Source organism: Roseovarius marisflavi (genome assembly GCF_900142625.1).
In the GTDB taxonomy this organism is placed as follows: Bacteria; Pseudomonadota; Alphaproteobacteria; order Rhodobacterales; family Rhodobacteraceae; genus Roseovarius; species Roseovarius marisflavi.
Genome location: NZ_FRBN01000011.1, coordinates 1 through 54,816 on the forward strand (window position 1 = coordinate 1; position 54,816 = coordinate 54,816).

Sequence of the window (54,816 nt, forward strand, 5' to 3'; positions counted from 1 at the left end):
TGGCATATCCTTTTCTCAGATGAGAATTGCGGCGCGTGAACAACGCCATGATATGCCGCCCCTCAGGGGCCATCACCAACTTTTAGCTATATCTCCCATTCCGGTGGCTGGATTTTTTTTGGCTTTCTGTGAATTTTTCACGCTATATATTCATCGATTCCGAAGACTACTTTCAGGAAAGCCGAAAACATGCCCCTAGCCCCCAACGTTTATGACGCCGATCCGATCCCCGAATCCGCCCGCACCGAGGTCGACAGGATGCTTAAATCGGGTGATCTCTTTCGCTATACAGCGCCGAAAAATGCCCCCGTCACCCTGCTTGAGGCAGAGTTTGCGGCTTTGCTTGGCTCGAAATACGCCTTGGCTGTCTCGTCCTGCTCAGCCGCGCTTTTCCTTTCGCTCAAGGCGCTTGGTCTGCCGCGTGATGCGCGGGTTCTGATCCCGGCCTTTACATTTGCCGCCGTGCCGTCGTCGGTCGTGCATGCCGACTGCGTGCCGGTGCTCTGCGAGGTGGGTGAGAATTACCGCATTGACATCAAGGACTTCGAGGCGCGCCTTGCGGACAACATAAGCGCCGTCATCATAAGCCACATGCGCGGGCATACCTCGGACATGGATGCGATCCTCGCCCTTTGCGACGCGCGCGGCATTCCGGTGATCGAGGATGCGGCGCATTCGCTTGGCACCACCTGGAACGGGCGCAATATCGGCACGCTGGGGCGGATCGGCTGTTTCAGCTTTCAATCCTACAAGATGGTCAATGCCGGCGAGGGCGGCATAATGATCACCGATGACGCCGATCTTATTGCCCGCGCCGTGATCATGTCGGGCGCTTACGAACACAACTGGACCAAGCACATTGGCGCCCCCGACCCCTTGCTTGAGGCGGCATTTGCGTGCGCGCAGAACAAGTTTCCGCTTTATAATCTGCGGCTTAATAATCTGTCGGCCGCGATCATCCGTCCACAGCTTCCTGAACTTGCGCGGCGTGTCAGCCAGGGGCGCAGAAATCACGACTATGTCGCCGAGCGTCTGAACCTGTCGCCTTGGCTGAGCGTGCCTCCCAAACTTGGCCCGGAAGAGCGCGCCCCGGATTCGATCCAGTTCAACCTTGTCGGGCTCAGCGATGAGCAAACCCGCGCCTTTGCCGATGCCGCCTCTGCGCGCGGCGTCAAGGTTCAGGTGTTCGGGCAAAACGTCGATAACGCTCGCGCCTTCTGGAACTGGCAATTCATTCCCGGTGAGACGCCCCATCTGCCGCAGACGCGTGCGATGCTGATGCGGGCCTGTGATACCCGCCTGCCCGCGCGGCTGACCACGCCCGAGCTGGACTTGATTTCCGACGCGCTTGTCAGTTCCGCAGAGGATGTGATGGGTGTTGCACGCGCCTACGGCACTTAAGGCGGCTCAATCAGAGCAACACAAAAGGCCGCCTGCATCCCCGCAGGCGGCCTTTTTCCCTGAGTGGTCAACACGCCGGATGGCTTATTCGGACCGCCCTGCTTCGATCGAGATTTTCACGTCGATTTCATCGCTGACATAGGGCGCGAACTTATCGACACCAAAGTCAGAGCGCAGCAATGTCGTGGTGGCATCGAACCCCATCCAGGGCTTGCCATTCATCGGGTGCGCCTCAAGGCTTTGGTTCAAAGTCGCGTTCAGCGTGACCGATTTCGTCATGCCGTTCATCGACAGATCGCCGGTGATTTTGGCCGTGTTGTCGCCGGTCACTTCGATGGCGGTCGAGGTGAAGGTAACCATGTCGCCCTCAGAGGCGCCAAAGAAATCCTCGGTCATGAAATGATCAAAGCGTTTTTGCCAGCCGGTCATCATCGACATCAAAGGCATCGAGACAGTAACCGACGAGGCCGCAGGATCTTCGGCGTCAAAGCTGATCGAGCCCTCAAAGCCCGAAAACATCCCATAGGTGGTCGAGAAACCCAGATGGTTGTAAGAAAACACAACTTGGCTGTGGCTCGGATCCAAGGTGTAGTCTTGCGGAGCGGCAATCGCCCCGGTCGTGGTCAGGGCAAGAGCCGCTGCGATCAAAGTCTGTTTCATTATCAAGAGCCTCCAGGCGAGAAACGTACAAGTCATGCTTATACACTTCGCCCCGGTGGCCCAAAATCACAATTACGTAGATTCAAACAGGGGCTGTGAACTGGCGAACACTCGCCGGTTCAGGCGGCAAAGCTTAACGCTCGGCGCAGGGCGCGTTCCGTCGCGCGGTCATTCACAGGCAAGGCCACGACCTGACGACCCGAAAAATCGCGCGCTGTCAGAACATGGTCACGCAGGGACAGTTCCGCCAGATCGTCAAGCGCATATACCGCAACCCGTCGCGTGCGCCCGTCAAGCCCGGTCTCTATCACACGAAGCTGGCGGCGCGTGGTATCGATTTGCACTTCGGGTGCGATATCTTCGGGATCGAGGGTGGAAAAGCACATCGCTCCGACACAGAACAGGGACAGCGAAAAGACCAGCTTGATCAGCATCATAGCCGCATCATTCGCGCCCGTTGACACAAGCCAGATGCCCGCAGAAGACAACAAAAGCACGCTTCCAAGGAACCCCTTGGCGGCACGGCGGAAGTCCTTCTTCTTCGTCTTTTTCTCGGACATTGCGGTGTTGTCATGAAAGCTGTGAGGCGCATGTGTGAAATCACGCGGCAAATCCGGCAAGGCAACCATGTCTTTATCCTTTCCACTCGAACAGGTACAACTTGGCCGCAAAACGTGCCGTAAATGGGACAAACCCAAGGCATTCCTTCGACCCGGTCAAACCGGCTTGCGCGTCGACCGCATCCATCGTATACGCGCCGGACCTTTCGTAATCGTTATGCACCGCGCAGTCTCTCGTGGATGGGCCGCGAAAGGGTCTTGTCCGTCCTATGAAATGCGCCTTGATAGAAATGGAGAAAACATGCCGCTATATGAGCATGTCATGATCGCGCGCCAGGACCTGTCCACCGCGCAAGCCGAAAGCCTTGTTGAACATTTCGGCACCGTGCTGACCGATAATGGCGGCACACTCGTTGAAAGCGAGTATTGGGGCGTCAAGACGATGGCCTACAAGATCAACAAGAACCGCAAAGGCCACTATGCCTTTCTGAAAACCGACGCCCCGTCGTCGGCGGTTCAGGAGATGGAGCGCCTGATGCGCCTGCATGATGATGTGATGCGCGTTCTGACCATCAAGGTCGATGAGCACGCCGAGGGCCCCTCGGTGCAGATGCAGAAGCGCGAGGAACGTGGTGAGCGTGGCGAACGCCGCGAGCGCCGTTAATCCATCACTTGAAGAAAGGACTATAACCAATGGCTACCAAACCGTTTTTCCGTCGCCGCAAGGTCTGCCCCTTCTCGGGTGATGATGCGCCGAAAATTGACTATAAAGACACGCGCCTGCTGCAACGCTACATCTCTGAGCGTGGCAAGATCGTGCCGTCCCGCATCACCGCAGTCTCGGCTAAAAAGCAGCGTGAACTGGCCCGTGCCATCAAACGTGCCCGCTTTCTCGCCCTGCTGCCTTATGCCGTGAAATAAGGAGACATTGATATGCAAGTGATCCTTCTTGAACGCGTGGCCAAGCTTGGCCAGATGGGCGAAGTCGTTGACGTAAAGCCCGGCTTTGCGCGCAACTATCTTCTGCCGCAGCGCAAGGCGCTCTCGGCTTCGGCCAAGAACATCGAAGACTTCGCGAACCGCAAATCGCAGCTTGAGGCACAAAACCTCGAGACCCGCAAAGAAGCCGAAGCCATGGCGGACAAGCTGAACGGTCAGCAGTTCATCGTGATTCGCCAGGCCTCTGACAGCGGCGCGCTTTATGGCTCGGTCAGCACCCGTGACGCGGCCGACTCGGCAACCGAGAACGGCTTTACCGTCGAGCGCAAGCAAGTCGCGCTGACCAGCCCGATCAAATACCTTGGTCTGCATGACGTTATCGTCACACTGCACCCCGAGGTCGAGGCGACCATCGTTCTGAACGTTGCGCGCTCTACCGAAGAAGCCGAGCTTCAGGCGTCTGGCAAATCCATTCAGGATGCCGCCGCAGAAGCCGAACAAGCCGCCGATTTTGAAATCGCGGAACTGTTCGAGGATATCGGCGCAGCCGCATCGGACGACGATGATCTGTCAGCGATTGCCGAATCCGTCGAAGACGACGCGAACACCTGAGGCGAGCACGCCGTTGCGTTCTGAAAGCCGCGCGCCCTGACTGGCGCGCGGCTTTTTTTGTTGACAAAACGTCGCAGGCACCCCACTCAACTGTCGGGAGACTGCTACATCTGTTTTGTTCCGAGTGTTACCGAGACCTCCGTTCGCGTCAAAAGCACACCGATCCCCCTTGATTGAAATGCGGGGGTATAGTGGTATCGTAAGCAACCAACTCACAGAACTGGGAGATTCGGTTGGAACATGAACAAGAGATGGAGGATCAGGGGTAACTTCACGGTCCCATGGCGAAATGCAAAAACGCATCGACCTCATAGATCTGGCAAGCACGCCAGAGTGTCAGCGCGACTATGTCGGACACCTAAACAAGCTGTGTGACACGCTTGGTGTTGAGCATGCGACCTATTTCGCGGCAAACCCGATCTCTGGAAAGATGCATGGTTTCACCACCTATCCTGACGACTGGAAATCTCATTACGTCGCAAATCGCCTTCAGGAATACGACCCCACCTTGAATTCAGCTTCCCGATCGGTCGCACCGGTCGACTGGCAGCGCCTGATGCGCGACCCAAATTATGACCGTGTATTCAAAGACGCCCATGATTTCAAGCTGCCCGAGCGGGGCGTCACGGTGCCAATTCGCGGAATGTTCGGTGAAATCGGACTGCTGTGTGCCTGTAGCTCAGTGCCACAGGCCGAATGGATCAAGCTGAAACGCGACATTCTGGGCAGCCTTCTCAACAACGCCGTCCACCTGCACGACGCGGTGATGAACTCTGATCCACTCTTGAAAACGCTGCGTCAACCAAAGCTTTCGTCGCGGGAAATCGAAATCCTACAATGGGTTGCAGCGGGCAAGTCCCAGCAGGACATTGGCGACATTCTGATGATATCTTCTCGCACTGTCGAAGTTCATGTGCGTTCAACCCGCGAAAAGCTATGCACGATCAGCACCGCGCAGGCTGTTGGGCGCGCAGTCAGCCTCGGATTGATCTACCCCGGTTGAATTCACCAAAGAGATGTGTCAGGTTTGTATCGCCGGTTTGAACAAACGTTTTCGTGAACATGGCCGCACTACGGGATTTCCCTAATTTTTAAAAAATGAAATATCGGTATCTTCGTCCCTCTAGCACTCACATTGGGGAAGAAAAACCATGATCCTTGTAATCGACGCTTTGAACCGAGACCGGTTCCAATCTGTTATCGACGATATGTTCCAACTTCGGGCCCGTGTCTTTCAAGACCGCATGGGATGGGATGTGACGGTCGAAGACGGGCGCGAATTTGATATTTTTGACAACCTCGATCCGGTCTATCTCGTCGCTCTGGACGACTCATATAACGTGATCGGGTGTAATCGCATGCTGCAGACCACTGGTCCGCATATGCTGACAGATGTGTTCCAGGATATCCTGATGGGAGAACCGCCCTTGCGCAGTGCCACGGTCTGGGAAAACACGCGGTTTTGCATCGACACCGACCGCCTGAAACAGCCGGGATCCACGCGCAGCGTTTCCGCCACAGCCTGTGAGCTGATGGCCGGCATTGCCGAATACGCCTACGAATCTGGCATCTCGGATGTGATCAGCGTCGTAGATCCGGCCATGGACCGCATCCTGAAGCGCTGTGATAATGCGCCCCATGGCTATCTCGGCCAAACCGTTCAGATGGGTAAGACAAAGGCACTTGCCGCGCTCAGCGATATCACCGAAGAGCGCATTGCCCGCATTCGCAATTTCGCCGGGATCACCGGAAATATCTTTGCTGACGAAGACGAAGTTGCAGATGCACTTGCCGCGCGGTCCACTGACGACACGATGTCGCCGGACCTTCGCGACTATTGCGACGAACAGATCGCAGCCGCTACCACCGAACACGAAAAACGTGCGGCAGTGGCGCTTCGAGCCGCCCTTGCGCAAACAATTCGTTCCAGCTCAGACATTCGCGCTACCCCCCAATAAGCGCAGTTACTCACGGACAGAACGCACACCCTGATCCGCTCTGCAGCGAAAGAACGAAAAAGGGCCGCTCGGTTTCTCCCCAGGGCGGCCCTTCTTTTTGTAGTGACGCCGACGGCGATTATTCGTCGTTCATGGCCTCGATGGCTTTTTCCAGGTCGTCCTTGGAGATTTCTTTTTCGGAAACCTCGGCCAGCTCAACCACGAAATCAATCACCTTGTCCTCGAAGATCGGTGCGCGCATCTGCTGACGCATTTGCGGGTTTTTCTGAACGTATTCAAAGAACTCCCGCTCGTGGCCCGGATATTGACGCGCCTGGTTCATCACCGCCTGGGTCATTTCGGCATCGGTCACTTCGACATTTGCCTTCTGGCCAAGCTCTGCCAGAACAAGCCCGAGACGCACCCGGCGCCCGGCCAGTTTGGTGTGCTCATCGGTCACTTCGACCTCGGGGTGATCATGGCCCTGAACCTCGGGGTTGTCCTCGTGCCAAAGCTGATGCGCGATCTGCTTGGCCTCGGTTTCAACCATCGTCGGCGGAAGATCGAAGCTGATCTTTTCGTCGAGAACGTCAAGCAGGTTACGCTTGAGGATGGCGCGCGAGGCACCGGCATATTCCGCTTCGAGGCGTTCGCTGATCTGGGCCTTGAGACCGGCAAGATCTTCTGCGCCGTATTTCTGGGCCAGCTCGTCGTCGATCTTGGCGGCAACCGGCTTGCGCACGGCTTTGATGGTGCAGTCAAACACCGCCTCTTTACCTGCCAGATGCTCGGCCTGGTATTCCTCGGGGAAGGTGACCGTGACGGCCTTTTCTTCCTCGGCCTTCACACCGACCAGCTGCTCCTCGAAACCGGGGATGAAGCTGTTGGAGCCAAGCACAAGCGGGTAATCCTCGGCGCTTCCGCCTTCAAAGGCTTCGCCGTCAACCTTGCCGACAAAGTCGATCACAACCTGATCGCCGTCTTTCGATTTCACGCCGGCCTTGCGGTCTTTGAAATCCTGTGCGCTCTCGGCCAGATTGGCCAGCGCCTCGTCGACGGCGGCATCGTCGGCCTTGACCACCAGGCGCTCAAGCTTGATGGTTTTCAGGTCAATTTCCGGGATTGGAGGCAGAGCTTCATAGCTCATCTCGACTTCGACGTCGTCGCCTTCTTTCCAGTCCTTGTTTGTCATTTTGACATCGGGCTCAAACGCCGGACGCTCTTTCTTTTCTTCGAAGTGCGCTTTCATGGCGTCATCGACGGTTTCCTGCATGGCTTCGCCAAGCACCCGGTCGCCGAATTGCTTTTTCAAGAGTGCCAGCGGCACTTTACCTTTGCGAAAACCTTTCATCTCGACATCGGGCTGGGCTTCTTTCAGCTTGTCCATCACCTTGGCGTCCAGGTCTTTGGCCGACAGGGTCATCTTGTAGCTGCGCTTTAGGCCTTCGTTCAGGGTCTCGGTGACCTGCATTGTTCGTCCTCATCCATTGCAATCGGGCCGCGGAGGCGTCCGCAGCGGTCAAAATCAGGGGTCGTTCTAGGTGCGCAACGCGCGGCTTGCAAGCAGAGTCTTTTGTGCGCGATCCCGCCAGCATCGAAACCCCGCAGATTATCCCCAAGAATGAAAGGCAGCACTGGGCCGCTTGACGCATCAGCCTTCAGGCAAGGGTCGCCCGTAATCCTCCAACCCCGACGCATTCACCCTTGCGCGTGACCCGCCTCACCCCGCGCTATCGGGCATTATTTTGCTGCGAACGTCGGGCCATTTCTGCACGATCCTGCCGGATCAGGGAAATTCCGCCGCTCAAACTTTATTCTGCACCATGCGCCACCACCTGACCGGTATCGTCAACTGTCAAAGGCGACGTAAGAACCTGCCATTGGGGCGGAGCAAAAGTAGGCCAGCTTGGGGCGTGCGCCCTGGAGCGTGTGGCCCTCAATCAGCAGGCACGGTCCAAGGCGCATCGGCCGTCAGGCCAATTGTTCATTTATCAGGTTGAAGGATTAGCGAGGCGTGCGCGGCTTTGGTCGAGGCGTTAGCGTTCGCCATTCATTTCCAGGATGTTAACGTGGTGGGTCAGCCGGTCGAGTAGCGCAGCGGTCAGGCGCTCTGGGCCGAAGGTTTCCGTCCAGTCTTCGAACGGCAAATTGCTTGTGATCAGAGTTGATCCTCTGGACGGCTGGCGGGATCAGGCCTGGTTCTACATTCGCCCCGAATGCTGGAAAGCCATCCATGATGAAGGCGATCCGATCGAAATGGCCCGCCTGCACGGAGAGGGAGACCTGCTCAAGACCCAAGCGGGCACGGGTCGTCACCCGGCGGAAGTTGTTTGATCGCTACGCGCGCGGCAAACCGACTTCACTGAGGATGCCCCGCTGTTTGATCTCTGGCGAACCCATAGTCAGGCCCTGTTGACGATGTGGGAAAAAGATCCTTTCCCGATCATCAACTTCAACAGCTCTCCGACGGATTATGCACGCCAGATTGCAGCTTTGTCTTGTCCCTCATTGATCACCTTGATGCACGAAGCGCCTCGTCATCATTTACCTGAGTCCCTGAATTTCATCCAGTTTTGTGTAGACCTAGGGGCTCAGGTTAATCTCTGAAACATACTGTTTCCACAGCCAAGGCGCGATCAGGACAATTTTGCCCAAATTATGCCAAAGTATCCCAGCAAATGGTTTCAGCATTAGATCGCCAATTAATAAGAGAGGTTAATGCTGTGTTCAGTGAATACGCGAGAAAGAATGACGCAACAGACATAAACGGAAGCAGTAAGCCAAGGTCGCAATCAAGACATGACAAGTTTCCTGCGCTCATTGATCAGACAGAAATTGATGAAGGCTGCCACCCGATTACTCTTTCAAAGCTCCGCAAGTGGATATCCAGCGTGACTGGCAGGTAGTGAAGCGCTAGGCACGCACCGCTTGCTCCGGCGCTTCAAAGACGCCTAAAGATACGCATCAACGGTAAAATGCAACTAAAGCGAGATCATCAGACTGCAAACTAGTCGAAAATGCTTGATGAGCTCTGGCCTGGCCCTTACTGCGTGACGTCGGCACATTTCAGACAGAATGACAAACTTTAACCGGAAAGCAGACCCATTCCTTCCCTAAGATTATGTGACAATACTACTCGTTTAAAAGATAACAGAAATTTAGACAGGTCAAATCATGAGGCTTTCTGGAGTTGATCAGCCGAAAGACTCGGCTACGGCGGCCGACGCCAAGCTGCTTCAAAACCTGAAAGACTATACTTGGGGCGCATTCGCGCTGCTCTGGCAGCGTCAGGCCATCTATCTTGCGACCACACTGCTGACGGCTTTTTACTTTGATGCTGTCAATGCCGCGATCTTTTATTGCACGATCGTCTTTTGCGAACTTCAGGATATCATAATTGCCAGACGTGTTAGACGGCTGCACGTAAATCAAAAGCGGGCCATACACTCCAGCCTGGTATGGATTCTTCTGAATACGATCCTAAGCTCTGCTGCAATCTGTCTCTATGCCGTATCCGTTGCCTTCAAACAGGAACTCGGTGGCCATTTCACGCCATTATTCTTTCTTTTTGCGGCTGCACTGTTTGCTGCCATGAACAACCACCAACTGGTGCTGGCGTTGGGCATCAGGTTGGCAATGTACGGATTATCCTTTTTGGTTATCGTATTCACGGATATCTGGATATCGCAACCCAGCTTGGATTCAGAGCTTTGGCTGCACTTTTTCACGGTCATCTTTGTGATGTATTTTCTGATCGACTGTTCAATCGTCTTCCTGAGACTATATCGAAAAAATCTGGCACAGCTAGAGGCGCTCAGGCAGGAACATGAGCGAACGAAAGCCGCCTACATCGTAAAGTCCCAATTCATATCGACGGTCAGCCACGAACTTCGCACGCCACTTACCTCGATCAGGGGATCGCTTGACCTTCTGAATTCTGGCGCGATGGGCGAGATTCCGGAAAAGATGAAGAGTCTTCTGAACATGGCTGGCAAAAACAGCAAACGCTTGTCCAATCTGATCGACGATGTGCTTGACCTGCAAAAGATCGAAGCCGGGGAAATGAACTATCGCAGGGACGTCCTGAGCGTTCAGGCTCTTGTCAGTGAAGCGGTCAACAGCAACGTCGGCTATGCGACCGCGCATAATGTAACCCTTGTCGAGGAATGCCCCGAGGACACCCCCTTGGTGATCGAAGGGGATGAAACCCGCCTCATGCAGGTCATGGCGAACATGATTTCAAATGCGGCAAAGTTCTCCGAGGAGGGGGGAACAGTGACCGTTGGATACGAGAGCATCGGCGACAAGGTCAGAATTTACGTGAAAGACACAGGCTGCGGAATCCCCGACGGAGCAGAAAGCAAGGTTTTCGGTCGCTTTAGCCAGTTGGATTCTTCCGACCAGCGACGAGCGGCAGGAAGTGGCTTGGGAATGAATATCTCGAAAGAGATTGTGGAACACCATAACGGCATACTTGACTACGTAAGCGAAATTGGATGCGGGACCACCTTTTTCACTGAATTCCTCGCCCACAGAGTGCCACCAGAATTGCCTTGAGCATTTTGCATTTCACTCAATTGAACAGCTCAGCTTGAATTTGCGAGTACACGCAAAATCTTCTCTTGCCGTAAGACCGTTCAGACAGGTGTCGCATTCAGAATCATCGGTCCTTCTGGGCGCATCGTGAACGTCAGAACGGGACGTGGAATGGGAACATCGGTCAACGAAAATTCGATCTTGCGCAGAACACTGGCAATCAGAACCATGATTTCGGTTTCCGCATATTGTGCGCCAATACAAATCCTTGGTCCGGCTCCGAAGGGTATGAACTGACCACGAGGAAACTTGTCGGTCAGAAATCGACCGGGCCGGTAGAGGTTCGGCTCTTTCCAGAGTTTCTCGTTGCGATGAAGTGAATAGACGGGAAAGAAGAGTGCATCCCCCTTCTTGAACGTAATGCCCTTGATCGTCAGGTTTTCCGCGGCATCGCGGGCAAAAAATGCAGCCGAGGGATAGAGACGCAGCGTCTCATTGATATGTGCCCTCAGCAGATCCATTTTCTGAATATCGTCAAACGTCACAGGCCCGTCGGGACAGATGGACAAAATCTCCTCTCGAATCATCGTTTGCACCTCGGGATACAGCGCTAAAAGATAATATCCCCAGGCCAGCGCATTGGCGGATGTCTCATGCCCTGCGACGACAAATGTGAGCAGATTGTCAACCGTAGTCGCGATATCCTCATAGTCATCGTCCAGCGCCGCAATCATCAAGTCCAGGAAATCCTGCGGAATGTCCCGGTTCTCCTCACGCCTGTTTTCGATGACCTGCCGCGCAAGAATTCGCATATTCGTAACTGGCTTTTTACTCCGCAACCATTTCCGCCGCGGAATCCATTTCGGCAACCGCATAAGATCAAAAAGCGAAATCTCTGAGATGTATTCGAAGTATATCTTCAGCCCGGCCCTTATTTCTTCCGCCGACACCTCTTCGTTGCCGGAAAAGATGACCCGTGAAATGTTCGTAATGGTGGATGCCGGCGCCATTTGTGTGACGTCCACAATCCCGTGCCCTTCGCATAAGGAATCCGCCACCTCGATGCCGGTTTCAGCGAAATGTGTTGCCAGAAGGGGCAAGTTCCTTGCCGCAAACAAGGGGGAATACCGCTGACGCTGTTTTCTCCATTTTTCGCCTTCAGCCAAGATAAGACCGTTGCCGACGGCCGAACCGATGATGTCCTTGGTGAATTTGGCCTTCGGAAAGTGTCTGCCACTACCGACCAAAAGTTCCGTAATAATTTCGGGATCACAAATGTAGTGAATATTCAAAGGCCCCCGAACATAGGTTTCGACCGAGGTTTCAATTGGAATGACCTCGAGCATATTTCGTCCGGCCAGCCGCGCAAACTCCATCAGCCCGACGGGTTTTGTTGCAAGCTTGGCCGCAATTGGCACCGCCTCAAATGACACTGGTGTCGTCATCATCACCCCCACCCCAAATTGCCAACCATTGGCTTTTGCTTCCCCCTCGACACCCCCATATGAGGGCATTGCAAGACTCAAGCATAGCCACTAGGAAAATTCGGAAACGTTTTCGTTAACTCAGCCCAAAACATCCAGTCAGCGATACAACAGTGCCGTGGGGCTCATCCTTATTACTTTCGCAATCAAAGCGAATTCCAAAGGAGTGTTAACCATGCTCGTCATGTTCGGCAAGGGCAGCAGAAATATCCGAGCAAATGGTCGGTGGTCTTTTGTGGGTGTTTTTGAAAGTGCAGCCTGTCAGCGCTCAGTGGCAAGCTGGAGCTGGAAAACTGTTCTCGCGAAAAATCTACTCGACGTTCAGATAGTTGTCTTCACCAAAGAGTTCTCTCAAAACGCGTTCGTAAACCCGCTTTTTCCCCGTTTTCTGGCGGTGGTAATCGCGGTCAAAATCGAAACTTTTCGCATAGTCGTTCTTTCGCATCTCGGCTTCAAGAGCCTTGGCGCAGTCAATGGCTCTTTTAAGTGCTCCGGTCGCGTTGCTCCGGGACAACAGGCGCATCGATACCGGCTCTCCTACCAGGACTTCTACACGCTCATCCGTCACATGCTGTCTCAGTTGCGCGCCTATCATCTCGCCAAGAGTCACTGTTCCAAGTATGGAATCCGTTACCTTCCGGCCATGCAAAATAACTAGGAAAACGCCACTGCCACGGTATGAGAAAACAAAATCCATGTCATCCGCTGCGCCTTGAATGCAAGATGCCACGTCCTGGATGGCCTCCCGAAAACCTTCACAACCAACATGGTGATAAAAGAGATCGGCATCCTGCAATATGACTGAAATGGCTTGTGAACCAAACATCTTACGCCGCGCGAGTTGGGCCGCGTAGTTGTCAAATTCGATATATCGGAGAAAGTTCTTCAACCCCTTGAGTGAGATTGGATCTTCGAAATCCATTTGCTGGATAGTTTCCAGCTTGCATTTGAGATCGCTTGCGCATTGCATGCTTTTTTCGGCTTCGCGGCGCGACTGTACAAGACTATGCGCGCACTTGATGCGGCTGCGAAGTTCGAGAAAGTCGAAGGGCTTGTTTACATAGTCAGTCGCACCTTCCACGAACGCATCGTCAATATACTTGCGATCACTCATGGCGGTGAGCATGAGAACGGGTGTCTCTGTATATTCCGGAATTACCCGCAGCTGCCGCAGGAGCTCGATGCCGTTCATATCCGGCATCTGGATATCAAGCAGGATACAGTCGAACGGTTTTTCAGCGCCGTTGATTACGTCAAGTGCGGAGGCTGCATTGCTTGCAGTTGAAACTTGATAATCTTCCAGCGTTTCCAGTGCTGTTTTCACAACCTCCAGAATGCTTGGCTCGTCATCTACGACCAAAATTCTGCAACCTGGTTGCTTTTTAGCGCGGATTTCCATTTTGCGTTGGAAACGGCTATTTCCTTCAATAGACATTATATTCACCCACCGGCCGTTTGATACGGATTAGTGGACCATTAATCATTTATAATTGTGATCAATTTGAGGCCTAAGATAGTCTATTCTCCCTAAATTTTGCTGAAAATAAGGTGAAAATATAGCATTGTCTTTAAGTGCCAAACAATACAGGGCATCAGCCCGGCATTGTCTTCCAAAGTTCGCGCCGACCGAAAATCTTTGATTGAGTCACTCAGGATATAAGATCGGTGACCTTGAACAAAACACACTGGCTCGCGGTCCCGTCGATGGAAAACTTTGCTCCTATGGGCGTCGCATTCACACCCAAACGCCGGGCCCACCGAGCCCATAAAGCGGGCACGATACCCAGAACATGCGCTGCACCATTATCCATGGCAGTCTGGCACATTGACCTAAACAATAAAGTCTGGACCCTTTGACGCTGTTGCGCAGGAACGGAATTTGTAATGAAGAACCGGGTGGCTTCCCATACACTATGCTCTACCGGGGCCTCAAAAAAAAGAATGTCGGTTGGAATATCTTCCAACAGGCCCATCTGTGCATCTCTGATCATATAGCTGAAGGGGCCGCATTTGGCCGTGGTGGGAACCATGCGAACGCCGCCAAGGACTTCACCGAACTGATGAATTACAATCCAGCGACAGTATGGCGTATCGTACTGGTCGAATTCCATTCCGTCGGATTCTGAGACATGCCAGCCGAGTTGGTCCAGGAAAATCAATTTCCTGACTTCAAGGTATTTTACCAACAGCCCGCCATATTCAGTCATATTTCGAAACGAAATGGTCGTTGACCTGATGTGATCGACGGGCTCCCCGGCAACCTTATCGTTTCGTTTCGTAGAACTGTTTACTCTATTCTGCGAACGTTCATGCCGATCGTTAACATCAATGTTTTCAGTTAGCGGCGCAGTTGGTGGAAGTGCCTGTGCCCGGAAGGGCGACCACGTACGATTCATAGACTGCTCGTCACTTTTTTGCCTTAATACGGTTTAACGTTGCAGTTGTGAAGTCCGACACCAACACATTCTACCGGAAAAGTTGAATCGCAACTTGCTGTTGCGGCTTCTTGGCCACACCGAACCCCTCGCCTTTATGGCGAGTGCGCGCTCTTATTTGTCAATTAGATGCAAGCAGGGCGCCCGTCGGTCGTGAATACCGGGCACAACTCAAATCGGCGACTTCTGCGTCAAACCGTTGCGTTCAGCCCTGTAGTGCCGAAAACTTTCCGCCAGTCATCCATGACCGCGACCCTGCCTTGGTTCGGAACCGCCGCCAGCAGGCTATCCGTGCCATCCCTGGCAACGATTGCCTGCCATCCCGGTGCCAGCGCAAAAGCCGAACAAGACGGCCCCGCTCTGTCCAGACGGCGCAGGGTTCCCTTTGCCCCGCGATGCGCGGCAAAGATCTTCTCAACATGGTCAAGGCGCAGCAGGACGGCCTCGGGCCCCTCGCGCTCTACATCCCTGCCCTCGCGCGCCCGCATAATCCAGCCTTTCGCACGCGGCTGGATCATTTTCAGAAAGCCATGCATCCGGTTTTCGTGGCCCAAGCTTTCACTGACCTCTGCCAGACGCGCCGCCGAACAGGACTTGCCGCTTGTGGATGGATTCAATGCGCGGCCCATGCGCTGCAATGCTGTTCCTGCTGCCTGTTGGCCTATTTTCTTGATGGTTTGTGCATAGGCCCGCGCAGCGTCTTCTGGGTCTGTTTCGCCACCCTCAGCTTTTTGTTGGACCGTGTCATTGGTGCGCAACTCGATCAGACGCCTGTTCGATGCAACAAGCATCGCCTCAATTCCGCTATCAGACAGCAGTGCCATCTTGCGTGGCAGGACAGCCTCGTCAATTTCCCGCATGATAATGCGCAACAGACTTTGATGGTCTGTCGCCGTCTCTCGGATGTCCGCCAGAAGCTCGTCGCGATCCATGCCGAGACGCACCAAAGCACCACGCAAGTGACGCGCCGTTTCCTCGGATCCGATTTGGCGGGCTTTTGCAATTCTTACCATCACGCTTCCCCAGACACCATTAGAAATACCTTCTTTGCGTATGCCTTTACATGTGTGACCGCCTCAGCACGGTCACACACGCAGCAAACGACATCGGATTTCCTCTCTTGCGATCTGACAAAGATGCGTACATCGTCAGGTGTGGCCACGATGACGCTGTGGTCTGTCTCTTCTGCTTGGCCATCATCCGCAGACAAAGTATCGGAAACCCCGAAATTCAAAGCGGCCTGTTGGATGATTTCTTCCAGATAGTCCTGTTTGTGCTGACGGTTGGCGCTTGTGCGCAAGACCAGGCCCGTCTTCAGATCCCCGAACGAAACGAGCGAACAGCCGGGCACGCCGCATCGCATTTCGTCAAGGCATTCGGATATGGTCATTTCGCGCTCCAGATCGGCGGGACGTAGATGTGCGGGCCTCCAAACACACCTGCTCCCTTTTGCCTCATGACTTTTCTCACCAGTTGGCGTCTACCGAAGGGCTGGGCCGGGCGGTGCGCCCGCGCATCTCGGTCAGAACGCGCACTCGTTTCGGTATGACACTGCTCGACTTGTAGACCACAGGTTCGGCAGACGCATTTTGAGCGGACGGCGATGCTTCGGCCAACGACCTGCCCGCCATCTCTTGCGGCGCGCCCGATGCCGTGCTGTCCGGCAAATCCTGCACTTGCGAAGACTTGGTCGTTTCTTGCGATGCGACCGGCGCAGAACGGCCTTCTTCGGGTGCGTTCAGCAACAGTTCCACAAGGTGATCGACAAACTCCGCCGCTCCGCTCTCCTGCCACTTTTGAAAGTCGTCCCCTGCATTCAGCGCCTCGATAATCGAGATCGGATAGACCGCTTTGAACAAACCCTCGGTTTCCTTGCGGACGCGATTGATCACCCGATCGACATCGCGATCAACCCTAAGTTTGTCAACCTGTGTCACCAGCAGGATGTTATCTCCGTTCGTCCGCTCCCTGATCAGCTCCCATGCCGCCGCCTCGGATTGGCGCCATGCCTGCGTTGCCTGCGTGCACCACACGACGCTGTCGACGTGTTCGATCATGGATAACCAGACATCCGACGACATGCTTGGGTCTGAAATTCCGGGCATGTCAATCAGATCACATATCTCCAGAGTTTCCGAGCGGTTGTACAAACGGACCATCCTGGTTTCGTCAACGCAGATCGCTTCCAGATCTTCAATGTCGATCTCTCTCTCGGTGCCGTCACGATCCACGGCAATTGCGGCCTCAGCGCCGTAGCTGATCCAGATCGGGGGAAGCCGGGTTGCGGTCACCTGTACCGGCAGTGGCGCATTCCCAAGAAACAGTTTGGAAAGCGTGCTTTTCCCGGCGCTGAATTCGCCCATGAACGCCAGGCGCGGTTTTCGGGGCAATGGTGCCGGGCTTAGACTCTCAGTGTTCAATGTCTTCTCCTTGGTCATGTGACGTAACGCCCCAACGTCTTAAGCGTGTTGTTCAGCGCATCGTTGCGCGTTTGCTCATCTTTGTCGCAGAACATGTCTTCCACGGTCCCGGAGCGATGCGCTCCGGAAATCAAATCGAGCAGAATACCTTTCTGCTCTTCAAGAAAACCGCGCAGTTCCTCTACGAAGTCGTCTTCGATGGTAGAGGTCTGGACATCTTTCATCTGTCTCATGAAGTCTTCTGTCTCAGAGCGGATCAATTCTCGGAACTGCCTGGCGAAGGCTTGGTAGCCTCGCGTTCTTCGCCACCACATCGCCCACCAGCTATCATTGAAATCCAACGCAATCGTCTGCCCGAGGGTGACTGGCGACGGAATTTGAGGGATGCCGGGGACCGAGAGCTGAATACCTTCGACAGCCGGGCCAAAGCAGCGATAAAGTAAATGTGCCGTGTCAGATACTGCGGCTTCATAGTGTGCCTCGGCATCCTTGCGGACCTTGCTGCCCATGGTCGAGTATGCAGACCGCAGCAGAATGCGAAGTCCGGCCGGGTCATATTCCCAGATCTGCTCGTCACCATAAACCTCAAGGTGAGCCAGCAATGAATGTGTTGCGCGCTCGATAAAGTTCTCATGCACGCGATCTGCGCGTGTATGATATTCGGCAAAAATTTCTGCCATTGATGCCTTGAACCTGCTCAGGTTCGTCTCTGCTATCCGCTCGAATTCGGCTCGAATATCGTACATGCTGACATCAGATTTGAAATCGTTACCTTCAACCATTACCGTTCGCGCGGCTTTCTGTGATGTCGCAATTGCCACGGCTGAAGATGCAATTTTCTTCAGAAAGGGCTCGCCCAGGCTGAGTACGATTTGTGATGACAGTGCTCGCATGAGGGCGGGTAAGCCTGACAATTCCCACACATGGGCAGACGGCGACTGATCTATTTTTGTTGTACCGAGAACGGCTTTGGTAAGGTTCAGCAACGCATCGGCATTGGCTTCGGACATGTCGCCCAACTCTCCATGCAGAACCTTACCCGCCCAGTAGGCGCTACCGAAAATGATCTGTGCGTCCTGAGGACCATCATTGTTCTTCAGCGTCCCGCGAATGCTTTCCTCGATCTCGATCATCTGATTGGCCGGATCGGACAATTCATCAATGCGGTTCACGAAGATGATTACTTCGCGCGACTTGAGGGTCGAGATCATCCTGACCAACGCCATATCTACAGAGGTCAGTGCCTGCCCCGCAGACAGGACAACCACACACACGCGGCTGTCGCGGATGGCTCTGATCGTCACCATTTCGCGCATCATGAACGTGTCGTTGACGCCGGGTGTGTCGCGAAGACACAGACGAAACGGCACAGTATGGCAATTCAGGTAAAGCTCGGCCGACCGGGTTATATCTGCAAATCGGCCCTGATCATCACTGGCCGGCTCGTGACCCGGCACGTCAAAATCGTCGCCCAGGCAAATATACCGCTCAAGCAGGTTCTTGTCGAAATACCCGTACTCATGTTCCTGCCCCATCAGCAGTTCAAAATTTCTGCCGAGGCGCCTGCGGGACTTCTCGCGCATGGAGTGTATCTGTTCGCGTATCTTGCCCAGTTCGCCTTCTGCGCCGGCGCGCCCGGCCAGTTCGCCAATCCTGCCGCCCTTGGTGGTCAGGCGATCCCATTCCTCTTCGGTCATGAACTGGAAACGTGCCCCGGTCTCACCATTTTCGGCGGCGGGGGTCAGGTGAAGCGATGTGACCACAGAGGTCCAGGGATTGACATCCGAAGGCAACAAATCGGCCCAACCGGTCATGGCATTGATCAGCGATGTTTTCCCTGATTTCACCTGACCAAGGACCGTGACTGAGGGCTCAAAGGCCGCAAGTTGATCCTTCAGGCGGGACACTGACCGGCGCGATTCTTCTCCGGTCAGCTCGACAAGCCTATCCAGTGCGGCTTCAAGCTCTGCGGCCTTTTGGGCGAAAGCTGCAAGGTCTTCCATGCCAGAATTCAGATTAGTTCGGTGCGCTGAAGCCCGGATATTGGTGGCAGGATCAATTTCAACTTCAATGTTCATTAGATTTCCGGTGTCATTTGCGTTGCGGATACATTTCGCCGTATTTGAAAACTCGGAACAACCAAGCGTTGCGCACTTTTGCCATGGCAAAAATGGTAATCAAATGTGTTGATAATTGGACGGGTCTGAGGAAAGATTTCCTGAAGTTGAAAATTCTTTATCAGACGACTTTGTCTATAAGCTCCTTTCTCATCTGCAAAAGCAGGGTTACGGCGTCCAGCGCAGCCTCCTCGCTGTATTCCAGTTGGAACAACATCAGCATTTCTTCGCCCTCCTGCACGTCTTCGCGTACACCTTGGGCGGTGGGGTCATTTACCGGTGCCGTGTCGAGCAATCCTGCCAGCGACGACATTGCCTCCGTACAACTATTCAGAATGGCACCGGCATCCAGATTGTCATTATGGTCCATTTCATCAAGCATCTCGCGGGCGCGCTGTTGAAGCATGTCAACGGCTTCGGACAACAGGGCAACGGATCGCGCATCCGGCGCCACGTCATCCACAGCCACATCATCCGCTCTTGTCGCGACCTCGCTCTTTTCCTTGGTGTCCGGGCCATCTATGGCAATCGGATCCGGCATCTGCGGGGCCTCGCGCCCCTCGACATCGACCTCCGGCGTGCGTGCTGCCAGGCGATCCAGGAAAATCCGGGCCTGATCGACATCGGCGCCACGCCCCTGCTTGATCTGTCTGAGCACCGGCTCCATCAAGTGCTTTCCGCCACTCGACGTCCAGAGAGCCTGATTCAGACCCTCGCCGGATGTCTGCGCCGCGATCCCCTGAATAGTGGCCACGGGATAAAGCCCCATGAATTCATCCGCCACGATGGATTCCAGCCGGGCAATATTTTTTGACAGCACATCGCGCATCAACTGGCGGTCCGCCATGGTCAGAACCAAAAAGCTGTGATCCTTAATCTGGTCGGGCACGCTTGCCCACAGGTGCTGCTCTTCTTGGGAAAACTCCTGACTACACCAAATGATGATGTCCGCGCGCTCGCATGCGGAACTAAGGATCGCTCGTTTTTGCGCAAGATCGCCCGAAAGTCCTATCTCAACAAAAGTTTGGCTGATCAGTTTCGTATCGGGCAATTCTTGTCGGGCACGGATTGAATCCTGAGGACATTCGCAATCCTTCAGAAACCCCGGGAAACTGGTCATTGAGCCGTCCTGTCTTTCGAACAGACCGCGCTCTTTTTCGCCATAGGCCAGTTCTATGATAGGTACTTCCAAATGCTGGCCGATAACAGGTTGTGCCGACATCATTTCAATCAGAGTCGACTTGCCGCTTCCGGCGAGGCCGGTCACGACTACCTGCACTGGCTTTGTCAGGTGCGCCAGCAGACGTGCGCCCCAGCGGTCATAGGGGGCCGGAATATCGCCCCTGCCTAATATGTTTTCCAACCGATCGATAACCGGGTTGATCCTAATTGCCTGGTTCAACGGAGGTCTCCCCGAGAATTCATCATCCTGTTGCCTTCTTCTTCCGCATCACCTTTGCCATGATTGTGATCGACGTGTTGCTGTGTTGCTGAGAGCGCGAGATGGTTTGATCTTGATCTTGATCATTCCCAACCGTCCCGGCACCCTGCGCCATAACTTTTACGACACACAAAGAGACATTGTCCTGGCTGGGATCGTCCAGTTTCTGGACCTCTTTCATAAGGGCCGCGCCTATATCTTCCGCTGAGCGCTTCTGCGTGAAGCGCAGGACGCCCTCGATCTGTTCTTCGCAAAGAAATTGCAGTCCATCACTGGCAACAATAAGAATGTCGCCGTCCTTGATCTGTACCGGCACGGTCCGGCAATCAACCTGCGCAATATCGCGACCGATCAACACCGATGTCAGGCAGCTTTGGTCAGGGTAATTGATGGCCTCTTCACGGCCCATGATCCCGTTCGCAACCAGATAATCTATTTGGGACATAAGGGCGTGGTTCTCGTTCAGGCGTTCGAGCACGCCACTCCGGAACAGGTAGAGCGGGCTGTCGCCAACCGATACCCAGTACAGCCGGTCATGTATGAACACCGGCGCCAGCAAAGTGGCGCCCATGCCCTGCGCATCCGGGCACTCACGCGAATACACCCCAACACATTTGTTCGCACTGACGGTCGCCCTCTGCAGCACCTCGCCGATATGGGGCTCCAACAACTCCGGATCACCGGATTGCAGTTTCAGTTCGCTGAACACCTCGGTCACGACGATCTTGCTTGCGACATCACCTGCGGCATGCCCGCCCATTCCATCGGCCAGCACCACAAATCCAAACGCCTCTCCTGATGAGAAGTCCGAAACCACGGCATCTTCCTGCCGTTCGCGCCGCCCCAGGACCATGGCCATCGACGTGTCATAAACAAGATCAACCGTTGGATGCATGGGGCCAGTCCCTCTCTTTCGATTCTTCCCAGGTAAAGCCCGCGCCACAAAGCGGAACAAAGCGAAGCATCGTTTCACCAATCGTGATCTCATCACCCGCTGACAGTTCTTCGGTGCTCAGGACCGGACGGTCATTCCGCCGTACAAGGTTTGCCTTACCACCGTGACCGATGAAGAATATTTTCTTCGCGGGGTCATAGGCAATCGCGGCATGATTTTCGCGCGAAATGCTATTATCGCCGAAATCAAGCGGCACAGTCTGATCTTTGCCACGGCCGATTTTGCTAACGCCATTGAACAGCGTGAAGGCGGCACCTCGGCCCGGACCCGCGACGACGATTAACCACCCGAGCGGGAAATTGGTGTAGGCGGCAGGCTTTGCATCTGCGCCGCCCGTAATGGGGTCAATGTCGGCATCCTGACTGCTTGTGAAGCCAAGAAGCCGGGTCTTTACCCGACCCTGGCGGCTTGCCCCGCGGCCCACAGCGGGTTGCGGAACGTCGACTGCCTGATAGGCATCAGGTGCCTTGGGGGCTGACTGCGGCATTGCCTGAGGCGGCTCTGGTGACGCATCCGGTGCCTCTTGATCCATGTCAGAGGTGTCATGATGAAACGGTGACGTTGCCGCCGGTGTTCTCTCGACGGGATCAACGCTTTGCTCAAGGGGGGGCTGAACCACTGGCGCTGCGCGATCAACCTTCCCGTCCTGCGCTGTCTCAGAAGTTTCCGATGTGCGATATTGCGGTTCAGCAATCCAGGTCACGACAGGTTGCTCGTCCGCTCCGTTCTCTTCTGCATCGCAACTGGCCCCCTCCTGTTCTTCGAAGAAAATGTCCAGACCACCTGTAAAGTCTTCGACCTCTTTTTGTTGCGGCTCGCTGGCATCGGCACTCTCCGGTGCGGTCGTCGCAACATCCTCAAAGGTCACATCGTTAATCAATGCTTCAAGCTGCTGCTGGTCTGCCGCAGGGGCAGAATCTGATCGCGACAGGAACTCATCTTTTAAAGGGTCGCTCGCCTCTTTGGCTGCCGAGAGACCATTTGCCCGATGACTCATGTCGCGTTTTTCGCCAATGATATCGCGAATAAACTTCATTTTAGTTCCTTTCAGGTTTTATTTTTTCGGCCGAACGGCGCCATCTTTTGACAAGAGCGCTGAGTACACGCGACAACGTCGAGCCGGTGCCTTCAGCTTTAGATGAGGCGTCTTTTTCGGCTTTCTGATTTAGCTGACGCGCTTCATCCCGTTGTCGTTTTGATAGTTTATCCTGTTCGCGCAGCCATGCATCGACGTCATCAATCGGGCAGCCGAACATATCGACAAGCCGGTTGGGCTGATCGTCTTTCTCGGATTCCGCGGGTACTTCGACATGTTGCCTGGCCCGCGGGTCGAGTACCGGTTCGAGGCTGCTGTTGGTGTCCTCCACAAGCGATGAAATCGCTTCCGCCATGCTTGGATCAAGATCGTCGACCTGCGGTGCACTCTCTTGCAGAGATGCCGCAATATGATCCTGTTGCAAGGGCGCGGCCTCGCAGGTCTCGAGTACGTCCAACCAGTCATTTACAGACTGAAAGCGCTTCTGCTGCGAAACCGACAGGGCTTTGTCGATTGATGCCAGAAAAGCCGGATCAAACGCCCACGATCCGGAGGCAAGCGGTTTAAAAGGATCAGGTTGGCCTGAGCTCAAAGCTGCGAGGCGTTTCTGACAATCCGGCGGTGCATAACCGGCGATCAGGTGATAAAAGGTTGCACCGACAGAGTAGAGATCACTGGATGGCTCGTGCGAGCTATCCGTGTAGTAGAACTCATGAGGTGAATACCCATCCTTCACGGACAAGACAGTGGAAAGCACCCGTTTCGGGTTGCGAGCATCTTCGCGCGCGGCCCCAAAGTCGATCAGCGTCAAATTGTTCTGAGCATCCAGCAACAGATTGTCCGGTGAGATATCGCGATGCAGCATGCCGAAGTCATGCACATGATCCAATGCATTGAGTGTTTCGCTTAGCAATGTTTGAAGCAGGGTGTTGGTGAGGCGCCCCGGGTCGATATCCATCATCGACAAAAGATCCATGCCATCGACAAAGTCCATTGCGATGTATGCCGTGTTGTTCTCCTGAAAAACCTGGTGAACCTTAACAATGTTGGGATGTTCGAATTTGGCGAGCCTCAGCGCCTCTCGCAAAAAGTTGCGAATGACACTTTGGTATTGGTCCAAATAGCAAGGTTTGCGTGGGCGCACCTCGCCGTTGATCCGGCGGCAAATGGAACTGGGGAAGCACTCTTTGACGACAACATGACGGTTCAGGCTGTCGCGGGCCAGATAGGTCATGCCGAACCCACCGTCGATCAGGTGACGCTCAATCGTGTACTGGCCGTACAGCAGCCTACTACCGGATGAGAGTTCGTCGGTCTCATGCTCTTCCAAAAAGGTAATATTGTTTTGCACGTCGTGGTCTTTCCAGTTGGCAGCTCGGGAAGCACAAAGAGATTCAAAACACTCAATCAGAACGTGTGAGGCTGCACCGAAAATATGATCACATCATGGCAACAATTGGCCAATGATCCGACATCGCTCAAAAAAATGGTGTTGTCAGGTACTTTTAAACCCGTCTCGGGTTGGCGCCGAATGCCGGAAAATCCCCAGATTCTTAGCCGGTTCATCTAGCCACTATCTGATCCAAAAGAACCACAGGCTCAGTGTCGATGTGGAAGCAACGAGGCCGATACGTCAGGCCAAGGCCGGTTCCCTGCGCATGAGCTTGAACCGGGTTAAAGGCAGGCTTTATAACCGGCCGTTGGTCAGCAATGACATGAAGCGGGACTTGGCGATTGAGGTGTTGAACATGACCTTCGCATTTCGCGCACCACAACACCACAAAAGGACTGCATCCGTTATACGGATCGCGGCAGCCAATATTGTTCACATGACTATCAAAAATTCGGTCTCAGGAAAACCTTATGTTGTCCAGCCATTCCTTGACGGGAAAAATTCAAAGCATCTATTGCGGACTGCGACTCAAGAAGGAGCGGAAGACCGCCAGAGGTTGAGATTGCAATTGCACAGGTTCACCATGGCATCACCGCATGAAGCTTGCAAAAGAGAGCGTTACCTCCCGCACAAAGACCACCAAGAGCAGCACCGTGACCGGTGTTTTGCGTTAACCTGCATCTCGCTATCGGCTTTGCGCCTTGCCACACTGGCAGGACGCAGGTTTATCCCGCCGGCCGGAGATGAACCCCGCAACATGCGTCCCGGTCCGGGCCGTTTGCTTTCGTTCCCGGCCTGACGGCTTCGTCCCGCTTAGCCGACCTCGGCGCAAAGTGCAGCGAATGTTCTCTATCTGCGGTCGTTAATTCAAGGGCGTATTTCGGTCTCATCGAGTTCATGGTTCTCTCCGAGGTCGGCGATGCCGCCTCATAATGGCGTCGGGGACTGGTGCCTCAAAAAGGTCCGCTGCGAGGTCACCTAATTTTAGGCGCATCAACATTCGACGGCGAGGTCATCCGGCCACCGTCCCGATGGGACGTCTCTACACCCAGACGGGCGTATTCGGTTTTAAGTTAATTCATGTTGGTAATTCCTCTTTGGTCCAGGCGAAGGTCGTGCCATCGCGCCAGATGCGGGTCATGATGACGGCCAACTTTCTGGCCGTGGCAACGATGGCCTTCTTCATCCCCCTCCGCGCGACAAGCCGCATCGCCCATGCTTTGAGCGGCGAGAAGCGCGACACACGTTGGATCAGGATGTTGGCCGCCTCATAAAGCAGCTTGCGCATGGACCCGTCACCACGTTTCGAGATGCGCCCCGACCAATTCGTTTCACCAGATTGATATCGCCTCGGGGTCAGTCCTAAATACGCGCCTACATCGGTTGCTTTGCCAAACCGCGTTACATCGTCGATTGTCGCGATGAAGCTGAGGCTGACCAAGCAGGACATGAAATTTTTCTGCGATATGGTCACCGCGACACAGAACAATCATATGTGGCCTCCGAGACGGGATTTCTGGCTGGAACTATATGAGGACAAAATGATTGACGAGGCATGGGTCGCCTTTGGCGCATCTGCCCGGCAATACGCGCAACGCCATCTCGTGGGGTCTGATAACAACCATACGAACCGACGGTTCGGGCGACAATTGGACCGTGGCGGCAGCACATCCTTGCTGGTCATGCGGATCGGCAACAAGATCGTGGTTGATGGATGCCACAGTTACAAAACTCACATCTTTCGACAGAATGACCCGAAAGCGCCCAAACTCTATCAGAGAACCTATTACTGCGATGACATCATGCGCAGTTCGTGGAGTTCGAAATCTCACAGTTCGATTCCGAGCTGGAAAATCTGGGTGATGCAGAATGTCTGATGATCGTCCCGTTGCCACCATTTCCGCCGATGGCGTCGACATCCGCTTTGCGGAGAAGAAGCATGGACTACTGCAACGCCTGATGTCCACTTCGCCAGCAGAACAGTCTTTCACCCATCTGAATGACGACCACCGGGATCTTCTTTTTGCCATCGCAGACCTGCGGAATTGGCAGGATCAGCACCAAGGTGAGGTGGACAAACGCGACAGGCAAGCTGATGCTAAATGTCCTTGGCTCTGTCGCTCAATTTGAAAGGGAGATGATGCTAGAGCGGCAACGGGAAGGCATCGCCAAGGCGAAGGCGCTGGGCAAGTACAAGGGGCGGCGTCCAACGGCCCGAGAGAAGGCCCCTGAGATACGGCAAATGGTTGCCCAGGGGGTCAGCAAGCGAGAGGTTGCGGAAGCGTTGAGTGTCTCAGAGAGGTCGGTCTACAGGGTGCTTTGTGGGTAGGTTAAAAGCAACCTTCGGCAAAGAGCGGGTGGTTAACCAGGGTTTCGGTGGCCACTCGCACAATCCAAAGGCTAGGCCTGTTAAAGCGCTCAGCCATCGAGGCTTTGTTACTGGACGCAACTTTCTCACCGTCGACATTCAATTCATAAAAGTTGACATGGGCTGGTTTCAGTCAGTGAAATTAACCTGTTACTCGAAATTATTCTCCTTAAAGGGACAAGGGGAATAGTCAAACGCAGTTAGTTTGATCGTGGAATCACTATACCTCAGAAAATGCCGCTGATACCTGTGCTGCGGCTGATTGGCTTGCCAATATGCGCCGACCGTAGCGCGCAGGCATTTCAGGCGAACTCCAACGCCCCGCGACCATAATAGATGAAAGATCACATCTGAGTCTGAACGCATCATGCACCCCTCCCACGCGTGTGCTGTGTGCAGAAATGTCCTTCCGGCCAGTGCAACGCTTCAGAATCCGTGAGATTGTGGCAGGGTCCATATGCTGTACTTTCGAATTTGGTTGCGATTTAGTCAGCATCGGATCGTCGGATTTCAACCCAGCTATTTCAAGCCAGCGCAAAACAGATTCTGTCCCTGCCTCTGATAAGAAAGCGTAGGCTCCGTCGCCATAGGGGTCAGTTTTGGAGCGAGTAACATAAAGCAAGCTCGACCCGTCATCCTGGCGAATCAAATCTTTAACCTTGAATGCCACTATTTCCGAAGAGCGGCACCAACTGTCCGTCGCAATCCACAACACAGCTTTATCACGTTGCTCTAACCGGCTGTCCCCTAAGCTCTCGATGGCCTTTAGGACTTCTTTTTTACCAAGAGGCGGTGCCTGTCTTACCGCTGCTCCATATCTGCGTTTTACTGCCTTCAACGCGAGTTGGACCAACCGGTCTCTACATGGCGTAGCCTCAAACGCCGCTCTATGCATTTCCGTGATAGCCCAGAGCCGTGTCTCAATCGTGGAGCTTTTTACCTTTCCACCAAGGTAATCGACATATGCAGCAACTACCTTTGGATCGATAGGTAGGCTGGCGTCAAATCCTTGATCCTCACACCATGCGCAGAACGTTGCTTTGATTTGCCGGTAGTTCCGACGAGTCCCAGGGGCAAATGCAGCTTCAGACCGTCGCCGGTACTCTTCTATCACGTGCTCTCTGGAAACAGTTGGATTTTGTGCCAGTTGTACGGCTGCTGCTAGTCTCTCGTCGATGCGGTAAAAATCGCGGTTCATCTGAAGCCTCCCAGTTTCGCGTTTATAAAAGCATACTTCGGCGCGGTTTGTGCCGCTTCAATGCCAGTCGAGTTAACTGTTTGTTAGGAATTCATAGGTACAGTGAATCCACTTTCATTGTTGGAGAACAGCCAATGTCGCGGGAGAATATCATTGAGTTGGAGATCATCATATTAGGCTACGTCGAAAGATACGGTCTGACGGAAAGGGCCCGTAGATATTTCGTCAACCAGTCATCGAAGATTAATGCATCCGCGCAATGCAAATTACTTTCAAATGAAGAAGAGTGCGGCCTAGAAAAGCAAGGAAAGTGATCGCCCAAAAGGAGAGTTTACTTGAAAGACTGAACGTCAAAATGCACAATAAGTGGAAGACGTGAGGCCATGGTCATTTACAATAGGAATGGGATGGCAGCTTTCTACTCTCTTTGGTCTCCAAAGATGTGTATTTGCCGCCTGAATAACGGGGGCAATCTCTCGCCTGCCCAGCGCCAATTGCAAGCGCTCCAATGTCTCTCTCAGATGCATCGAAACAGGTCCCAACCCATCTGTCATAGGTCTTTTTTCCGGTGAGCCAGCAGCGAACGGGTTTGCGAAGTATTGCCTTTTGCATCCATCGCTTAGCCGCCTGGCCGCCACGCTCATTCAACTCTGGACCATCTACGCCCTTCAGCCTGACGGGCAAATTGCTGACTTCGATGGTATCCACGTCTCGGACGTGGGTGACGCGACCTTCAATCCACTCACCTGCGCTTACAACTGTGCTGCCAAAGATTATCATTAAAAGAGAAATTCTAAGCGTATTCATTCAAGAATTTTCCTGGCAGAATTGGAGATTTTCAATCATGAGGCCCAGCATAGCCGACGGCCTTACCGAAAACCCCTTAAATGCATGATGCAACCTTTGGCCAATAAAGACCTAAGCTTCGTAGGCCAAAGGTGAAGAGTCATATTTGGATCAAATAACCGTCAAGTCAGTGGCAGTGATAGGGTTTCGAGCCTGCATGGCAACATTGTCCACTAGGAGAATCCTTACGGCAGCCACCACCATGCTGAACGGCAGAGCTTGGCGACACCAGATTCACATCTGCTGCATACCCCGCAAATAGAGGTTGCGCCGCGAGCAAGGCCACCAATGCAGCGCTAAAGCTAAGACTTTTCATACTTTTTCTCCTAATTGAATACGCCCCTGAAAGAAACGGTAGTGGTTCCCACCGCATCACTCAATGCCTTTAGGTTGAATTTTTTGAATACTTTCAACTTTTTCTTACGGCCTAAGTCAAAGCCAATAACTTCCCCGAGAACCGAGTTGGCGACTGTTGGTGGGAATACATCGCACCACTGACGCAAGAGAGATAGAAATGCGTAAGTCGATCCTAATCAATGGAAAAGACCGGAGCTGAGCACCGTTTCCACGCGATCAGAATTAAGAGAACTCGCAAGTAAATTGTACTAAACTGTTGATTTTTTGGAGAGGCCTAGTCCAGGTACCTACACCGTTTAGGATTTTCAGAGGTTGAACATGAGTGATTTGAGCGAAGCAATTTACAAGGTCGATGGTCAACACAGGGAAGCTTTACAGTGGTTTGCTGATAGAGCAGGTGCAGTGGTGTCGTGGGCGGAAATTTCAGCACACGCAGATACAGGTGCTAGGTTAGCAAACCTGGCGAAAGGCATTTATAAACCCGCATACACAGATTTAGCATTAAGCGTAAAACAGTTGATTTCCAGTCCATACGCAGACTCGGACACAGACTTTCGAGCTGATGGCAGTTGGAGTAGTCAATATTATCAAGAAGGACAAAAAGCCGAAGAGCGTGACCAGTTCGCCACTAACCGCGGATTGATAAATTGTATGGAGCAAGACGTACCTGTTGGGGTCTTGCTTCAAACCAAAGCTGGTAGGGGCGCTCAGTATAGGATTCTGGGGTTAGCACGGGTAGTCGGTTGGGAAGATGGTTTTTTTACACTAGAAGGTTTTTCGTCCGATGGCGATATTACCCAACTCAGAAGAACACCTGGGCCCGTGGCAATACTCACCAAGGAAAGCGCTAAACTGGCTTGGAAAAGTGATTTTGACCTCCGAACCATCGAGGATGTGCGGAAACGTGCAATTGCGGAAATAGTAGTTAGACGAGGGCAGCCTGGCTTTCGTGCTGCTATTCTCAATGCTTACAGAGGGAAATGCGCAATTACCTCCTGCGACGCTGTTGAGGCATTAGAAGCTGCGCATATTACTCCGTACCTCGGCCCAGAATCTAATCACGCACAAAACGGCATTCTGCTGCGCGCTGACATCCACTCATTATTCGATTTGGGGCTGATATCAATAAATCCGGAAACCTTGTGTGTAAGGTTATCTGACAAACTCAGGCCGACCGTATACGGTGAATTCGACGGGCAAAAATTTTCCCTGCCTGCTGACCTTGCCTCGCAGCCTAGTTTAGATGCCCTTAAATCTCACTGGGAGTGGGCAGCCATTTAGGGCGTTGTCAGGTGCTCAGCGATTTGCAGCGTGAACCAAACCCGCACATAACTTGACCCTGCTTCAAACCTGGGCTGCCAATTGTGGAGCATCGACACTGACAAACGTTCTCAAAACCGGATTGGCTTCTTTTGTGTGTGGTGAACGTGTGTGGTAAGTGTGTGTGGTTTTGCATTTACGTGAATTGGTATTATGGTTTTAAATCAAACACATAAGCCACCGTAAGAAAGGTGGCGGAGCCGATGGGATTCGAACCCACGAGACCCTTCCGGGCCTACTCCCTTAGCAGGGGAGCGCCTTCGACCACTCGGCCACAGCTCCGTCGATGTGTTTATGAAGTTGTCGCAGGATGCACAACCCGTTCTTTTGCTTTGTTTGAAAAATTTCCGTCTTAACCTGACCTTATTCCTTCCGGTGCGCCGCCGGAATTCGTATGGTCAAGAACAACTTTACCTACAAACCCAAAAAGGCCCCCACATGGACAGCGCAACGGGTTTTCTCGTTCGATGCAGGCAAGGGCCGCGCCATGTCTTCAACGCGCGCAAAAAGAGTGATCGAGGGTGAGTTTCGCGCCAGCCATCCTGCTTTTACCGCCATGCCCAAAATCAACTTAACCCTATCAAGAGCGACCGATGCCACCGCACGTCCTCGGCCGTCATCAAGAAAGTGCTCGAAACGTACATGGCGGGCCGCGTTACCTTTCACGTGCTTGAGAAAGATGTCGAAAGCATCATAGTTAACGACCCGGCTGACCGTGACAGCTGGAACGATATGAAGAATGACCTGCGCCAAGCGAGAAAGAATGCGGCCCGGGTCTTTGCCAGCAAGCAAAAATGCGAGGTTTATGCGCGCTCAAGTCTGGCAACGATCCAGGCTCTCTACAAGATGTTATTCGCCGCGCCGCAAAACACATTCACCGGCGATCGCCGGACAAACCAGAGCGTGGGAGAACACTTTGATCCGCGCGTGGAACGCGACCACAAAAACCAATGGTCGCTATCGCCACGCAGCCGCCGACAGGCAAGGCTACGCGACCGGAATCCGGAACTTCACGAGGGCTATTCTGTCCGCAGATCGGCCTCAGGTGTTGAACAGGAAGTGCAGCACGTCGCCATCCTTGACGATATATTGCTTGCCCTCGGCGCGCATCTTGCCGGCGTCTTTGGCCTTCTGCTCGCCGCCAAGCGTGACAAAATCGTCATAGGCGATCGTCTCGGCGCGAATGAAGCCCTTTTCAAAGTCGCCATGGATGACCCCGGCGGCCTTGGGGGCCGGGGTGCCCGCCGGAATGGTCCAGGCGCGGGCCTCTTTCGGGCCGACGGTGAAATAGGTTTCAAGGTGCAAAAGCTCGTACCCCGCGCGGATAAGGCGATCCAGGCCTGCCTCATCAAGCCCCATTTCGGTCAGGAACATCTCGGCCTCTTCGGGGTCAAGCTGGCTGATTTCCTCTTCGATCTGCGCCGAGATCACTACGCTGGCCGCGCCCTGTTCGGCGGCCATTTCGGCGACGCGGGCCGAGAAATCATTGCCCGCGCCGGCACTGCCCTCATCGACATTGCAGACATAAAGGATCGGCTTGCTGGTCAGCAGTTGCAGCATCTTCCACGCCTTAAGATCTTCGGCGTCCACTTGAACCGTGCGGGCGGGTTTGCCCTCTTCAAGAGCGGCCTGCGCTGCGGCCAACAGGCGATCCTGCGTCACCGCCTCTTTGTCGCCGCCCTTGAGCTTGCGCACCAGACCGGCGCGGCGCTTTTCGATCGATTCGAGATCGGCCAGCATAAGCTCGGTCTCGATGGTGTCGGCGTCGGCCACCGGATCAACCCGGTCCTCGACATGGGTCACGTCGTCGTCTTCAAAACAGCGCAGCACATGGGCGATGGCATCGACTTCGCGGATATTGGCCAGAAACTGGTTGCCCAGCCCCTCGCCCTTGCTCGCGCCCTTCACGAGGCCGGCGATATCGACAAATGTCATGCGCGTCGGGATGATCTGTTTCGAGCCTGCGGTCGCCGCCAGCTTGTCCAGCCGCGCATCGGGCACGGCCACTTCGCCGATGTTCGGCTCGATGGTGCAGAACGGAAAATTCGCGGCCTGCGCGGCGGCCGTTTTGGTCAGCGCATTAAAAAGCGTCGACTTCCCCACATTGGGCAGCCCCACGATCCCCATTTTAAAGCCCATGACGCCACTCCTTATTCATGCAGCGCCGCTTCTATTGGCAGTCCGGTCCAGACGCAAGCGCGCCTTTGGCAAAACGCGGGGGTCTGGGTCTGGGCCTTTACGCCGCTCGATCGCCTCAGATGTCAGGCCTGCACCTATTGCTGCGCCATTTGATGCCTTGGTCCAAGGAGAAAAACCATGAAACTAAGGGCCGCGGCGGCGCACACAACCGTCAGATACACCGGATTGAAGCTGCCGGGAAACAAGGCAAAGGCCGTGCCAAGAATAAGCAACAGCGAAAGCGAGAGGGAAATTCCAGGACGAACGAAACACCCTAGTATAATGGTTGCGAAACCCTGTGAGCTGAGAAAAACCCACAAATAATAGAATAGAATTCCAAAGCTCACGCCGCGCGGTTTGCCCCAGGTATAGACGGAAACGGCGTTTATGACGGCGAGAATGAGGCTGTACAAAACCGCCAGTGCAATTGCCTTGAAGATACGCTTGTCCAAAATTTGATCCATCAAACCCAAAACTGAACCCTCGCGTTTGGCCGGGAATTTGTCAATTTGGCCGGGCAAGAAGTCGGAGACGTGGCCGCCCGACCCTCATGCGCCAAAAGTCATGCCCCGAGATTGGCGAAACAACCTCGCTCAAATTCTATCTTTTCGGCTCAATCCAGTCCAAATCCCATGCCGGACATGCGAAAAACTTTCACTTGCCATTGATTTCCGCCGCGCGCTGCCGCAAACGGTATCCAACAATACGGGATAAAAGAAATGACTCGGATCGACGCCAAATTCGCTGACCTTCAAGCCGCAGGCAAGAAAGCCTTCGTGTCCTATATCATGGCGGGTGATCCCGACTATGACACCGCGCTTGAGATCATGCAGGGGCTGCCGGAGGCGGGCGTCGACATCATCGAGCTTGGCGTGCCCTTTACCGACCCGATGGCCGATGGCCCCACCATTCAGCTTGCCGGTCAGCGAGCCCTTGCCGCGGGCATGACCCTGAGCCGCACGCTTGAAATGGCGAGCGAGTTTCGCAAGACCGATGACACCACGCCGATCGTTCTGATGGGCTATTACAACCCGATCTACAATCGCGGCGTCGATAAATTTCTGGTCGATGCCAAGGCGGCCGGGATTGACGGGTTGATCGTGGTCGACCTGCCGCCCGAAGAAGACGACGAGCTTTGCATTCCGGCACAAAAGGCCGGGCTCAACTTTATCCGTCTGGCCACGCCCACAACCGACGATAAACGCCTGCCCAAGGTTCTCACCAACACCAGCGGTTTTGTCTATTACGTCTCGATCACCGGGATCACCGGCGCCGCCGCCGCCGAGGCGGTTGATGTCGGCCCCGAAGTGGCCCGCATCAAGGCACAGACCGACCTGCCGGTCATCGTCGGCTTTGGCATCCGCACGCCTGAAACCGCGCAAACCATCGCCAGCGTCGCCGATGGCGCAGTTGTCGGCTCGGCGATTGTCGGCAAGATCGCCGAAGGCGAAAGCGTGGCCGACGTGCTTGAATTTGTGCGCGGTTTGGCAGCGGGCGCGCATCGCGCCTAAGGCGCGTCACAAGAATGCGCCTTAGGCGCGTGCTCGTCTGTGCCTAAGCGGCACCTGACCTCCCCTGCGACGACAGGAATGATTGCGCGATTGCCTTGGCGTTGGTAAAGGGTCTTTACCAATTTCCAAAAGGGAACGACTGATGCCCGTGATCACCAATATCGACGACCTCAAGAAGATCTACGCGCGCCGCGCGCCGAAGATGTTTTATGATTACGCGGAATCCGGAAGCTGGAGCGAACAGACCTTTCGCGAGAACACCAGCGATTTTGACCAGATCTACCTGCGCCAGCGGGTCGCCGTCGACATGACCGGGCGCACCACCGCCACCAAGATGATCGGCCAGGACGTGTCGATGCCCGTTGGCCTTGCGCCGGTGGGCCTTACCGGCATGCAATGCGCCGATGGCGAGATCAAGGCCGCCCGCGCCGCCGAGAAATTCGGCGTGCCCTTTACGCTCTCGACCATGTCGATCTGTAGCATCGAGGATGTGGCCGAAAACACCACCAAGCCTTTCTGGATGCAGGTTTACACCCTCAAGGACGACGATTTCATGCAGCGCCTGTTTGATCGCGCCAAGGACGCCAAATGCTCGGCGGCGATGATCACGGTCGATCTGCAATTGCTGGGACAGCGGCATAAAGACCTGAAAAACGGCCTTTCGGCCCCGCCCAAGCTGACTGTGAAATCGGTCACCAACATGATGACCAAGGTGCAATGGGGCCTTGGCATGCTTGGCACCAAGCGCCGCTTCTTTGGCAATATCGTCGGCCATGCCAAGGGCGTGAGCGATCCGTCCTCGCTTAGCACCTGGACATCGGAAGCGTTTGATCAGGCGCTCAACTGGGACCGCATCCGCGAGTTTCGCAAGATGTGGGATGGCCCGCTTATCATCAAGGGCATCATGGACCCGCGCGATGCGCGCGAGGCGCTGAACGTGGGGGCCGATGCGATTATCGTTTCGAACCACGGTGGTCGTCAGCTTGACGGGGCGATCTCGGCCATTCGCGCCCTGCCCGCGATCATGGATGCGGTCGGCGACAAGATCGAGGTGCATCTTGATAGCGGCATCCGCTCGGGACAGGACGTGCTCAAGGCGATGGCCCTGGGCGCCAGCGGCACCTATATCGGGCGCGCCTTTGTCTACGGTCTTGGCGCCATGGGCGAAGAGGGCGTCACCCGCGCGCTTGAATGCATTCACAAGGAACTTGATAGCAGCATGGGCCTGTGCGGGCGCACCGATGTGGGCAAACTTGACCGCGACATCCTGATGATCCCCAAGGGCTTTGCCGGCGACTGGGAATAACGCCCCTTCGCCAGGTCGAAACCGGCGCGATTTGCCCTTTCCAAAGCGCGCCTCGTGGTCTATAGGCACAGGCCTTACCGCGGGGCTACAGCCTTGGAGGAGCCCCGCCCTTATTTATGGAGAATTATCATGGCTGGAGAAATTCCTGATCTTCAGGCCCAGGAACGTACGGGGACAGGCAAGGGCGCCGCTCGTCAGGCGCGTCGCGCCGGTATGGTTCCGGGTATCGTTTTTGGTGGCGACGTCGATCCGTTGCCGATCAACATCCCGTTCAACGTCCTGTTGAAGCGCCTCAAGAAAGGCCGTTTCAAGTCGACCCTGTTCAACCTTCAGGTTGAAGGTCAAGACGACGTTCGGGTGATCTGCCGCGACGTTCAGCGCGACGTGGTCAAAGACCTTCCGACGCATGTCGATTTCATGCGCCTGCGCCGCACCACCAAGATCAACCTGTTCATCCCGGTTGAGTTCATCAACCTCGAAGACTGCCCGGCGATCCGCAAGGGTGGTGTCATGGCCGTTGTGCGCAACGAAGTCGAAATGATCGTGACCGCGGGCGAAATCCCCGATCACCTGACCGTCGACATGGGCAAGGTCGAGAATGTTGGCGACACTGTCACCATCTCTGACGTTGATCTGCCGGAAGGCAGCAAGCTGGTCATCAGCGACCGCGACTTTGTGATCTGTAACGTTTCGGCGCCGTCGGCACTTAAATCGAGCGGCGATGACGAAGACGAAGAAGATGCAGTCGAAGCAACCGAAGAAGGCGAAGGCGAAGAGGCGTAAGACCGCCCTGCCCCTTGGCACTATTATCGAGAAACGCGGCCCCACACCGGGGTCGCGTTTTTTCATGACGGCGCTGTTATCTGTCGCGGACCCGGCGAAACCCGAGGATACGCCCGCGCGACGATAGCGGATCGTAGGTCAGCCCCGAGACCGACATGCAATCGACGATCCGCTTGATCACCACGTCGGAATAGCGCCCGGGGTGCAATTCCATCATCACCGCGCGCACAAAGGCCGGCCAAGGCGCATCAAACAGATGCTCTTCGGCGCCTTCGATATCCATGATTACAACATGCGGGCGATAGGTCTTGAGCAGATCGCCAAGCCCAAGATGCGGCACGCTCACCACCGAGTCAGGGGTGGTATCCATATCCGCGATCCGTGCCGCCCAAAATGTCTTTTTGTTATCAAATTCAATCGGCTCTGCGGCACCCTTCATGCCACCAACCGCGCCGTGCAGCACGGTCGCCGCGCCAAATCCGTTGCGCTCGAGGTTGCCCCGGATCACCGGCAGCATGTTGGGATTGCCCTCGACCGTGGTCACATTCCCGGCGCCGGTGATGCTCGCGCAGACCGAGGCGATATAGCCGATCCCAGAGCCAAGCTCCAGCACCCGCTGCCCCTCGCGCAGGCGCATCCGCGCGGCATGCGCCTCATGCGCCTCATAGCCGCCAGTTGACAATTTGTCCGACAGCTTGGGGTTCAGCATCTCATCGGGCACCACAAGGTGAATACCGTCAATCTCGAACTCTGCCATCCTGCGCGCCCTCTGCCCGTTGATTCCCCGCGCATCGCGGCGTAGACCAGCATCACCAAATATGAGGGCATCGGCAATGCAGCTGTTCGTGGGTCTGGGCAATCCCGGCGCAAAATACGAAAAAAACCGCCATAATATCGGCTTCATGGCGCTGGACCGGATCGCAGAGGATCACGGCTTTGGCCCCTGGCGCGCCAAGTTTCAGGGCCATGTCTCGGAAGGCGTGCTTGGCGGCACCAAGGTGATCCTGCTGAAACCCGGCACCTTCATGAACCTGAGCGGGCAAGCGGTGGGCGAAGCGATCCGGTTTTACAAGCTGACACCCGGCGACGTGACGGTGTTTCACGACGAGCTTGACCTTGCCCCCGGAAAATTGCGGGTGAAACAGGGCGGCGGCCACGCGGGCCACAACGGGCTGCGCTCGATCCACCAGCACATCGGCGAAGCCTATCAGCGGGTGCGCCTTGGCATCGGCCATCCCGGCCACAAGGACCGCGTGGCGCAATTCGTGCTTCAGGATTTTGCCAAGGCCGACACCGATTGGCTTGATGACCTGTTGCGCGGGATTTCGGAGGGTGCGCCCTGGCTGGCCGGGGGCAAGCCGGACCGCTTTCTGAATGCCGTCGCGCAGCGCCTCTCGCCGCCGCGCCCGTCAAAACCCAAGCCCGCGGCGCAAAACCCTGCGAGACCGGCTGAAAAGGCGGAAGAGCCGCCCACCTCAGACGGCCGAAGCGCGATGCAAAAACTGATGGATAAATTCCGCTAAAATGCGTCGCCACCGCGTCAGCCTTGCAATCTTGGGATCAGACTGATCTTTTGCGGCCAAACTTGGGGGATGACATGCGAGTAGTTTTCAAATGGACAGCGCGGGTCTTGCTCTTGCTGGTGCTTGCGGGTGCTGCCGTCGGCATCTGGAAACGTGAACAGATCACCCGGCTTATGGCAGTCAACAGCCTGTTTTCCGAAGATAAAATCGTTCACAATTTCTCGAGAATGAACAACGCCTTTCTCAATCGACCCGTTTCACGGGGCGATGGCCCGGTCTCGCCCCTGCCCCTTGGCCCCACGGCCAGCTTGCCCCCGGAGGTCGCCGAGTGGATCAGCGCGCGCGACGTCACCTCGCTTTTGGCTCTCAAGAACGGCAGAATCGTCCATGAAAGCTATTACCTCGGCACCACGCGGATGGATCGCCGGATAAGCTGGTCAATGGCCAAAAGCTTTCTCTCGGCCCTGTTCGGTGTGATCGTGTCAGAGGGCAAGATCGCCTCGCTCGACGATCAGGTGACCACCTACGCCCCCCTTCTGAAAGGCAGCGCCTATGACGGGGCCACGATCCGTAATATCTTGCAGATGACCAGCGGGGTCACCTTTGACGAGGAATATCTCGACTATAATTCCGATATCAACCGGATGGGCCGGGTGCTTGCGCTTGGCGGCACGATGGATGGCTTTGCCGCCGGCCTGAACGAGCGGGACGCCGCCCCCGGCGTGCGCTGGAAATATGTCTCGATCGATACCCATATTCTGGCCATGGTCCTGCGCGGGGCGACCGGGCGCGACCTTGCCGATCTTCTGTCAGAAAGGATCATCGCGCCACTTGGGCTTGAGGCAGAGCCCTATTACCTGACCGATGGCAAGGGCGTGGCCTTTGCGCTTGGCGGGTTGAACCTGACCACCCGCGATTACGCCCGCTTTGGCCTTATGATTGAGCAGATGGGCCAGTGGCAGGGCCAACAGTTGGTGCCCGAGGACTGGCTGCGCGCCTCGACCGAGGCAAGCGCGCCCACCCTGCCCGGCAAGATCGGCTATGCCTATCAATGGTGGATTCCCAAGGGCGCGCCCGACGGCCAATTCATCGCGCGCGGTATCTATGGCCAGTATATTTTCATCGACCAGAACACCGATGTGGTGATTGTCGTCACTGCGGCCGACCGCAATTTTCGCGACCCCGGCGTGCATGACGCCAACATCGCCATGCTGCGCGCCATCAACGACGCGCTATAGACGGCCATTGACGGGGCCACATTCCACGCTAGGCTCGTGATCGAAAGAGAGGCCCCGCGCAATGATCGAAAAAGACCCCGCCATCAATGTCATGGGCACGGATCTTGAGCCCTGTTCAAACGAGCCTGTCACCGGGTTTTTCCGGGATGGCCATTGCAACACCTGCGCCCAGGATCAGGGAAGCCACACGGTCTGTGCGCTGATGACGGCCGAGTTTCTGGCCTTTTCCAAATATGTCGGCAATGACCTGAGCACGCCCAAGCCCGAGTTTGGCTTTGCCGGGCTCAAGCCGGGGGATCAATGGTGTCTTTGTGCTGCGCGCTTTCTTCAGGCCCATGACGAGGGCTGCGCGCCCAAGGTGCGCCTTGCGGCCACCCACATGCGCGCACTCGATATCGTTCCGCTGGCGATCCTTGAAGAAAACGCCAAGACGCAATGATATGCTGTCTCGGGACATGGGTGTCCGCCAGGCCGGTGTGACCCACCCGCCTGGCGATTTTCGCTGAAAGGTCGGGTCGACTCAGGCGCCGCTCATGTCAAAGCCAAGGTGTTTGGCGACGGTGAATATATCCTTGTCGCCGCGGCCGCACATATTCATCACCAACAGGTGGTCCTTGGGCAGGGTCGGCGCGATCTTCATCACATGGGCAAGCGCATGGCTTGGCTCAAGCGCGGGAATGATGCCTTCCATCGCACAGCTCAGCTGAAACGCCTCAAGCGCCTCCTTGTCTGTGATCGAGACATATTGCGCGCGCTTGGTTTCATGCAGCCAGCTATGCTCGGGGCCGATTCCGGGATAATCGAGGCCCGCTGAAATCGAATGCCCCTCAAGGATCTGGCCATCGTCATCCTGCAAAAGATAGGTGCGGTTGCCATGCAAGACCCCCGGCCGCCCGCCGGTCAGCGAGGCGCAATGCTGCATCTTTTCGTTGACGCCAAGGCCGCCGGCCTCGACGCCGATGATGTTGACTTCTTTGTCGTCAAGGAAGGGATAGAACAGGCCCATGGCGTTCGACCCGCCGCCGATCGCCGCAATCAGCGTGTCGGGAAGACGGCCTTCGGCGGCCTGCATCTGTTCGCGCACTTCCTTGCCGATGATCGACTGGAAATCGCGCACCATCGCCGGGTAAGGATGCGGGCCGGCAACCGTGCCGATGCAATAAAAGGTGTCGCGCACATTGGTCACCCAATCGCGCAGCGCATCGTTCATGGCGTCCTTGAGCGTGCCGCGTCCGGATGTCACCGGCACAACCTCGGCCCCCAAAAGCCGCATGCGAAACACGTTCGGCGCCTGACGCTCGACATCATGCGCGCCCATGTAGACCACGCATTGCAGCCCGAACTTGGCACAGACGGTGGCGGTGGCCACGCCGTGCTGGCCCGCGCCGGTTTCGGCAATGATGCGTTTCTTGCCCATACGGCGGGCCAGAATGATCTGTCCCAGCACGTTGTTGATCTTATGCGCGCCGGTATGGTTCAACTCGTCGCGCTTGAGATAAATCTTGGCCCCGCCAAAATGCTGGGTCAGCCGGTCGGCATAGTAAAGCGGGCTGGGGCGACCGACATAATGCGTCCAGAGATCGTGCATCTCGGCCCAGAACTCATCATCGGTCTTGGCGCGCTCGTATTGCTCTTCCAACTCCAGGATAAGCGGCATCAGCGTCTCAGATACGAAGCGCCCGCCAAAATCGCCAAAGCGACCCTTTTCATCGGGGCCGGTCATGAAGCTGTTGAAAAGATCGTTCATTGCAAGGGCCTTCTCATCCTGGATGTGTTGAGGATGAATATGGGACGCGCTCAGGATTTTCCAGCGAAAAGCGGCCCTGCCGCAGTCGAGATTTTTCGGCGAAAAATCCAGGTCGCGCTTAACTGCGGCGGATCACGTAGAGCCGCGACCACAGATCAGGCTCGGCCAGCAGAAACGGCAGGAAGGGTTGCGAGCGCTGGATGATCCGGACCTGACCGCTATCGACCAGCGATTCCAGCACGGATTGAAACCCCTGCTCTTTCCAGGTCGCATCAAGAAGGTTGAAAACCCCGATCCCGCCGGACCGCGTGACCCGGCTCAGGTGGATAAGGCTCTCGGGCGGGGCGTGACCGGGCCCGAACGCCCCGAGGCAGGTAAAGCCCGCGAAGGTCTCATCCTCGAACGGCACCCCCTCGCCCATGTCGGCCTCGACCAGATCGTGATAAGCCCCGGTTTGGCGCGCCGCCGCCAGCATGGCGGGCGACAGATCACAGCCCAAGATCGCCCCATAGCCCATGATTGCCAGGCTTTCCCCGACAAGCCCGGTGCCGCAGGCCGCATCAAGCACGGGCCCATCCGTCAGCCCCATGTGGCGCGCGAACATCCCCGCGCCAAGCGACGGCAGGCGAAAGCCGCGCTTGAGGTTGTCGGCGTCATAGCTTTGCGCCCAATCGTTATAGAGCGCGCGCGACTGATCGGGCGTTTTGGCGCCATAAACATCACTTAGGTCATCAGGATCGCGGGTCATTTTTGCCTCCGGTGGTTTCGAACAAAGCATCCTGCCTGTCCGCAGCGCTGTCAACCAAAGGGCCTAGTCAAGCGCGCGCTTAAAGCCGAAATGCGAGGCGGTGAAGCCAAGGCTCTCGTAGAACCGGCGGCTGTCGGTGCGGGTCTGGTTCATGGTGAGCTGGATAAGCGAGCACCCGGCGGCGCGCGCGCGGGCCTCGACATCCGCGAACATCTGATGGCCAAGCCCTTGCCCCCGCAGAGCGCTTGCAATGCGCACGCTTTCCACCTGCGCACGGCGCGACGCCGCAAGCGACAGCCCGCTGATAAAGGTCAGCTGATAGGTCGCAAGCACGGTCTCGGCCGCATCCACCCCGACGATCAGATGGTTGTTGCCCTCGGCCTGCATCGCGTCAAAGGCTGCAAGATAGATCGCAAGATCGCCCTTCTCACGCCCCTGCCCCAACTGGTCATCGGCGAGCAAGGCCACCACCGCCGCCACATCCTCGCGGCGCCCATGGCGAAACCTCAGCTGCATGTCGCCGCCTCGATAAAGGCGCGGATCAGCGCCGGGTCCTTGATCCCCGGCGCGCTCTCGACCCCCGACGACACGTCAAGCTGCCGTGCGCCGGTCAGTTTGATCGCCTCCGCCACGTTCTCGGGGACAAGCCCGCCCGCCAAAAGCCAGGGCAGTGTCCAGCGCCGCCCCGCAATCAGCGTCCAGTCAAAGGCAAGCGCGTTGCCACCCGGACGCGTGGCGCCCTTGGGCGGCTTGGCGTCGATCAAAAGCTGATCGGCCACGCGGGCGTAAATCTCGATCTGGGCAAGGTCATCGGCCTCGGCCACGCCAATCGCCTTGATCACCGGCAGACCATAGCGCGCCTTGACCTCGCGCACGCGCTCGGGCGTCTCGTGACCATGAAGCTGAAGAAAATCGAGCGGCACGGCGGCGGTCAGCGCATCAAGCGCGGCATCATCCGCATCCACCGTCAGCGCCACCTTGGCCACGCCGGGGGGCACAGGCAGAGCAAGCGCCGCCGCCTGCTCAAGCCCGAGATTGCGCGGCGATTTCTCGAAGAACACAAAGCCGACGTAAGCCGCCCCCGCCGCAACGGCAGCAGAGACATCGCGCGCGGACGTCAGACCACAGATTTTTACACGGATATCTTTCGCCATGCGGCCTTTTAGCTGGCCTGTTCCAAAAGCGCCAGAACCTCATCCTTGCCCTGATGCTTTTCACCCTTGAGGCGCTTGACCTCGGCGCGCAGGCTTGCAAGTTCGCGCGCCTGGCGGGCGGCAGCGGCACGTTCGCCCGCCTCGCGGATCCATTCCCAGATAAAGCCGACAATCAAACCGGCCAGAATGCCCAGGAAAATCACCAGGAACAGCGGCATTTCATAGGTCGGATTAAGCGCCGCCAATCCCGCCATTTCATCCGGCAGCACCCGCAAAGTCACGGGCGCGCGGTTTGCAAGAGCGATCAGAACAAGCGCAATGGCGAAAATCGCAATCGAGGCATAGCGGATATAGCGCATGGATTATTTCCCGTTCAGCCTGTCACGCAAGAGCTTGCCCGTCTTGAAAAACGGCACATGCTTTTCCTCGACCTGAACACTTTCGCCGGTGCGCGGATTGCGCCCGGTCCGCGCATCTCGCTGTTTCACCGAAAAGGCGCCAAAGCCGCGAAGCTCGACCCGGTTACCGCTGGCCATGGCATCGGTAATCTCGTTGAAAATGGTGTTTACGATACGCTCGACGTCACGCTGATAGAGATGCGGGTTTTCATCGGCAATTTTCTGAATCAGTTCTGATCGGATCATCGGTGGTTTCTCCCCCGGCCATTTTGCTTTTTTAGGTTGTGGCAGTTGGCATGACTATACGCACAATGGCGCCAAACCCAAACAGAAAGCCGGGCCCAAGGGGCGGAAATATATGAAATATTTGCCCCTTGGGTGATGATTTCTCCGGCATTGCCCATCTCATGCAAGGGATCGGCCCCATGGCGCGGACTTTTCTGCGGCGCGGCATCAGATTTGATTCGCACGGGCCGGGCATCGGCGGGCGCACGCGCAGGCAGGCGCCAGACCGGTGGACATTTGCCCGCGCCCGCCGCATGGTTTGCGAAATCAAAAGAGACCGTAATGACCGCACGCCAGATCATCATCGACACCGACCCCGGCCAGGATGACGCCGTGGCGATATTGCTCGCCCTGGCCTGTCCCGATGCGCTTGAGGTTCTTGGAATCACCTGTGTCGCAGGCAATGTTCCTCTGGAGATGACCACCAGAAATGCGCTTATTATCTGTGAGTTGGCGGGCAAGGCTAATGTGCTTGTCCATGCCGGATGTGACCGCCCCCTTGGCCGGGACCTTGTGACCGCCGAGCATGTGCATGGCCGTTCGGGTCTTGACGGGCCGAACCTTCCGGCACCGATCATGCCGCTTCAGGAGAGGCACGCGGTCGATTTCGTCATCGATACCCTGCGCGAACGCCCGGCCAAGAGCGTGACACTCGTACCAATCGGGCCGCTCACCAATATCGCGACCGCATTTAAGAGCGCCCCGGATATCATTGGAAAGGTACAGGAAATCGTTCTTATGGGGGGCGCGCATTTTGCCCAGGGCAATGTTACCCCGGTGGCTGAGTTCAATATTCACGTTGATCCCCAAGCCGCCGAGATCGTCTTTGGCGCCGGGGTGCCGCTTGTGATGGTGCCGCTTGATGTCACCCACAAGGCGCTTGTGACCCGCGCACGCAATGCCGCCCTGCGCGCCATCGGCACGCCGGTGGGGCGCGCCGTGGCCGATCTGACCGGGTTTTTCGAGCGCTATAACCCCGAACGATATGGCGAAGATGGCGCGCCGCTGCATGATCCCTGTACAATCGCCTGGCTGCTGAAGCCTGAGCTGTTCAAGGGCCGCCGGGTCAATGTGATGATCGAAACCCAGTCAGAACTGACCATGGGCATGACCGTCACCGACTGGTGGGGCAACACCGGCCGCCCGCCTAATGCGACCTTTATCCATGACATTGATACAGAAGGCTTTTTTGACCTTCTTATAGAAAGGCTGGCCCGGTTATGACGGCGCTTAATCTTGCAAAACCCGAAGACCTTGACCGCCTCGCCCCGCTCGTGCGGGCCTTTCACGAAGAGACGGACATTACCCAGGATGAAGCCAAGCGCCACACCGCGCTGATGCCGCTTCTGCAAGGAAGCCCGCATGGTGCGATCTATCTGATCGGGCTCGGACGCGCGCCGATCGGTTATATCGTGATAAGCTTCGGCTGGTCGGTGGAATTTGCCGGCCTCGACGGCTTTGTTGACGAGCTTTATATCCGTCCCGGCGTGCGCGGGCGCGGGATTGGCAGCGAAGTGATGGGCGCCCTGCCCAAGGCGCTTGCCGGGGCCGGATTGAAGGCGCTGCATCTTGAGGTGCGCCGCGACAACACGAGGGCGCGCAAACTTTATGAAAAACTGCGGTTCTTACCGCGTGACGAGTACAGCTTATTGACCCGCGAGATGTAGCAATTTCCGGCGAATGCCTTACCTTAGGTCAATGTCTATGAATATCCCCTTTCAAAACAGCTATGCGCGCTTGCCTGCGCGGTTCTTCACACGTCAAACCGCCGTGCCGGTGAAGGCCCCGAAAATGATCCGGTTCAACGATGCTTTGGCCGTCGAACTGGGCATCGTTCCGGGCACGCCGGGTGAGACCGCCAAGGTGCTTTCCGGCAATCTTGTCGCCCCCGGCTCCGAACCACTGGCGCAGGTCTATGCCGGGCATCAGTTCGGCGGCTTTTCTCCGCAGCTTGGCGATGGTCGCGCGCTTTTGCTTGGCGAAGTGATTGATACCACCGGTCAGCGCCGCGATATTCAGCTCAAAGGCTCGGGCCCCACGCCCTATAGCCGGATGGGCGACGGGCGCGCCTGGCTTGGGCCGGTGCTGCGCGAATACGTGGTCTCCGAGGCGATGCACGCCTTTGGCCTGCCGACGACACGCGCGCTAGCCGCCGTGGCTACGGGCGAGGCGGTTTACCGCGAGGCGGGCGGTCTGCCCGGTGCGATCCTGACGCGGGTCGCGGCAAGCCATCTGCGGGTTGGCACGTTTCAGTATTTCGCGGCGCGGCGCGATATTGAGGGGCTGCGCGCGCTCTATGACTATGCGGTCGCGCGCCATTATCCGCATGTCGAAGGCCCGGCGCATTTGCTGGCCGAAGTGATCCGCCGCCAGGCAAAACTTGTCGCGGGCTGGATGTCGGTCGGCTTTATTCACGGCGTGATGAACACCGACAATACCGCGATTTCCGGCGAAACCATCGATTACGGCCCCTGCGCCTTCATGGACGTTTATCATCCCCAGACCGTGTTTAGCTCGATCGACGTTCAAGGGCGCTATGCCTATGACAATCAGGCGCATGTCATCGTCTGGAACATGGCGCAGTTTGCCACGGCGCTGGTGCCGCTCATGCCGGATCAGGATGAGGCGATCGAGGAATTTACCGCCCTTGTCCACGCCATGCCCGATCAGATCGAAACCGAATGGCGCCGCGCCTTCGGGCGCAAGATCGGGATCGCCAAGGCCGGTGCGGGTGACGCCCCGCTGATCGGTGATCTTCTGGCGCGGATGGCCGAGAACCGCGCCGATTTCACCAATACCTTCCGCGCGCTTCTCACCGGCAAGGCCCGCGATCAGTTTCTTGATCCTGCGGCGTTTGACAATTGGGAGTCGCAGTGGCGCGCGCGCCTGACCTCAGAGGATGACCCAGAAGGCGTGATGGCCACGGCCAACCCAGCCTTTATCCCGCGAAATCATCGGGTTGAACAGATGAACGAGGCCGCCGTATCGGGCGATTTCGCCCCGTTCGAGCGGCTTTTGAAGGTGCTTGCGCATCCCTGCCTGGATCAGCCGGAGGCAAGCGATCTTGCCCGCCCGCCAAAGCCCGACGAAGTGGTGCAGAACACCTTTTGCGGCACCTGACCCCCAATTAAAAGCGGCGCCGAGGATGTCCCCGGCGCCGTTTCAAATCTTAGGCCGCGTTGGCGCGCGGGCCACCGCCGGGCTTGCCCCGACGGCGATTGCCGCCCGCCGGTTTACCCTGTGCGAATCCGGGCTTGCCACCACCGGCACCGCCACCACCGCCGCCACTGCGACGACGCGGGCCACCCCGGCCAGAGGGTTGTTTCTTGGCCTTCGGATCAGGCAGAACCTCCCACGGGCGACCAGAGGCGACGGGGATGGAAATACCCATAACCTTTTGAATATCCTTCAATTCACCCATTTCATCGGGGGCGCAAAAGGCAATCGCACAGCCGTCACGGCCCGCACGTGCGGTGCGCCCGATCCGGTGGATATAGTTGTCGGGCACATTCGGCAGCTCGAAATTATAGACGTGCTTGACGTCCGGAATATCAAGCCCGCGCGCCGCCACATCGGTGGCGACAAGCACTTTGACCTGACCATCCCGGAACGCTTTCAACGCCCGATCGCGCTGACCCTGGCTTTTGTTGCCATGGATCGCGGCCACCTTGAAACCGGCCTGCTCAAGCTTGCGCGCAAGCTTGTCCGAGCCATGTTTCGTGCGCCCGAACACAAGTGCCAGCTCGTCTTTGTGCTTGCCCAGCATTTCGATCAAAAGGTCGGGCTTGGCCGCCTTGGCGACAAAGTGAAGCTCTTGCGTGATCTTGTCGGCGGCCTTGCCCGGCGGGCTGACCTGTACCCGCTTGGGATGCTTGAGGTAGGTGCTTGCGATTTCTTCCATCTGCTTGGGCATGGTGGCCGAAAACAGCATGGTCTGACGCTCTGCCGGGATCAGGCTGGCGATCCGGCGCAGGGCGTGGATAAAGCCGAGATCAAGCATCTGATCGGCCTCGTCGAGCACCAGAAAGCGGGTTTCGTCAAGACGAAGCGCGCGGCGATCCAGAAGGTCGAGCAAGCGACCGGGTGTCGCCACAAGAATGTCGGTGCCGCGATCAAGCCGCTTGATCTGGGCGCTGATCGAGGTGCCGCCAACCACAACACCGATCTTGATCGGCGTGTCCTTGACCAGCGGGAAAAGCGCGTCGCGGATCTGGCCGGCCAATTCGCGGGTCGGCGCTAGGATCAGGCTGCGCACGGATTTCGGCGAGGGTTTGCCGGGCATTTCAATAAGCTGCGCCAGAAGCGGCAGACCAAAAGCGGCGGTCTTGCCGGTGCCTGTCTGCGCAAGCCCCATCACGTCAAAGCCGTTGAGGGCATGCGGGATGGCATGTGTCTGGATCGGTGTCGGCTCGGTGATGCCCATGGCGCCAAGTTTGCGCACAAGCTCGGTCGGCAGACCCATTTCCTGAAAAAGGTTCAATTCATATCCTTTCGGGCCCGGGCAAATGCCGCAGACCGTGACGGACAGGCCCCATGGCCGCCCGCTATCGTGGTTGCGTCTGCGCCAAAGCCCAAGGCCGATTGCCCCGCTGCCCAGCAGACGTTTGACCCCACGCGTGATTTTGGGATTAATCCGCGACATTTCATTACTAGGCGGCCAATTTTTGGCGGCACTGCTCACGCGGCAGGAAATGTCGGTTGACTGGCATATGAGGGCACGGCGCCTCAAAGTCAAGCTTGGCGTTGAAAACCAGCGTGAAATCGCGCTTTAGCGGACCATCCACCGGCCCTTTGGCCAAAAGGCGTGAAAGGCAAAGGCGAACATCACGTCATGGGCCACATTGCGCCCCTGCCCGTCGCGCACCCGCACCGTGCCCACATCGCGCCCCTTGGCGATGGTCGCGTGATCAAGCGCCGAGGCCTGACCCTTTTCCCAGCTGATACTGACCCCCGCCTCGTGCACGCCGCCCGTCTCGCGAATGCGCGTCAGGGGCCAGGCGCGATTGCCGACCCGGACCACCCGTTCAAGCGGCGATATCCCATGCGGCGGGTTTTCCCCGCTATAAAGAAACGGGCGCGATGAACTGTCGTAGCCGGCATAGGGATTGCGCCCATAGCTGCGGTCATAATCCGGTTGCTCCATCACAAGGCCGCTTGGGTTGCGCGCCTTGAATTGCGCGAAACTTTCCATCCAGCTTGGCAGTGCCCTGAGTTGGGTGCCGGTCAGATCGCCCACGATTGCCTCGCCAATCGCCTGTTGCCACCAACTCTCGGTTTCGCGGTCAAACATCACCATGTCCGAATTGCGCAGCTTGCCCGTGACCCCGAAGCGCAGCGTACCGCGCCTGATCCGCCGGTCAAAGGTGATGCCCGAATTGCACAGCGGACAGAAGGTGACCGCAATCGGAATGCCGCCGACGCTGTCGTTGACGATCTCATGCCATGTCAGATAGCGCAGCGGATAGGCGCGCGGCGTGGCGCCGCCCATCTCGACCGTGATCACCGGCTCTGTGCCGGAAATCCGCCGCTCGGAGCCTACCTTGCGAAACGTCGGATCGTCCAGCGCCGGAATGCCGTCCCTGGGCGGCCCGCCCGACATGATTTCGGCCCAGTTCTTGACGCTGGTCTTGTTGAAATTCGTATCGGGCCATTCATGGCGCCAAAAGGCGGGGTCGGCGTGGGCAAGCCCGGCCATCACGATAAGCGCGCTCAGGAACGACAGGAAACGGGTCATCGGCATCCTCCCTTGGATGCGCGAATGATGCCGGGGTTCGGCCTGCTTGCCTAGTCCCACCCACGCGATTGTGACGCCCGGCGATCAACGCTTGGCGGCGTCGCGGGCCTTGCGCTCTTTGGCATCGCCAAGAATACGGTCCCATTTTCGTACCCTCAGCAGCTTGCGAAAGGCGCGCTCAAGCTCGCCCACGCCGTCGCGCAGATAACAGCGCCCATGCGCCAGCACGATCCGCTCGGGCGCCCAGCCGATCAGCGTCTCGACGCTATCGGCCATCGCCTCTTTGTTGCGAAAGGTCCACCGCAGGAGCGGCGGCGTCTTACCATCGGTGTCGTCGATCCCATTGAGCCAGACAAACGGGCGAAACCGCGCCGCAAGCTTTGCGGTCTCGATATTCTCGATCAGGTCGGTGAGGATAAGCGTGCGGCTCGCCTTGTGAAAAAACACCGCCTCGCGGTGGATCTTGCTACCGGCCACAATCAATTGTTCAAGCTGGCCTTTCCACGGCGCCTCGGCGCGATCCGGCTTGAGCTTGCGGTCCACTGCGAGCGTGACGCCCTTCTTAGCGGCGCGTTCCACCACGCCGGGCGCCGCCCAGACCTTGGCGCGCGGATAGGCCGCCTGCCAGTCCTTGAGGTGCGTGTAATGCGCCCAATTTGGCGCAATCAGATGCGCCACCGGGCCAAGCGCGTCCAATTCGGCGCGCAGGCCCTCAGTCATCTGAGTGGGGGAATGCACCCACAAATCCCCGTTCTCCAGCCGCACGACCGTGGCGCGGGTGGAAAACGGAAACCCGCAGGACTTGACCGCAGGCCCATCAACAATCCAGATCCCCTCGGCCAAAGGCTTGAGGGTATTGAGCGGCTCGTATCCGGTGGCCTGCGTCACGCGATCATTCGATCACGGTGACCTTCTTCATCACGTCAGGACGCCCGATCACCGATCCGTTCGGGCCATTGCCGCGCTTGATCGCGTCAACCACATCCATCCCTTCGGTGACCCGGCCCACGACGGTATACTGACCGTTCAGGAACGCGCCCGCGTCGAACATGATGAAGAACTGGCTGTTGGCGCTGTCGGGGTCTTGCGCCCGCGCCATGCCAACCACACCACGCAGGAACGGCTCTTTCGAGAATTCGGCCTTGAGGTCAGGGCGTTCACTTGCGCCCGATCCCGCGCGGGACATATTGCCGCCGTCGATCTTGCCAAATTGCACATCACCAGTCTGCGCCATAAAGCCCTCGATCACGCGGTGAAACACCACGCCATCATAGGCCCCCTCAGACGCCAGAGCGGTAATCTGTTCCACGTGACCGGGGGCCACATCTTCGAGCAGGTCGATGGTGATTGTGCCATTGGCCTCGCCTTCGACTTCGATCTGCAACCCGGACGCAAACGCAGGCCCGGCCAGCAGTGACAAGACAAACGCAAGCTTACGCATCAGAGGCCACCTTGACGCTGATCATGCGGTCCGGGTTCGCAGGCGGCTCGCCACGCGCGATCTTGTCTACATGCTCCATCCCCGAGATCACCCGGCCATAGACCGTGTATTGCCCGTTGAGAAAGCTGTTGTCCTTGAAATTGATGAAGAATTGCGAATTTGCGCTGTCAGGGCTCTGGCTGCGCGCCCCGCCGATGGTGCCGCGATCATGCGGGATACGGCCAAACTCTGCCTTAAGGTTGGGCAGGTCGCTGCCGCCGGTGCCGGCCATGCGCGGATTATAGTCTTTTTCCATATTGGCATGCTGCACGTCGCCGGTCTGGGCCATGAAGCCGTCAATCACCCGGTGAAAGGCCACGTTGTCATAATGCCCGCCACGGGCCAGCTCTTTCATCCGCTCGCAATGACCGGGGGCGATATCGACCAAAAGCTCGATCGCGACGGTGCCATCCTTGAGTTCGATCAGAATGGTGTTTTCGGGGTCTTTAATCTCGGCCATCGGGCCCTCCTTGCAGATAACTTTCCCCGAATACCTAGGCGGTTCCGGCGCGATTGCCAAGCGCAGAGGTTGACGCCTGCGGGTGCGCGCGCCAATAGAGGCCGAAAGAAACGAAGGAGCGCGCTGCGATGAGCTGGAAAACCCTTGATGACATGGACCTCGGCGGCAAACGCGTGCTGGTGCGGGTCGATATCAACGTGCCGGTGAAAAACGGCCAGGTGACCGATGCAACCCGGATCGAGCGTATCGTGCCCACCGTCAAGGATATCCTCGCCAAGGGCGGCAAACCGATCCTTATCGCGCATTTCGGCCGTCCCAAGGGCAAGGTGGTGCTGGATATGTCGCTGCGCGTTACCGTGCCCGCGCTTGAGGCCGCTTTGGGGCGCAAGGTGCGCCTGATCGAAACCCTTGAGGGCGCCGAGAACCTCACCGACGAGGCGCTCGCCTCCGAAGTCCTCCTGCTGGAAAACATCCGCTTTCACCCCGGCGAAGAGGCCAACGACCCCGAATTCGCCGCCCGTCTGGCGAATCTTGGCGATGTTTTCTGCAACGACGCCTTTTCCGCCGCGCACCGCGCGCACGCCTCGACCACCGGCCTCGCCCAACAGATGCCCTCTTGCGCCGGTCGCCTGATGCAGGCCGAATTGCAGGCGCTCGAAGCCGCCCTCGGCACCCCCAAACGCCCGGTCATGGCCGTGGTCGGCGGCGCCAAGGTCTCGACCAAGCTTGACCTGCTCGGCAATCTGGTCGGCAAGGTCGACTGCCTGGTAATCGGCGGCGGCATGGCCAACACATTCCTTGCCGCCTTGGGCCTTAACGTGGGCAAATCGCTCTGCGAACACGATATGGCCGATACCGCCCGCGAGATCATGATCAAGGCCGGCGCGGCGGGCTGTGAAATCCTGCTGCCGGCCGATGTGGTCGTGGCGCGCGAATTCGCCGCCGGTGCCCCGCATGAGGTGGTCGGCGCCCATGCCTGCCCGCCCGACGCGATGATCCTTGATGCCGGCCCCCAGGCCGTTGCGCGCATCATCACCGCGCTCGACAATGCCAAAACCCTGATCTGGAACGGCCCGCTCGGCGCCTTCGAGATCGAGCCGTTTGACACCGCCACAAACGCCGCCGCACGCCATGCCGCAACACTCAGCCGCGAAGGCAAACTGATCTCGGTCGCGGGTGGTGGCGATACGGTCGCGGCCCTCAACAAGGCCGGCGCGGCGGAAGATTTCACCTATATCTCGACCGCCGGCGGCGCCTTCCTTGAGTGGATGGAAGGCAAGGACCTGCCCGGCGTGGCCGCCCTCAAGGCCTAGCCCGCTTCTCTGTTAGCGCGACCATCATTGCACCCTGCGCGCCGCTCGCCTAGAAGCGGCTCCAATTGTGACATCATCAAGCGGGACCCCGGACATGACGAAAACCAGCCAGACAGACAAGATTCGCAGCGGCCAGGGCTTTATCGCGGCCCTTGACCAGTCGGGCGGCTCGACCCCCAAGGCGCTTGCCCTCTACGGGATCGAGGAAGACGAATACGGCTCCGAGGCCGAAATGTTCGACCTGGTGCACGCCATGCGCTCTCGCATCGCCCAGGCCCCGGCGTTCAACGGCGACAAGGTGCTCGGCGCGATCCTCTTCGAGATGACCATGGACCGTGACATCGCTGGCAAACCCGCCGCCCAATACCTCTGGGAAGAGCGCGGCGTCGTGCCTTTCCTCAAGGTCGACAAAGGGCTGGCGGATGCGGCCGACGGCGTCAAACTGATGAAGCCGATGCCCGACCTTGACGCCCTTCTGACACGCGCGAGCGCCGCCGGCATCTTCGGCACCAAAATGCGCTCGGTGATTGATGCCGCCTCGCCCTCGGGGATCGAAGCCGTCGTCGCCCAGCAATTCGAGATCGGCAAACAGATTCTCGCCCACGGCCTCATGCCGATCATCGAGCCCGAAGTCACCATCTCGATTGCCGACAAGGCCGAGGCCGAAGCCCTCTTGATGCGCTCGCTGCTGACCCATCTCGACGCACTGGCCGAACCCCAACAGGTCATGCTGAAACTCACCCTGCCCGAAACCGCCAACTTCTACGCGCCCCTGGTCAACCACCCCCGCGTGCTGCGCGTCGTGGCCCTGTCGGGCGGCTATAGCCGCGAAGAGGCAAACGCCCGCCTCGCCCAAAACACCGGCATCATCGCAAGCTTCAGCCGCGCCCTGACCGAAGGCCTCTCGGCCAAACAAAGCGACGCCGAATTCAACGCGGCCCTCGCTGCGGCCATCGACGACATCCACAAGGCCTCAATCAGCGGCTAATCCCTGATCAAAACCAAAAGGGCGCCCCAACCGGCGCCCTTTTTCATGCCTCTCACATCCGGCTTCTTCTTGGCCCAAATACTCTGGGGGTTTGGGGGCAAAGCCCCCAAGGCCTGCGTGGCCTGAACGCAAAACACCCTGCCCGGCCCTCGGGCCGCTCCGCCTTTAAAAGCGTCAAAGACCGCTAGACTGAAATCCCGCGCCGCCCGGCCAGGTCGGTGAAATACTGCCAGGCCACACGACCGGACCGCGATCCGCGTGTCGCCTGCCACTCGATTGCCTCGGCGCGCAGGGTGGCGTCGTCAATGTCGACGCCATGCGCGTCGCAATAGCCCCGGATCATCGCAAGATACTGATCCTGATCACAGGCATGGAACCCAAGCCAAAGCCCAAAGCGATCCGAAAGCGATACCTTTTCCTCAACCGCCTCCGAGGGGTTGATGCCGGACGAGCGTTCATTCTCGATCATGTCGCGCGGCATCAGGTGGCGCCGGTTTGATGTGGCATAAAACACCACATTCTCCGGCCGCCCCTCGATCCCGCCGTCCAGAACCGCCTTGAGCGATTTGTAATGCTGGTCATCATGGCTGAACGACAAATCATCGCAAAACAGCACGAACCGCTCGCCACTCTCGCGCAACAGCGACAGCAACCGGGTCACCGAGGGCAGATCCTCGCGCTGCAACTCGACAATTTTGAGGGACAGCCCCTGCCCCAGAACAGCGGCATGAACCGCCTTCACAAGGCTCGATTTCCCCATCCCGCGCGCGCCCCACAACAGCGCATTATTGGCCGGAAGGCCGCGCGCAAACTGAAGCGTATTCTCAAGCAAGGTGTCGCGAGCGCGGTTGATGCCGATTAAAAGCTGCATCTCGACCCGGCTGACCTTGGGCACCGCCTCAAGGCGATCGGGGCCTACATGCCACACAAAGGCATCGGCGCTTGCAAAATCGGGGGCCTGCATCGGCGCCGGGCTGATCCGTTCCAGCGCGGCGGCGATACGTTCCATCGGGTCGGTGGTCATTCAGCTTTTACCCTTGTCGTCCTCATCCCCGGCCATCTCGTCGGCCAGCGGATCATCAAGGTCAAAATCCTCGTCCTCGTTGTCATCCACCCAGAGGCCCTGAGCGCGCAACTCGGCTTCGCGCTTGCGCTCAACCCGCCCGACAAGCTGAATCGAAATCTCATAGAGCCCATAGACAACCACGAAGAGGATCACCTGCGTCACCACATCCGGCGGGGTCACAAGTGCGGCAAGGATAAGGATCGCGACCACGGCGTATTTGCGCACGCTGCGCAGGCCAACCGCACTGACAAGTCCGGCCTTGCCCATCAGGGTCAATAGCACCGGAAGCTGAAAGCACATGCCGAAAGCGACGATGAACTTGATCGTCAGGTTAAGATATTCCTGGGCAGACCCCTGAAACACGACCGAAAGCGGTGCGGCTCCCTTGACGCCCTCGACCGCTTCGCCTTCGCCGCCAAACTGTTGGAAACCCAGGAAAAAATCATAGGCCAGCGGCGTGACCACATAAAACGCGAAGGATGCCCCAAGGATGAACATGAAGGGCGAGGCCACCAGGAACGGCAAGAACGCGCCCTTCTCGGACTTGTAAAGACCGGGGGCCACGAAGCGCCACATCTGGTTCGCGATATAAGGAAAGGCGAGCATGAAGCCACCCAGAAGCGAGACTTTGATGGCAACAAAGAAGCCCTCTTGCGGGCTGATGAAGATCAGGTCGCAGTCCTGGCCACGGTCGGCCAGCACCGAACAGAGCGGCTCGGTCAGAAAATTGAAGATTGGCGTCGCCATGGTAAAGCAGATCACCATGCCGATGATGAAGGCCACGACCGAGTGAATAAGCCGCGTGCGCAGTTCCGCCAGATGTTCAATCAGCGGCGCGCTGCTTTCTTCCATATCGTTGCTGGCACTCATGCCTTATCCCCGGCATTCT

At 56.9% G+C, this 54,816-nt stretch carries 59 protein-coding genes, 1 tRNA gene and 4 pseudogenes (1 of these 64 only partly in view); 26 read left to right on the forward strand and 38 right to left on the reverse strand.

Features of this window, described 5'->3' with window-relative positions:
- Both BUB78_RS20910 and BUB78_RS10895 read left to right on the forward strand, forming a co-directional pair.
- Positions 1 to 199 (forward strand): hypothetical protein (locus BUB78_RS20910; RefSeq protein WP_220084001.1); only part of this gene is annotated, 199 nt, incomplete at its 5' end.
- The gene (locus tag BUB78_RS10895; RefSeq protein ID WP_073198069.1) at positions 190 to 1,401 is read left to right on the forward strand and encodes a DegT/DnrJ/EryC1/StrS family aminotransferase; all 1,212 of its coding nucleotides are present in this window, start codon (positions 190 to 192) and stop codon (positions 1,399 to 1,401) included. The genes BUB78_RS20910 and BUB78_RS10895, both read left to right, overlap by 10 nt.
- Before the next feature lie 84 nt (positions 1,402 to 1,485).
- Here BUB78_RS10895 and BUB78_RS10900 read toward each other — a convergent pair whose 3' ends face one another.
- Entirely contained in the window at positions 1,486 to 2,061 is a 576-nt protein-coding gene (locus BUB78_RS10900) for a YceI family protein (RefSeq protein ID WP_073198071.1), read from the reverse strand.
- A 119-nt stretch (positions 2,062 to 2,180) separates the two neighbouring features.
- Entirely contained in the window at positions 2,181 to 2,690 is a 510-nt protein-coding gene (locus BUB78_RS10905) for a hypothetical protein (protein ID WP_073198073.1), read from the reverse strand.
- A 232-nt stretch (positions 2,691 to 2,922) separates the two neighbouring features.
- Here BUB78_RS10905 and rpsF point away from each other — a divergent pair, with 232 nt between their 5' ends.
- The 5 genes from rpsF to BUB78_RS10930 all read left to right on the forward strand — a co-directional run bounded on the left by rpsF (position 2,923) and on the right by BUB78_RS10930 (position 6,130).
- Positions 2,923 to 3,285: a 30S ribosomal protein S6 gene (gene rpsF, locus BUB78_RS10910; RefSeq protein ID WP_073198237.1), complete on the forward strand. Its 363-nt coding sequence runs from the start codon at positions 2,923 to 2,925 to the stop codon at positions 3,283 to 3,285.
- 29 nt (positions 3,286 to 3,314) lie between these two features.
- Complete coding sequence (rpsR, locus tag BUB78_RS10915) at positions 3,315 to 3,542, forward strand: 30S ribosomal protein S18 (protein WP_039002053.1); 228 nt, start codon at positions 3,315 to 3,317, stop codon at positions 3,540 to 3,542.
- Between the two features lie 12 nt (positions 3,543 to 3,554).
- A complete protein-coding gene (rplI, locus tag BUB78_RS10920; RefSeq protein WP_073198075.1) occupies positions 3,555 to 4,172 on the forward strand; it encodes a 50S ribosomal protein L9 in 618 nt (205 codons plus the stop codon).
- 289 nt (positions 4,173 to 4,461) lie between these two features.
- Positions 4,462 to 5,175, forward strand: coding sequence for a LuxR family transcriptional regulator (locus BUB78_RS10925; RefSeq protein ID WP_245813444.1), 714 nt, complete (start codon positions 4,462 to 4,464; stop codon positions 5,173 to 5,175).
- A gap of 205 nt (positions 5,176 to 5,380) precedes the next feature.
- Entirely contained in the window at positions 5,381 to 6,130 is a 750-nt protein-coding gene (locus BUB78_RS10930) for an acyl-homoserine-lactone synthase (protein ID WP_245813446.1), read from the forward strand.
- Positions 6,131 to 6,248: 118 nt separating this feature from the next.
- On the opposite strand, the gene tig is transcribed toward BUB78_RS10930, so the two are convergent.
- Positions 6,249 to 7,580 carry a trigger factor gene (gene tig / locus BUB78_RS10935; RefSeq protein ID WP_073198080.1) on the reverse strand — a complete coding sequence of 444 codons (1,332 nt, stop codon included), beginning with the start codon at positions 7,578 to 7,580 and terminating at the stop codon, positions 6,249 to 6,251.
- A 565-nt stretch (positions 7,581 to 8,145) separates the two neighbouring features.
- Positions 8,146 to 8,283, reverse strand: a pseudogene (locus tag BUB78_RS10940) (ATP-binding protein); the annotation flags it as partial.
- On the opposite strand from BUB78_RS10940, the gene BUB78_RS10945 reads away from it, so the two are divergent.
- Together BUB78_RS10945 and BUB78_RS10950 are read left to right on the forward strand one after the other, a co-directional pair.
- Complete coding sequence (locus BUB78_RS10945) at positions 8,264 to 8,443, forward strand: hypothetical protein (RefSeq protein ID WP_139279313.1); 180 nt, start codon at positions 8,264 to 8,266, stop codon at positions 8,441 to 8,443. The pseudogene BUB78_RS10940 and the gene BUB78_RS10945 sit on opposite strands and share 20 nt — an antisense overlap.
- 840 nt (positions 8,444 to 9,283) lie before the next feature.
- Positions 9,284 to 10,666, forward strand: a complete 1,383-nt coding sequence (locus tag BUB78_RS10950; protein ID WP_073198085.1) for a sensor histidine kinase — start codon at positions 9,284 to 9,286, stop codon at positions 10,664 to 10,666.
- An 80-nt stretch (positions 10,667 to 10,746) separates the two neighbouring features.
- Here the strand turns inward: BUB78_RS10950 and BUB78_RS10955 are convergent, their stop codons facing one another.
- The 11 genes from BUB78_RS10955 to BUB78_RS11005 form a co-directional block, all read right to left on the reverse strand.
- Positions 10,747 to 12,159 (reverse strand): cytochrome P450, encoded by a 1,413-nt coding sequence (locus BUB78_RS10955; protein WP_245813447.1) that lies wholly within the window; start codon positions 12,157 to 12,159, stop codon positions 10,747 to 10,749.
- Positions 12,160 to 12,439: 280 nt separating this feature from the next.
- Positions 12,440 to 13,564: a response regulator gene (locus BUB78_RS10960; RefSeq protein WP_084732833.1), complete on the reverse strand. Its 1,125-nt coding sequence runs from the start codon at positions 13,562 to 13,564 to the stop codon at positions 12,440 to 12,442.
- Positions 13,565 to 13,778: 214 nt separating this feature from the next.
- The gene (locus BUB78_RS10965; protein WP_084732834.1) at positions 13,779 to 14,336 is read right to left on the reverse strand and encodes an acyl-homoserine-lactone synthase; all 558 of its coding nucleotides are present in this window, start codon (positions 14,334 to 14,336) and stop codon (positions 13,779 to 13,781) included.
- 419 nt (positions 14,337 to 14,755) lie between these two features.
- The gene (locus tag BUB78_RS10970) at positions 14,756 to 15,577 is read right to left on the reverse strand and encodes a hypothetical protein (protein ID WP_139279314.1); all 822 of its coding nucleotides are present in this window, start codon (positions 15,575 to 15,577) and stop codon (positions 14,756 to 14,758) included.
- Positions 15,577 to 15,954, reverse strand: a complete 378-nt coding sequence (locus BUB78_RS20340; protein ID WP_139279315.1) for a hypothetical protein — start codon at positions 15,952 to 15,954, stop codon at positions 15,577 to 15,579. The genes BUB78_RS10970 and BUB78_RS20340 overlap by 1 nt, the downstream gene beginning before the upstream one ends.
- A 76-nt stretch (positions 15,955 to 16,030) precedes the next feature.
- Positions 16,031 to 17,002, reverse strand: coding sequence for a dynamin family protein (locus BUB78_RS10980; RefSeq protein ID WP_073198093.1), 972 nt, complete (start codon positions 17,000 to 17,002; stop codon positions 16,031 to 16,033).
- A complete protein-coding gene (locus tag BUB78_RS10985; protein WP_073198095.1) occupies positions 16,999 to 19,062 on the reverse strand; it encodes a dynamin family protein in 2,064 nt (687 codons plus the stop codon). The genes BUB78_RS10980 and BUB78_RS10985 overlap by 4 nt, the downstream gene beginning before the upstream one ends.
- 160 nt (positions 19,063 to 19,222) lie before the next feature.
- Entirely contained in the window at positions 19,223 to 20,503 is a 1,281-nt protein-coding gene (locus tag BUB78_RS10990) for a hypothetical protein (RefSeq protein ID WP_073198097.1), read from the reverse strand.
- A 22-nt stretch (positions 20,504 to 20,525) separates the two neighbouring features.
- A complete protein-coding gene (locus BUB78_RS10995) occupies positions 20,526 to 21,437 on the reverse strand; it encodes a PP2C family protein-serine/threonine phosphatase (RefSeq protein WP_073198100.1) in 912 nt (303 codons plus the stop codon).
- Positions 21,421 to 22,533: an FHA domain-containing protein gene (locus BUB78_RS21145; protein ID WP_073198101.1), complete on the reverse strand. Its 1,113-nt coding sequence runs from the start codon at positions 22,531 to 22,533 to the stop codon at positions 21,421 to 21,423. Before BUB78_RS21145 ends, BUB78_RS10995 begins: the two co-directional genes overlap by 17 nt.
- Position 22,534: 1 nt before the next feature.
- Complete coding sequence (locus tag BUB78_RS11005) at positions 22,535 to 23,884, reverse strand: serine/threonine protein kinase (RefSeq protein WP_073198104.1); 1,350 nt, start codon at positions 23,882 to 23,884, stop codon at positions 22,535 to 22,537.
- Positions 23,885 to 24,236: 352 nt separating this feature from the next.
- Here BUB78_RS11005 and BUB78_RS20350 point away from each other — a divergent pair.
- A pseudogene (locus tag BUB78_RS20350) lies at positions 24,237 to 24,376 on the forward strand (IS3 family transposase); the annotation flags it as partial.
- 628 nt (positions 24,377 to 25,004) lie between these two features.
- On the opposite strand, the gene BUB78_RS21150 reads toward BUB78_RS20350, so the two are convergent.
- Entirely contained in the window at positions 25,005 to 25,214 is a 210-nt protein-coding gene (locus tag BUB78_RS21150; RefSeq protein WP_245813452.1) for a hypothetical protein, read from the reverse strand.
- 15 nt (positions 25,215 to 25,229) lie between these two features.
- Positions 25,230 to 25,376, reverse strand: a pseudogene (locus tag BUB78_RS21155) (transposase); the annotation flags it as partial.
- On the opposite strand from BUB78_RS21155, the gene BUB78_RS11020 reads away from it, so the two are divergent.
- The 3 genes and pseudogenes from BUB78_RS11020 to BUB78_RS11025 form a co-directional block, all read left to right on the forward strand.
- Positions 25,348 to 25,803 (forward strand): EH signature domain-containing protein, encoded by a 456-nt coding sequence (locus BUB78_RS11020; RefSeq protein ID WP_073198107.1) that lies wholly within the window; start codon positions 25,348 to 25,350, stop codon positions 25,801 to 25,803. The pseudogene BUB78_RS21155 and the gene BUB78_RS11020 sit on opposite strands and share 29 nt — an antisense overlap.
- Positions 25,796 to 26,056: a hypothetical protein gene (locus BUB78_RS21160; protein ID WP_245813453.1), complete on the forward strand. Its 261-nt coding sequence runs from the start codon at positions 25,796 to 25,798 to the stop codon at positions 26,054 to 26,056. Before BUB78_RS11020 ends, BUB78_RS21160 begins: the two co-directional genes overlap by 8 nt.
- A pseudogene (locus BUB78_RS11025) lies at positions 26,007 to 26,255 on the forward strand (recombinase family protein); the annotation flags it as partial. The gene BUB78_RS21160 and the pseudogene BUB78_RS11025, both read left to right, overlap by 50 nt.
- A 259-nt stretch (positions 26,256 to 26,514) precedes the next feature.
- On the opposite strand, the gene BUB78_RS11030 reads toward BUB78_RS11025, so the two are convergent.
- Both BUB78_RS11030 and BUB78_RS11040 read right to left on the reverse strand, forming a co-directional pair.
- On the reverse strand, positions 26,515 to 27,492 hold the full coding sequence (locus BUB78_RS11030; RefSeq protein ID WP_073198109.1) for a tyrosine-type recombinase/integrase: 978 nt from the start codon (positions 27,490 to 27,492) through the stop codon (positions 26,515 to 26,517).
- 387 nt (positions 27,493 to 27,879) lie between these two features.
- Positions 27,880 to 28,299, reverse strand: coding sequence for a thermonuclease family protein (locus BUB78_RS11040; RefSeq protein WP_245813450.1), 420 nt, complete (start codon positions 28,297 to 28,299; stop codon positions 27,880 to 27,882).
- A gap of 714 nt (positions 28,300 to 29,013) precedes the next feature.
- Between BUB78_RS11040 and BUB78_RS11050 the strand changes: the two genes are divergently transcribed.
- Positions 29,014 to 29,976: an HNH endonuclease gene (locus BUB78_RS11050; RefSeq protein ID WP_073198117.1), complete on the forward strand. Its 963-nt coding sequence runs from the start codon at positions 29,014 to 29,016 to the stop codon at positions 29,974 to 29,976.
- A 231-nt stretch (positions 29,977 to 30,207) separates the two neighbouring features.
- Here BUB78_RS11050 and BUB78_RS11055 read toward each other — a convergent pair.
- The 4 genes from BUB78_RS11055 to BUB78_RS11070 all read right to left on the reverse strand — a co-directional run bounded on the left by BUB78_RS11055 (position 30,208) and on the right by BUB78_RS11070 (position 32,666).
- Positions 30,208 to 30,297: transfer RNA gene (locus BUB78_RS11055), tRNA-Ser, on the reverse strand.
- Between the two features lie 132 nt (positions 30,298 to 30,429).
- Positions 30,430 to 30,807: a hypothetical protein gene (locus BUB78_RS11060; RefSeq protein WP_073198119.1), complete on the reverse strand. Its 378-nt coding sequence runs from the start codon at positions 30,805 to 30,807 to the stop codon at positions 30,430 to 30,432.
- A 249-nt stretch (positions 30,808 to 31,056) separates the two neighbouring features.
- Positions 31,057 to 32,154 carry a redox-regulated ATPase YchF gene (ychF, locus tag BUB78_RS11065; protein WP_073198121.1) on the reverse strand — a complete coding sequence of 366 codons (1,098 nt, stop codon included), beginning with the start codon at positions 32,152 to 32,154 and terminating at the stop codon, positions 31,057 to 31,059.
- 134 nt (positions 32,155 to 32,288) lie between these two features.
- Positions 32,289 to 32,666 carry a hypothetical protein gene (locus tag BUB78_RS11070; protein ID WP_220084002.1) on the reverse strand — a complete coding sequence of 126 codons (378 nt, stop codon included), beginning with the start codon at positions 32,664 to 32,666 and terminating at the stop codon, positions 32,289 to 32,291.
- Positions 32,667 to 32,912: 246 nt separating this feature from the next.
- Here BUB78_RS11070 and trpA point away from each other — a divergent pair, with 246 nt between their 5' ends.
- The 3 genes from trpA to BUB78_RS11085 all read left to right on the forward strand — a co-directional run bounded on the left by trpA (position 32,913) and on the right by BUB78_RS11085 (position 35,793).
- Complete coding sequence (trpA, locus tag BUB78_RS11075) at positions 32,913 to 33,704, forward strand: tryptophan synthase subunit alpha (protein WP_073198124.1); 792 nt, start codon at positions 32,913 to 32,915, stop codon at positions 33,702 to 33,704.
- Between the two features lie 142 nt (positions 33,705 to 33,846).
- Positions 33,847 to 35,010 carry an alpha-hydroxy acid oxidase gene (locus BUB78_RS11080; RefSeq protein WP_073198127.1) on the forward strand — a complete coding sequence of 388 codons (1,164 nt, stop codon included), beginning with the start codon at positions 33,847 to 33,849 and terminating at the stop codon, positions 35,008 to 35,010.
- A gap of 129 nt (positions 35,011 to 35,139) precedes the next feature.
- Positions 35,140 to 35,793 carry a 50S ribosomal protein L25/general stress protein Ctc gene (locus tag BUB78_RS11085; protein ID WP_073198129.1) on the forward strand — a complete coding sequence of 218 codons (654 nt, stop codon included), beginning with the start codon at positions 35,140 to 35,142 and terminating at the stop codon, positions 35,791 to 35,793.
- Between the two features lie 76 nt (positions 35,794 to 35,869).
- On the opposite strand, the gene BUB78_RS11090 is transcribed toward BUB78_RS11085, so the two are convergent.
- A complete protein-coding gene (locus BUB78_RS11090) occupies positions 35,870 to 36,550 on the reverse strand; it encodes an FkbM family methyltransferase (protein WP_073198131.1) in 681 nt (226 codons plus the stop codon).
- A gap of 76 nt (positions 36,551 to 36,626) precedes the next feature.
- Between BUB78_RS11090 and pth the strand changes: the two genes are divergently transcribed.
- The 3 genes from pth to BUB78_RS11105 all read left to right on the forward strand — a co-directional run bounded on the left by pth (position 36,627) and on the right by BUB78_RS11105 (position 38,993).
- The gene (pth, locus tag BUB78_RS11095; RefSeq protein WP_073198133.1) at positions 36,627 to 37,316 is read left to right on the forward strand and encodes an aminoacyl-tRNA hydrolase; all 690 of its coding nucleotides are present in this window, start codon (positions 36,627 to 36,629) and stop codon (positions 37,314 to 37,316) included.
- A 74-nt stretch (positions 37,317 to 37,390) separates the two neighbouring features.
- The gene (locus tag BUB78_RS11100) at positions 37,391 to 38,554 is read left to right on the forward strand and encodes a serine hydrolase domain-containing protein (protein WP_073198135.1); all 1,164 of its coding nucleotides are present in this window, start codon (positions 37,391 to 37,393) and stop codon (positions 38,552 to 38,554) included.
- A gap of 61 nt (positions 38,555 to 38,615) precedes the next feature.
- Positions 38,616 to 38,993: a DUF2237 family protein gene (locus tag BUB78_RS11105; protein ID WP_073198137.1), complete on the forward strand. Its 378-nt coding sequence runs from the start codon at positions 38,616 to 38,618 to the stop codon at positions 38,991 to 38,993.
- A gap of 81 nt (positions 38,994 to 39,074) precedes the next feature.
- Here BUB78_RS11105 and trpB read toward each other — a convergent pair whose 3' ends face one another.
- The 6 genes from trpB to ihfB form a co-directional block, all read right to left on the reverse strand.
- Positions 39,075 to 40,301 carry a tryptophan synthase subunit beta gene (trpB, locus tag BUB78_RS11110; protein ID WP_073198139.1) on the reverse strand — a complete coding sequence of 409 codons (1,227 nt, stop codon included), beginning with the start codon at positions 40,299 to 40,301 and terminating at the stop codon, positions 39,075 to 39,077.
- Between the two features lie 118 nt (positions 40,302 to 40,419).
- A complete protein-coding gene (locus BUB78_RS11115; protein WP_073198141.1) occupies positions 40,420 to 41,049 on the reverse strand; it encodes a class I SAM-dependent DNA methyltransferase in 630 nt (209 codons plus the stop codon).
- Between the two features lie 63 nt (positions 41,050 to 41,112).
- The gene (locus BUB78_RS11120) at positions 41,113 to 41,565 is read right to left on the reverse strand and encodes a GNAT family N-acetyltransferase (protein WP_073198143.1); all 453 of its coding nucleotides are present in this window, start codon (positions 41,563 to 41,565) and stop codon (positions 41,113 to 41,115) included.
- Positions 41,556 to 42,203 (reverse strand): phosphoribosylanthranilate isomerase, encoded by a 648-nt coding sequence (locus BUB78_RS11125; protein WP_073198145.1) that lies wholly within the window; start codon positions 42,201 to 42,203, stop codon positions 41,556 to 41,558. The genes BUB78_RS11120 and BUB78_RS11125 overlap by 10 nt, the downstream gene beginning before the upstream one ends.
- 8 nt (positions 42,204 to 42,211) lie before the next feature.
- Positions 42,212 to 42,562, reverse strand: a complete 351-nt coding sequence (locus BUB78_RS11130) for a lipopolysaccharide assembly protein LapA domain-containing protein (RefSeq protein WP_073198147.1) — start codon at positions 42,560 to 42,562, stop codon at positions 42,212 to 42,214.
- 3 nt (positions 42,563 to 42,565) lie between these two features.
- Entirely contained in the window at positions 42,566 to 42,847 is a 282-nt protein-coding gene (ihfB, locus tag BUB78_RS11135; protein ID WP_073198149.1) for an integration host factor subunit beta, read from the reverse strand.
- A 321-nt stretch (positions 42,848 to 43,168) separates the two neighbouring features.
- Here ihfB and BUB78_RS11140 point away from each other — a divergent pair, with 321 nt between their 5' ends.
- Genes BUB78_RS11140 through BUB78_RS11150 form a run of 3 tightly spaced genes read left to right on the forward strand, consistent with a single transcriptional unit; the run spans position 43,169 to position 46,006 of the window.
- Entirely contained in the window at positions 43,169 to 44,110 is a 942-nt protein-coding gene (locus tag BUB78_RS11140) for a nucleoside hydrolase (RefSeq protein ID WP_073198241.1), read from the forward strand.
- A complete protein-coding gene (locus BUB78_RS11145) occupies positions 44,107 to 44,553 on the forward strand; it encodes a GNAT family N-acetyltransferase (protein WP_073198151.1) in 447 nt (148 codons plus the stop codon). Before BUB78_RS11140 ends, BUB78_RS11145 begins: the two co-directional genes overlap by 4 nt.
- Positions 44,554 to 44,584: 31 nt before the next feature.
- Positions 44,585 to 46,006, forward strand: coding sequence for a protein adenylyltransferase SelO (locus BUB78_RS11150; protein WP_073198153.1), 1,422 nt, complete (start codon positions 44,585 to 44,587; stop codon positions 46,004 to 46,006).
- Between the two features lie 49 nt (positions 46,007 to 46,055).
- On the opposite strand, the gene BUB78_RS11155 is transcribed toward BUB78_RS11150, so the two are convergent.
- Entirely contained in the window at positions 46,056 to 47,366 is a 1,311-nt protein-coding gene (locus BUB78_RS11155) for a DEAD/DEAH box helicase (RefSeq protein WP_073198242.1), read from the reverse strand.
- Positions 47,367 to 47,502: 136 nt separating this feature from the next.
- Here BUB78_RS11155 and BUB78_RS20915 point away from each other — a divergent pair, with 136 nt between their 5' ends.
- The gene (locus BUB78_RS20915; RefSeq protein ID WP_220084003.1) at positions 47,503 to 47,658 is read left to right on the forward strand and encodes a hypothetical protein; all 156 of its coding nucleotides are present in this window, start codon (positions 47,503 to 47,505) and stop codon (positions 47,656 to 47,658) included.
- Here the strand turns inward: BUB78_RS20915 and BUB78_RS11160 are convergent.
- From BUB78_RS11160 to BUB78_RS11175, 4 genes are all read right to left on the reverse strand, one after another.
- Positions 47,655 to 48,620: a DUF3179 domain-containing protein gene (locus BUB78_RS11160; protein ID WP_073198243.1), complete on the reverse strand. Its 966-nt coding sequence runs from the start codon at positions 48,618 to 48,620 to the stop codon at positions 47,655 to 47,657. The two genes, BUB78_RS20915 and BUB78_RS11160, sit on opposite strands and share 4 nt — an antisense overlap.
- An 84-nt stretch (positions 48,621 to 48,704) precedes the next feature.
- Positions 48,705 to 49,508 carry a DUF4336 domain-containing protein gene (locus BUB78_RS11165; RefSeq protein ID WP_073198156.1) on the reverse strand — a complete coding sequence of 268 codons (804 nt, stop codon included), beginning with the start codon at positions 49,506 to 49,508 and terminating at the stop codon, positions 48,705 to 48,707.
- Between the two features lie 4 nt (positions 49,509 to 49,512).
- Complete coding sequence (locus tag BUB78_RS11170) at positions 49,513 to 50,061, reverse strand: peptidylprolyl isomerase (RefSeq protein WP_073198158.1); 549 nt, start codon at positions 50,059 to 50,061, stop codon at positions 49,513 to 49,515.
- Positions 50,054 to 50,560, reverse strand: coding sequence for a peptidylprolyl isomerase (locus BUB78_RS11175; RefSeq protein ID WP_073198160.1), 507 nt, complete (start codon positions 50,558 to 50,560; stop codon positions 50,054 to 50,056). Before BUB78_RS11175 ends, BUB78_RS11170 begins: the two co-directional genes overlap by 8 nt.
- A gap of 128 nt (positions 50,561 to 50,688) precedes the next feature.
- On the opposite strand from BUB78_RS11175, the gene BUB78_RS11180 reads away from it, so the two are divergent.
- Positions 50,689 to 51,873, forward strand: coding sequence for a phosphoglycerate kinase (locus tag BUB78_RS11180; protein WP_073198162.1), 1,185 nt, complete (start codon positions 50,689 to 50,691; stop codon positions 51,871 to 51,873).
- A gap of 94 nt (positions 51,874 to 51,967) precedes the next feature.
- A complete protein-coding gene (locus BUB78_RS11185) occupies positions 51,968 to 52,861 on the forward strand; it encodes a fructose bisphosphate aldolase (protein ID WP_073198164.1) in 894 nt (297 codons plus the stop codon).
- Between the two features lie 184 nt (positions 52,862 to 53,045).
- Here BUB78_RS11185 and BUB78_RS11190 read toward each other — a convergent pair whose 3' ends face one another.
- The 3 genes in view from BUB78_RS11190 to tatB are tightly spaced (each overlapping or abutting the next) and all read right to left on the reverse strand, a layout consistent with a single transcriptional unit that may run on beyond the window.
- Positions 53,046 to 53,885 carry an ATP-binding protein gene (locus BUB78_RS11190; protein ID WP_073198167.1) on the reverse strand — a complete coding sequence of 280 codons (840 nt, stop codon included), beginning with the start codon at positions 53,883 to 53,885 and terminating at the stop codon, positions 53,046 to 53,048.
- Positions 53,886 to 54,797, reverse strand: a complete 912-nt coding sequence (gene tatC, locus BUB78_RS11195; protein WP_073198169.1) for a twin-arginine translocase subunit TatC — start codon at positions 54,795 to 54,797, stop codon at positions 53,886 to 53,888. It lies immediately after the preceding gene.
- Positions 54,794 to 54,816 carry the final stretch of a Sec-independent protein translocase protein TatB gene (gene tatB, locus BUB78_RS11200; protein WP_073198171.1) on the reverse strand. Its footprint extends 535 nt past the window's final position, so only the last 23 of its 558 coding nucleotides appear in the window; the start codon falls outside the window, past its right edge; it ends in the stop codon at positions 54,794 to 54,796. Before tatB ends, tatC begins: the two co-directional genes overlap by 4 nt.

Excerpts from the sequence above, each read along its gene's own strand:
- BUB78_RS21150 (WP_245813452.1), bottom strand. The coding sequence starts at position 25,214 with ATGCGCAAGCTGCTTTATGAGGCGGCCAACATCCTGATCCAACGTGTG.
- BUB78_RS11085 (WP_073198129.1), top strand. The coding sequence starts at position 35,140 with ATGGCTGGAGAAATTCCTGATCTTCAGGCCCAGGAACGTACGGGGACA.
- rplI (WP_073198075.1), top strand. The coding sequence starts at position 3,555 with ATGCAAGTGATCCTTCTTGAACGCGTGGCCAAGCTTGGCCAGATGGGC.
- rpsF (WP_073198237.1), top strand. The coding sequence starts at position 2,923 with ATGCCGCTATATGAGCATGTCATGATCGCGCGCCAGGACCTGTCCACC.
- BUB78_RS10925 (WP_245813444.1), top strand. The coding sequence starts at position 4,462 with ATGCAAAAACGCATCGACCTCATAGATCTGGCAAGCACGCCAGAGTGT.
- BUB78_RS11115 (WP_073198141.1), bottom strand. The coding sequence starts at position 41,049 with ATGACCCGCGATCCTGATGACCTAAGTGATGTTTATGGCGCCAAAACG.
- BUB78_RS11120 (WP_073198143.1), bottom strand. The coding sequence starts at position 41,565 with ATGCAGCTGAGGTTTCGCCATGGGCGCCGCGAGGATGTGGCGGCGGTG.
- tig (WP_073198080.1), bottom strand. The coding sequence starts at position 7,580 with ATGCAGGTCACCGAGACCCTGAACGAAGGCCTAAAGCGCAGCTACAAG.
- BUB78_RS11090 (WP_073198131.1), bottom strand. The coding sequence starts at position 36,550 with ATGGCAGAGTTCGAGATTGACGGTATTCACCTTGTGGTGCCCGATGAG.
- BUB78_RS11100 (WP_073198135.1), top strand. The coding sequence starts at position 37,391 with ATGCGAGTAGTTTTCAAATGGACAGCGCGGGTCTTGCTCTTGCTGGTG.
- BUB78_RS11130 (WP_073198147.1), bottom strand. The coding sequence starts at position 42,562 with ATGCGCTATATCCGCTATGCCTCGATTGCGATTTTCGCCATTGCGCTT.
- trpB (WP_073198139.1), bottom strand. The coding sequence starts at position 40,301 with ATGAACGATCTTTTCAACAGCTTCATGACCGGCCCCGATGAAAAGGGT.
- ihfB (WP_073198149.1), bottom strand. The coding sequence starts at position 42,847 with ATGATCCGATCAGAACTGATTCAGAAAATTGCCGATGAAAACCCGCAT.
- BUB78_RS11050 (WP_073198117.1), top strand. The coding sequence starts at position 29,014 with ATGAGTGATTTGAGCGAAGCAATTTACAAGGTCGATGGTCAACACAGG.
- BUB78_RS10965 (WP_084732834.1), bottom strand. The coding sequence starts at position 14,336 with ATGACTGAATATGGCGGGCTGTTGGTAAAATACCTTGAAGTCAGGAAA.
- BUB78_RS11145 (WP_073198151.1), top strand. The coding sequence starts at position 44,107 with ATGACGGCGCTTAATCTTGCAAAACCCGAAGACCTTGACCGCCTCGCC.
- BUB78_RS11185 (WP_073198164.1), top strand. The coding sequence starts at position 51,968 with ATGACGAAAACCAGCCAGACAGACAAGATTCGCAGCGGCCAGGGCTTT.
- BUB78_RS11040 (WP_245813450.1), bottom strand. The coding sequence starts at position 28,299 with ATGAATACGCTTAGAATTTCTCTTTTAATGATAATCTTTGGCAGCACA.
- BUB78_RS21145 (WP_073198101.1), bottom strand. The coding sequence starts at position 22,533 with ATGAAGTTTATTCGCGATATCATTGGCGAAAAACGCGACATGAGTCAT.
- BUB78_RS10995 (WP_073198100.1), bottom strand. The coding sequence starts at position 21,437 with ATGCATCCAACGGTTGATCTTGTTTATGACACGTCGATGGCCATGGTC.
- BUB78_RS10905 (WP_073198073.1), bottom strand. The coding sequence starts at position 2,690 with ATGGTTGCCTTGCCGGATTTGCCGCGTGATTTCACACATGCGCCTCAC.
- BUB78_RS11170 (WP_073198158.1), bottom strand. The coding sequence starts at position 50,061 with ATGCGTAAGCTTGCGTTTGTCTTGTCACTGCTGGCCGGGCCTGCGTTT.
- BUB78_RS11150 (WP_073198153.1), top strand. The coding sequence starts at position 44,585 with ATGTCTATGAATATCCCCTTTCAAAACAGCTATGCGCGCTTGCCTGCG.
- BUB78_RS10960 (WP_084732833.1), bottom strand. The coding sequence starts at position 13,564 with ATGTCTATTGAAGGAAATAGCCGTTTCCAACGCAAAATGGAAATCCGC.
- BUB78_RS10900 (WP_073198071.1), bottom strand. The coding sequence starts at position 2,061 with ATGAAACAGACTTTGATCGCAGCGGCTCTTGCCCTGACCACGACCGGG.
- BUB78_RS10955 (WP_245813447.1), bottom strand. The coding sequence starts at position 12,159 with ATGCCCTCATATGGGGGTGTCGAGGGGGAAGCAAAAGCCAATGGTTGG.
- BUB78_RS11020 (WP_073198107.1), top strand. The coding sequence starts at position 25,348 with ATGAAGCTGAGGCTGACCAAGCAGGACATGAAATTTTTCTGCGATATG.
- BUB78_RS11160 (WP_073198243.1), bottom strand. The coding sequence starts at position 48,620 with ATGACCCGTTTCCTGTCGTTCCTGAGCGCGCTTATCGTGATGGCCGGG.
- BUB78_RS11175 (WP_073198160.1), bottom strand. The coding sequence starts at position 50,560 with ATGGCCGAGATTAAAGACCCCGAAAACACCATTCTGATCGAACTCAAG.
- BUB78_RS11125 (WP_073198145.1), bottom strand. The coding sequence starts at position 42,203 with ATGGCGAAAGATATCCGTGTAAAAATCTGTGGTCTGACGTCCGCGCGC.
- rpsR (WP_039002053.1), top strand. The coding sequence starts at position 3,315 with ATGGCTACCAAACCGTTTTTCCGTCGCCGCAAGGTCTGCCCCTTCTCG.
- BUB78_RS10985 (WP_073198095.1), bottom strand. The coding sequence starts at position 19,062 with ATGAACATTGAAGTTGAAATTGATCCTGCCACCAATATCCGGGCTTCA.
- BUB78_RS10950 (WP_073198085.1), top strand. The coding sequence starts at position 9,284 with ATGAGGCTTTCTGGAGTTGATCAGCCGAAAGACTCGGCTACGGCGGCC.
- BUB78_RS10930 (WP_245813446.1), top strand. The coding sequence starts at position 5,381 with ATGTTCCAACTTCGGGCCCGTGTCTTTCAAGACCGCATGGGATGGGAT.
- trpA (WP_073198124.1), top strand. The coding sequence starts at position 32,913 with ATGACTCGGATCGACGCCAAATTCGCTGACCTTCAAGCCGCAGGCAAG.
- BUB78_RS11030 (WP_073198109.1), bottom strand. The coding sequence starts at position 27,492 with ATGAACCGCGATTTTTACCGCATCGACGAGAGACTAGCAGCAGCCGTA.
- tatC (WP_073198169.1), bottom strand. The coding sequence starts at position 54,797 with ATGAGTGCCAGCAACGATATGGAAGAAAGCAGCGCGCCGCTGATTGAA.
- ychF (WP_073198121.1), bottom strand. The coding sequence starts at position 32,154 with ATGGGCTTTAAAATGGGGATCGTGGGGCTGCCCAATGTGGGGAAGTCG.
- BUB78_RS11180 (WP_073198162.1), top strand. The coding sequence starts at position 50,689 with ATGAGCTGGAAAACCCTTGATGACATGGACCTCGGCGGCAAACGCGTG.
- BUB78_RS10970 (WP_139279314.1), bottom strand. The coding sequence starts at position 15,577 with ATGGTAAGAATTGCAAAAGCCCGCCAAATCGGATCCGAGGAAACGGCG.
- BUB78_RS11080 (WP_073198127.1), top strand. The coding sequence starts at position 33,847 with ATGCCCGTGATCACCAATATCGACGACCTCAAGAAGATCTACGCGCGC.
- pth (WP_073198133.1), top strand. The coding sequence starts at position 36,627 with ATGCAGCTGTTCGTGGGTCTGGGCAATCCCGGCGCAAAATACGAAAAA.
- BUB78_RS11140 (WP_073198241.1), top strand. The coding sequence starts at position 43,169 with ATGACCGCACGCCAGATCATCATCGACACCGACCCCGGCCAGGATGAC.
- BUB78_RS11190 (WP_073198167.1), bottom strand. The coding sequence starts at position 53,885 with ATGACCACCGACCCGATGGAACGTATCGCCGCCGCGCTGGAACGGATC.
- BUB78_RS10895 (WP_073198069.1), top strand. The coding sequence starts at position 190 with ATGCCCCTAGCCCCCAACGTTTATGACGCCGATCCGATCCCCGAATCC.
- BUB78_RS11105 (WP_073198137.1), top strand. The coding sequence starts at position 38,616 with ATGATCGAAAAAGACCCCGCCATCAATGTCATGGGCACGGATCTTGAG.
- BUB78_RS20340 (WP_139279315.1), bottom strand. The coding sequence starts at position 15,954 with ATGACCATATCCGAATGCCTTGACGAAATGCGATGCGGCGTGCCCGGC.
- BUB78_RS21160 (WP_245813453.1), top strand. The coding sequence starts at position 25,796 with ATGTCTGATGATCGTCCCGTTGCCACCATTTCCGCCGATGGCGTCGAC.
- BUB78_RS10980 (WP_073198093.1), bottom strand. The coding sequence starts at position 17,002 with ATGACCAAGGAGAAGACATTGAACACTGAGAGTCTAAGCCCGGCACCA.